This is a genomic window from Pseudomonas sp. ANT_J12 (genome assembly GCF_008370045.1).
Classification (GTDB): Bacteria; Pseudomonadota; Gammaproteobacteria; order Pseudomonadales; family Pseudomonadaceae; genus Aquipseudomonas.
In genome coordinates this window covers 1-55,855 of record NZ_VOBN01000025.1, presented here as the reverse complement: position 1 = coordinate 55,855, position 55,855 = coordinate 1, and the positions used below count along the sequence as shown (strand labels likewise).

58 protein-coding genes and 1 tRNA gene (1 of these 59 cut by a window edge) are annotated in these 55,855 nt (G+C 58.1%); 38 read left to right on the top strand and 21 right to left on the bottom strand.

Features of this window, described 5'->3' with window-relative positions:
• The 5 genes from FQ192_RS29875 to FQ192_RS29855 all read left to right on the top strand — a co-directional run.
• On the top strand, positions 1–616 hold the 3' portion of the coding sequence (locus FQ192_RS29875) for a LacI family DNA-binding transcriptional regulator (RefSeq protein ID WP_149661747.1). 410 nt of this gene lie to the left of the window's left edge; 616 of the gene's 1,026 nt are visible here — the last part of the coding sequence; the start codon falls outside the window, past its left edge; it ends in the stop codon at positions 614–616.
• 145 nt (positions 617–761) lie between these two features.
• Positions 762–1,544 carry a sugar phosphate isomerase/epimerase gene (locus tag FQ192_RS29870; RefSeq protein WP_149661746.1) on the top strand — a complete coding sequence of 261 codons (783 nt, stop codon included), beginning with the start codon at positions 762–764 and terminating at the stop codon, positions 1,542–1,544.
• The gene (locus tag FQ192_RS29865; RefSeq protein ID WP_149661745.1) at positions 1,537–2,511 is read left to right on the top strand and encodes a sugar kinase; all 975 of its coding nucleotides are present in this window, start codon (positions 1,537–1,539) and stop codon (positions 2,509–2,511) included. The genes FQ192_RS29870 and FQ192_RS29865 overlap by 8 nt, the downstream gene beginning before the upstream one ends.
• A gap of 118 nt (positions 2,512–2,629) precedes the next feature.
• Entirely contained in the window at positions 2,630–3,928 is a 1,299-nt protein-coding gene (locus FQ192_RS29860) for an MFS transporter (RefSeq protein WP_149661744.1), read from the top strand.
• 21 nt (positions 3,929–3,949) lie between these two features.
• Positions 3,950–4,927, top strand: coding sequence for an NAD(P)-dependent oxidoreductase (locus FQ192_RS29855; RefSeq protein WP_149661743.1), 978 nt, complete (start codon positions 3,950–3,952; stop codon positions 4,925–4,927).
• Positions 4,928–5,062: 135 nt separating this feature from the next.
• Here the strand turns inward: FQ192_RS29855 and FQ192_RS29850 are convergent, their stop codons facing one another.
• From FQ192_RS29850 to FQ192_RS29835, 4 genes are all read right to left on the bottom strand, one after another.
• Positions 5,063–6,250 (bottom strand): pyridoxal phosphate-dependent aminotransferase, encoded by a 1,188-nt coding sequence (locus FQ192_RS29850; RefSeq protein ID WP_149661742.1) that lies wholly within the window; start codon positions 6,248–6,250, stop codon positions 5,063–5,065.
• A gap of 40 nt (positions 6,251–6,290) precedes the next feature.
• Entirely contained in the window at positions 6,291–7,916 is a 1,626-nt protein-coding gene (locus FQ192_RS29845; RefSeq protein WP_149661741.1) for a methyl-accepting chemotaxis protein, read from the bottom strand.
• Between the two features lie 376 nt (positions 7,917–8,292).
• The gene (locus FQ192_RS29840) at positions 8,293–9,435 is read right to left on the bottom strand and encodes a glycerate kinase (RefSeq protein ID WP_149661740.1); all 1,143 of its coding nucleotides are present in this window, start codon (positions 9,433–9,435) and stop codon (positions 8,293–8,295) included.
• 227 nt (positions 9,436–9,662) lie between these two features.
• Positions 9,663–10,775, bottom strand: a complete 1,113-nt coding sequence (locus tag FQ192_RS29835; RefSeq protein WP_149661739.1) for a sugar diacid recognition domain-containing protein — start codon at positions 10,773–10,775, stop codon at positions 9,663–9,665.
• Positions 10,776–10,945: 170 nt separating this feature from the next.
• Here FQ192_RS29835 and FQ192_RS29830 point away from each other — a divergent pair, with 170 nt between their 5' ends.
• The 3 genes from FQ192_RS29830 (at position 10,946) to rarD (ending at position 14,732) form a co-directional block, all read left to right on the top strand.
• Positions 10,946–12,256: an MFS transporter gene (locus tag FQ192_RS29830; RefSeq protein WP_149661738.1), complete on the top strand. Its 1,311-nt coding sequence runs from the start codon at positions 10,946–10,948 to the stop codon at positions 12,254–12,256.
• Positions 12,257–12,498: 242 nt separating this feature from the next.
• Complete coding sequence (locus tag FQ192_RS29820; protein WP_149661736.1) at positions 12,499–13,512, top strand: aldo/keto reductase; 1,014 nt, start codon at positions 12,499–12,501, stop codon at positions 13,510–13,512.
• A 332-nt stretch (positions 13,513–13,844) separates the two neighbouring features.
• Positions 13,845–14,732, top strand: coding sequence for an EamA family transporter RarD (gene rarD, locus FQ192_RS29815; RefSeq protein WP_149661735.1), 888 nt, complete (start codon positions 13,845–13,847; stop codon positions 14,730–14,732).
• 151 nt (positions 14,733–14,883) lie between these two features.
• Here the strand turns inward: rarD and hppD are convergent, their stop codons facing one another.
• A complete protein-coding gene (hppD, locus tag FQ192_RS29810; RefSeq protein ID WP_149661734.1) occupies positions 14,884–15,960 on the bottom strand; it encodes a 4-hydroxyphenylpyruvate dioxygenase in 1,077 nt (358 codons plus the stop codon).
• A 252-nt stretch (positions 15,961–16,212) separates the two neighbouring features.
• Positions 16,213–17,157 (bottom strand): DMT family transporter, encoded by a 945-nt coding sequence (locus tag FQ192_RS29805; RefSeq protein ID WP_149661733.1) that lies wholly within the window; start codon positions 17,155–17,157, stop codon positions 16,213–16,215.
• A gap of 69 nt (positions 17,158–17,226) precedes the next feature.
• Between FQ192_RS29805 and FQ192_RS29800 the strand changes: the two genes are divergently transcribed.
• The 3 genes from FQ192_RS29800 (at position 17,227) to FQ192_RS29790 (ending at position 20,269) form a co-directional block, all read left to right on the top strand.
• Positions 17,227–18,120: a LysR family transcriptional regulator gene (locus FQ192_RS29800; protein WP_149661732.1), complete on the top strand. Its 894-nt coding sequence runs from the start codon at positions 17,227–17,229 to the stop codon at positions 18,118–18,120.
• A gap of 23 nt (positions 18,121–18,143) precedes the next feature.
• Positions 18,144–19,679 (top strand): EAL domain-containing protein, encoded by a 1,536-nt coding sequence (locus tag FQ192_RS29795; protein ID WP_149661731.1) that lies wholly within the window; start codon positions 18,144–18,146, stop codon positions 19,677–19,679.
• A 224-nt stretch (positions 19,680–19,903) separates the two neighbouring features.
• The gene (locus tag FQ192_RS29790; protein ID WP_123408041.1) at positions 19,904–20,269 is read left to right on the top strand and encodes a histone-like nucleoid-structuring protein, MvaT/MvaU family; all 366 of its coding nucleotides are present in this window, start codon (positions 19,904–19,906) and stop codon (positions 20,267–20,269) included.
• Between the two features lie 218 nt (positions 20,270–20,487).
• On the opposite strand, the gene FQ192_RS29785 is transcribed toward FQ192_RS29790, so the two are convergent.
• Positions 20,488–21,012: a DUF4946 domain-containing protein gene (locus FQ192_RS29785; RefSeq protein WP_149661730.1), complete on the bottom strand. Its 525-nt coding sequence runs from the start codon at positions 21,010–21,012 to the stop codon at positions 20,488–20,490.
• Between the two features lie 144 nt (positions 21,013–21,156).
• Between FQ192_RS29785 and gloA the strand changes: the two genes are divergently transcribed.
• On the top strand, positions 21,157–21,678 hold the full coding sequence (gene gloA / locus FQ192_RS29780; protein WP_149661729.1) for a lactoylglutathione lyase: 522 nt from the start codon (positions 21,157–21,159) through the stop codon (positions 21,676–21,678).
• Between the two features lie 104 nt (positions 21,679–21,782).
• Here gloA and ahpF read toward each other — a convergent pair whose 3' ends face one another.
• From ahpF to FQ192_RS29765, 3 genes are all read right to left on the bottom strand, one after another.
• Positions 21,783–23,348: an alkyl hydroperoxide reductase subunit F gene (ahpF, locus tag FQ192_RS29775; RefSeq protein ID WP_149661728.1), complete on the bottom strand. Its 1,566-nt coding sequence runs from the start codon at positions 23,346–23,348 to the stop codon at positions 21,783–21,785.
• A 131-nt stretch (positions 23,349–23,479) separates the two neighbouring features.
• Entirely contained in the window at positions 23,480–24,043 is a 564-nt protein-coding gene (gene ahpC, locus FQ192_RS29770) for an alkyl hydroperoxide reductase subunit C (RefSeq protein ID WP_149661727.1), read from the bottom strand.
• 145 nt (positions 24,044–24,188) lie between these two features.
• A complete protein-coding gene (locus FQ192_RS29765) occupies positions 24,189–25,133 on the bottom strand; it encodes a site-specific integrase (RefSeq protein ID WP_149661726.1) in 945 nt (314 codons plus the stop codon).
• Between the two features lie 177 nt (positions 25,134–25,310).
• On the opposite strand from FQ192_RS29765, the gene FQ192_RS29760 reads away from it, so the two are divergent.
• The gene (locus FQ192_RS29760; protein ID WP_149661725.1) at positions 25,311–26,321 is read left to right on the top strand and encodes a DNA-binding protein; all 1,011 of its coding nucleotides are present in this window, start codon (positions 25,311–25,313) and stop codon (positions 26,319–26,321) included.
• Here the strand turns inward: FQ192_RS29760 and gorA are convergent.
• Together gorA and galU are read right to left on the bottom strand one after the other, a co-directional pair.
• A complete protein-coding gene (gene gorA / locus FQ192_RS29755) occupies positions 26,318–27,676 on the bottom strand; it encodes a glutathione-disulfide reductase (RefSeq protein WP_149661724.1) in 1,359 nt (452 codons plus the stop codon). The two genes, FQ192_RS29760 and gorA, sit on opposite strands and share 4 nt — an antisense overlap.
• A gap of 130 nt (positions 27,677–27,806) precedes the next feature.
• Entirely contained in the window at positions 27,807–28,646 is an 840-nt protein-coding gene (gene galU, locus FQ192_RS29750; protein ID WP_054050566.1) for a UTP--glucose-1-phosphate uridylyltransferase GalU, read from the bottom strand.
• 259 nt (positions 28,647–28,905) lie between these two features.
• Here galU and FQ192_RS29745 point away from each other — a divergent pair, with 259 nt between their 5' ends.
• Positions 28,906–29,094 carry a hypothetical protein gene (locus FQ192_RS29745; RefSeq protein WP_054050563.1) on the top strand — a complete coding sequence of 63 codons (189 nt, stop codon included), beginning with the start codon at positions 28,906–28,908 and terminating at the stop codon, positions 29,092–29,094.
• A 137-nt stretch (positions 29,095–29,231) separates the two neighbouring features.
• The gene (locus tag FQ192_RS29740; protein WP_149661723.1) at positions 29,232–29,513 is read left to right on the top strand and encodes a hypothetical protein; all 282 of its coding nucleotides are present in this window, start codon (positions 29,232–29,234) and stop codon (positions 29,511–29,513) included.
• An 11-nt stretch (positions 29,514–29,524) separates the two neighbouring features.
• Here the strand turns inward: FQ192_RS29740 and FQ192_RS29735 are convergent, their stop codons facing one another.
• Complete coding sequence (locus FQ192_RS29735; RefSeq protein WP_027922990.1) at positions 29,525–29,755, bottom strand: hypothetical protein; 231 nt, start codon at positions 29,753–29,755, stop codon at positions 29,525–29,527.
• 71 nt (positions 29,756–29,826) lie between these two features.
• Positions 29,827–30,183, bottom strand: a complete 357-nt coding sequence (locus tag FQ192_RS29730) for a hypothetical protein (RefSeq protein ID WP_149661722.1) — start codon at positions 30,181–30,183, stop codon at positions 29,827–29,829.
• Between the two features lie 211 nt (positions 30,184–30,394).
• Here FQ192_RS29730 and FQ192_RS29725 point away from each other — a divergent pair, with 211 nt between their 5' ends.
• The 6 genes from FQ192_RS29725 (at position 30,395) to ada (ending at position 34,037) form a co-directional block, all read left to right on the top strand.
• The gene (locus FQ192_RS29725) at positions 30,395–30,700 is read left to right on the top strand and encodes a DUF1883 domain-containing protein (RefSeq protein ID WP_054050556.1); all 306 of its coding nucleotides are present in this window, start codon (positions 30,395–30,397) and stop codon (positions 30,698–30,700) included.
• Positions 30,701–30,728: 28 nt separating this feature from the next.
• On the top strand, positions 30,729–30,905 hold the full coding sequence (locus FQ192_RS34125) for a hypothetical protein (protein ID WP_169368737.1): 177 nt from the start codon (positions 30,729–30,731) through the stop codon (positions 30,903–30,905).
• Between the two features lie 129 nt (positions 30,906–31,034).
• Entirely contained in the window at positions 31,035–31,535 is a 501-nt protein-coding gene (locus tag FQ192_RS29720) for a methylated-DNA--[protein]-cysteine S-methyltransferase (RefSeq protein ID WP_149661721.1), read from the top strand.
• Positions 31,532–32,221 carry a 2OG-Fe(II) oxygenase gene (locus FQ192_RS29715; RefSeq protein ID WP_149661720.1) on the top strand — a complete coding sequence of 230 codons (690 nt, stop codon included), beginning with the start codon at positions 31,532–31,534 and terminating at the stop codon, positions 32,219–32,221. Before FQ192_RS29720 ends, FQ192_RS29715 begins: the two co-directional genes overlap by 4 nt.
• On the top strand, positions 32,211–32,897 hold the full coding sequence (gene alkB, locus FQ192_RS29710) for a DNA oxidative demethylase AlkB (protein ID WP_149661719.1): 687 nt from the start codon (positions 32,211–32,213) through the stop codon (positions 32,895–32,897). Before FQ192_RS29715 ends, alkB begins: the two co-directional genes overlap by 11 nt.
• A gap of 72 nt (positions 32,898–32,969) precedes the next feature.
• Positions 32,970–34,037: a bifunctional DNA-binding transcriptional regulator/O6-methylguanine-DNA methyltransferase Ada gene (ada, locus tag FQ192_RS29705; protein WP_149661718.1), complete on the top strand. Its 1,068-nt coding sequence runs from the start codon at positions 32,970–32,972 to the stop codon at positions 34,035–34,037.
• On the opposite strand, the gene FQ192_RS29700 is transcribed toward ada, so the two are convergent.
• Positions 34,034–34,492, bottom strand: a complete 459-nt coding sequence (locus tag FQ192_RS29700; RefSeq protein ID WP_149661717.1) for a GyrI-like domain-containing protein — start codon at positions 34,490–34,492, stop codon at positions 34,034–34,036. The genes ada and FQ192_RS29700 overlap by 4 nt on opposite strands.
• A 61-nt stretch (positions 34,493–34,553) precedes the next feature.
• Positions 34,554–35,537 carry an MDR family oxidoreductase gene (locus tag FQ192_RS29695; protein WP_149661716.1) on the bottom strand — a complete coding sequence of 328 codons (984 nt, stop codon included), beginning with the start codon at positions 35,535–35,537 and terminating at the stop codon, positions 34,554–34,556.
• Positions 35,538–35,716: 179 nt separating this feature from the next.
• On the opposite strand from FQ192_RS29695, the gene FQ192_RS29690 reads away from it, so the two are divergent.
• From FQ192_RS29690 to FQ192_RS29635, 12 genes are all read left to right on the top strand, one after another.
• Complete coding sequence (locus FQ192_RS29690) at positions 35,717–38,161, top strand: autotransporter (RefSeq protein WP_149661715.1); 2,445 nt, start codon at positions 35,717–35,719, stop codon at positions 38,159–38,161.
• A 33-nt stretch (positions 38,162–38,194) separates the two neighbouring features.
• Positions 38,195–38,779, top strand: coding sequence for a hypothetical protein (locus FQ192_RS29685; RefSeq protein ID WP_149661714.1), 585 nt, complete (start codon positions 38,195–38,197; stop codon positions 38,777–38,779).
• Positions 38,780–38,888: 109 nt separating this feature from the next.
• A complete protein-coding gene (locus FQ192_RS29680) occupies positions 38,889–39,953 on the top strand; it encodes a nitronate monooxygenase family protein (RefSeq protein WP_149661713.1) in 1,065 nt (354 codons plus the stop codon).
• A 313-nt stretch (positions 39,954–40,266) separates the two neighbouring features.
• Complete coding sequence (gene modA, locus FQ192_RS29675) at positions 40,267–41,034, top strand: molybdate ABC transporter substrate-binding protein (RefSeq protein ID WP_149661712.1); 768 nt, start codon at positions 40,267–40,269, stop codon at positions 41,032–41,034.
• Positions 41,035–41,715 carry a molybdate ABC transporter permease subunit gene (modB, locus tag FQ192_RS29670; protein WP_149661711.1) on the top strand — a complete coding sequence of 227 codons (681 nt, stop codon included), beginning with the start codon at positions 41,035–41,037 and terminating at the stop codon, positions 41,713–41,715.
• Between the two features lie 3 nt (positions 41,716–41,718).
• Positions 41,719–42,798, top strand: a complete 1,080-nt coding sequence (gene modC, locus FQ192_RS29665; protein ID WP_149661710.1) for a molybdenum ABC transporter ATP-binding protein — start codon at positions 41,719–41,721, stop codon at positions 42,796–42,798.
• A 76-nt stretch (positions 42,799–42,874) separates the two neighbouring features.
• Positions 42,875–43,912, top strand: a complete 1,038-nt coding sequence (locus FQ192_RS29660) for a DNA topoisomerase IB (protein ID WP_149661709.1) — start codon at positions 42,875–42,877, stop codon at positions 43,910–43,912.
• A 161-nt stretch (positions 43,913–44,073) separates the two neighbouring features.
• Positions 44,074–45,699 (top strand): ABC-F family ATP-binding cassette domain-containing protein, encoded by a 1,626-nt coding sequence (locus tag FQ192_RS29655; RefSeq protein ID WP_149661708.1) that lies wholly within the window; start codon positions 44,074–44,076, stop codon positions 45,697–45,699.
• Between the two features lie 96 nt (positions 45,700–45,795).
• Positions 45,796–46,017, top strand: coding sequence for a hypothetical protein (locus tag FQ192_RS29650; RefSeq protein WP_149661707.1), 222 nt, complete (start codon positions 45,796–45,798; stop codon positions 46,015–46,017).
• Positions 46,018–46,146: 129 nt separating this feature from the next.
• The gene (locus FQ192_RS29645) at positions 46,147–46,377 is read left to right on the top strand and encodes a hypothetical protein (RefSeq protein ID WP_133836423.1); all 231 of its coding nucleotides are present in this window, start codon (positions 46,147–46,149) and stop codon (positions 46,375–46,377) included.
• A gap of 298 nt (positions 46,378–46,675) precedes the next feature.
• Positions 46,676–46,960, top strand: coding sequence for a hypothetical protein (locus FQ192_RS29640; protein ID WP_149661706.1), 285 nt, complete (start codon positions 46,676–46,678; stop codon positions 46,958–46,960).
• 126 nt (positions 46,961–47,086) lie between these two features.
• Positions 47,087–47,422 (top strand): hypothetical protein, encoded by a 336-nt coding sequence (locus FQ192_RS29635; RefSeq protein WP_149661705.1) that lies wholly within the window; start codon positions 47,087–47,089, stop codon positions 47,420–47,422.
• A 12-nt stretch (positions 47,423–47,434) separates the two neighbouring features.
• On the opposite strand, the gene FQ192_RS29630 is transcribed toward FQ192_RS29635, so the two are convergent.
• The 3 genes from FQ192_RS29630 to FQ192_RS29620 all read right to left on the bottom strand — a co-directional run bounded on the left by FQ192_RS29630 (position 47,435) and on the right by FQ192_RS29620 (position 48,885).
• Entirely contained in the window at positions 47,435–47,809 is a 375-nt protein-coding gene (locus tag FQ192_RS29630; RefSeq protein WP_149661704.1) for a hypothetical protein, read from the bottom strand.
• 98 nt (positions 47,810–47,907) lie between these two features.
• Complete coding sequence (locus tag FQ192_RS29625; protein ID WP_149661703.1) at positions 47,908–48,258, bottom strand: hypothetical protein; 351 nt, start codon at positions 48,256–48,258, stop codon at positions 47,908–47,910.
• 542 nt (positions 48,259–48,800) lie between these two features.
• Positions 48,801–48,885 (bottom strand) — tRNA-Leu (locus tag FQ192_RS29620).
• A 74-nt stretch (positions 48,886–48,959) separates the two neighbouring features.
• On the opposite strand from FQ192_RS29620, the gene FQ192_RS29615 reads away from it, so the two are divergent.
• The 3 genes from FQ192_RS29615 (at position 48,960) to FQ192_RS29605 (ending at position 52,131) form a co-directional block, all read left to right on the top strand.
• On the top strand, positions 48,960–50,342 hold the full coding sequence (locus FQ192_RS29615) for an integrase family protein (RefSeq protein WP_109521240.1): 1,383 nt from the start codon (positions 48,960–48,962) through the stop codon (positions 50,340–50,342).
• Positions 50,343–50,698: 356 nt separating this feature from the next.
• Positions 50,699–50,992 (top strand): hypothetical protein, encoded by a 294-nt coding sequence (locus tag FQ192_RS29610; RefSeq protein WP_109521239.1) that lies wholly within the window; start codon positions 50,699–50,701, stop codon positions 50,990–50,992.
• On the top strand, positions 50,989–52,131 hold the full coding sequence (locus FQ192_RS29605) for a relaxase/mobilization nuclease domain-containing protein (protein WP_109521238.1): 1,143 nt from the start codon (positions 50,989–50,991) through the stop codon (positions 52,129–52,131). Before FQ192_RS29610 ends, FQ192_RS29605 begins: the two co-directional genes overlap by 4 nt.
• 76 nt (positions 52,132–52,207) lie before the next feature.
• Here the strand turns inward: FQ192_RS29605 and FQ192_RS29600 are convergent, their stop codons facing one another.
• Complete coding sequence (locus FQ192_RS29600; RefSeq protein WP_109521237.1) at positions 52,208–52,861, bottom strand: hypothetical protein; 654 nt, start codon at positions 52,859–52,861, stop codon at positions 52,208–52,210.
• Positions 52,862–53,244: 383 nt separating this feature from the next.
• Here FQ192_RS29600 and FQ192_RS29595 point away from each other — a divergent pair, with 383 nt between their 5' ends.
• Positions 53,245–53,670, top strand: a complete 426-nt coding sequence (locus FQ192_RS29595) for a hypothetical protein (RefSeq protein WP_109521235.1) — start codon at positions 53,245–53,247, stop codon at positions 53,668–53,670.
• On the opposite strand, the gene FQ192_RS29590 is transcribed toward FQ192_RS29595, so the two are convergent.
• Positions 53,659–53,976: a hypothetical protein gene (locus FQ192_RS29590; protein ID WP_109521234.1), complete on the bottom strand. Its 318-nt coding sequence runs from the start codon at positions 53,974–53,976 to the stop codon at positions 53,659–53,661. The two genes, FQ192_RS29595 and FQ192_RS29590, sit on opposite strands and share 12 nt — an antisense overlap.
• A 310-nt stretch (positions 53,977–54,286) precedes the next feature.
• Between FQ192_RS29590 and FQ192_RS29580 the strand changes: the two genes are divergently transcribed.
• A complete protein-coding gene (locus tag FQ192_RS29580; protein ID WP_256672399.1) occupies positions 54,287–55,237 on the top strand; it encodes a hypothetical protein in 951 nt (316 codons plus the stop codon).
• The last annotated feature ends 618 nt before the right edge of the window (positions 55,238–55,855 follow it).

The window sequence follows — 55,855 nt, the reverse complement described above, 5'->3', positions numbered from 1 at the left end:
TCACCGCGATGAACTGCGCGAGCTGCACCGGGAGATGCCACTGGTGCTGGTGGATCGCAAGGTCGAGCAGCTCGAGAGCGATTTGGTCGGTCTCGATAATCCCGCCGCCGTCGCGATGGCCCTCGCCCACCTTGAAGAACGCGGTTATCGCGATGTGCTGTTGGTGACTGAACCGTTTGACGGCACCAGCTCGCGGATTGAACGGGTGGGCAGTTTCAAGGCGCAGATTGAGCAGCGTTCGACGCTGCAAGGGGCTGTCGTCGAAACCGGCAGCGACCTGACCTCACGCTTGCAAACCTTCCTTGATACACCCGGCCCCGGGCCAAAAGCGCTGTTCTGTGCCAACGGGATTGCGGCGTTGGCCGGCACCCATGCGTTGCGTGAGCTTGGCTGTGACCTGTTTGGGGATGTCGGGCTGATTGCGTTGGATGATCTGGATTGGTACCCGTTGGTGGGCAGCGGCATTACCGCCCTCGCCCAGCCGACGGCGGAGATTGGCGCGAGTGCGTTTGAGTGTTTGCTCAAGCGTTTGCGCGGGGATGTCGGGCCAGTGCGGACGATGGATTTTGCGGCGCGGTTGGTGGTGCGTGGGTCGACCCGTGGGGATTTGCGTTGAATCACACGTTGTTCAAACGCAGCGAAACCTGTAGGAGCGAGCGGTGCGGCGATCCGACTTGCCCGCGAAGACGCCCGAAAGAACAACGCAAATTCCAAACCTTTTTTTTGAACAAAAATGAAACCGGTTTCAGAGGTAAATAACAATGAATAAACCACCCGTTTCCATCAGCTTGTCGAGCTACGGCGCCGACCTCGTCCGCCAGCTCGGCCAAGGCAGTTTTATCGAGGTACTGGCCGCCGCCGGCGCCACGCGCATCGAATGGCGCGAAGAACTGTTGACCCACGAAGACCCCGCGCAACTGGCGGATGACACCCAGGCTCGCGGCCTCGAAAGCGTCTATTCCTCGCCGATGGAGCTGTGGCTGGCCGGTCAATCGAAGCCCAATCCTGAATTGTTCAAGACCCTGCAACGCGCTGAGCTGTTTGGCGCCAAGTGGCTGAAAGTCTCCCTCGGCTATTTCACCGACAACAACGACTTGCAGGCGTTGGCTCGACAGTTGAGCCAAAGTCCCGTGCAGCTGTTGGTGGAAAACGACCAGACCTTGCACGGCGGGCGCATTGAGCCGTTCCAGCGCTTTTTCGCTGAGGTCGAGCAGCACAACCTGCCGATCAAGATGACCTTCGACATCGGCAACTGGCAATGGCAGGACCAGTCCGCCGCCAGCGCCGCGCGGTTGCTCGGGCGGCATGTCGGCTACGTGCATTGCAAGGCTGTGGCGCGTCGAGCCGACGGCAAACTGGTGGCGATACCACCGAGCGCCGCCGACCTGCATCTGTGGGAACAGCTGCTGCGGCACATGGCCCAAGGCATCATGCGAGCGGCGGAGTATCCGTTGCAGGGCGACGACCTGGTGCAACTGACCACCGAACACGTCGCCACCCTCGCCCGCCTCGGTCAATCACGGTTGGAGAGCGCCCATGTCTGAGATCGATATCCTGTCGTTCGGCGAAACCATGGCGATGTTCGTCGCCGAGCAGAGCGGTGACCTGGCGGCGGTTGGCCAGTTTCATAAGCGCATTGCCGGGGCGGACAGTAACGTCGCCATCGGATTGTCGCGGCTGGGGTTCAACGTCACGTGGCTAAGCCGGGTGGGTGCTGATTCGCTGGGTCGTTTCGTAATCGATACGTTGGCCAAAGAAGGCCTGGATTGCAGTCACGTCGATATCGACCCGGCGCACCCGACTGGTTTTCAACTCAAGTCCCGCGCTGATGACGGCAGCGATCCGGTGGTCGAGTATTTCCGCCGTGGTTCGGCAGCCAGTCACTTGTCGGTGCAGTCGATCCAGCCTGAGCTGTTGAACGCCCGGCACTTGCACGCCACCGGGATTCCTCCGGCGCTTTCCGTCAGCGCTCGGGAAATGTCCTTCGAATTGATGACCCGCATGCGCGAGGCCGGGCGCAGTGTGTCTTTCGACCCGAATCTGCGCCCGAGCCTGTGGGCCAGCGAGCAACAGATGATCACCGAGATCAATCGCCTCGCCGCCCTCGCCCATTGGGTACTGCCGGGGTTGAGCGAGGGTCGCTTGCTCACCGGGTTTGAAGACCCGGCCGACATCGCGGCGTTTTACCTCGACCAAGGGGTTGAAGCGGTGGCGATCAAACTGGGGCCGCACGGTGCGTATTACCGCACGCACCTGGACCAGGGCTTCGTCGCCGGTGTGCCGGTGCAAAACGTGGTCGACACCGTGGGCGCCGGCGATGGCTTTGCCGTCGGCATGATCAGCGCCCTGCTGGAAAACCACAGCTTCGCCGACGCCGTGCAGCGCGCCAACTGGATTGGCAGCCGTGCGGTGCAGAGTCGGGGGGATATGGAGGGGTTGCCGACCCGCGCCGAATTGCCAAGCCACATACCTGATCGTTCCCACGCTCCTGCGTGGGAATGCAGCCCGTGACGCTCTGCGCCACCGTGGACGCGGAGCGTCCGTAGAGGTATTCCCACGCAGAGCGTGGGAACGATCACCGAACACCGTTACCTGCTGCGACAAAAACAACAAGCTCAGGAGCACCATCATGAAAACCGCAACACTCGCCACCCGCCGCTGGTGGTACATCATGCCCATCGTCTTCATCACCTACAGCCTGGCGTATCTGGACCGCGCCAACTACGGGTTCGCCGCCGCCTCCGGGATGGCCGAAGACCTGATGATCACCCCGGGTTTGTCCTCGATGCTCGGCGCACTGTTCTTCCTCGGTTACTTTTTCTTCCAGGTGCCGGGCGCGATCTATGCGCAGAAACACAGCGTGAAGAAGCTGATTTTCGTCAGCCTGATCCTCTGGGGCGGCCTCGCGACCCTGACCGGGATCGTCTCCAGTGCCTATTGGCTGATCGTCATTCGCTTCATGCTCGGCGTGGTTGAAGCCGCGGTGATGCCGGCGATGCTGGTGTACCTGTGCCACTGGTTCACCCGTGCCGAACGTTCGCGCGCCAACACCTTCCTGATCCTCGGCAACCCGGTGACCATGCTGTGGATGTCGGTGGTGTCGGGGTATCTGGTGCAGCATTTCAGCTGGCGCTGGATGTTCATCATCGAAGGCTTGCCGGCGGTGATCTGGGCCTTTATCTGGTGGCGCCTGGCGGACGAGCGTCCAGCCCAGGCCAAGTGGCTCAGCGACCAGGAAAAACAGGACCTGGAAAGCGCCTTGGCGGCCGAACAGGTCGGGATCAAAGCGGTGAAAAACTACGCCGAAGCCTTCCGCTCGCCGAAAGTCATCGTGCTGGCCCTGCAGTTTTTCTGCTGGAGCATCGGCGTCTACGGCTTCGTGCTGTGGCTGCCGTCGATCCTCAAGGCCGGTTTGCAGATGGACATGGTCGAGGCCGGCTGGCTCTCGGCGCTGCCGTACCTGGCGGCGGTGATTGGGATGCTCGCGGTGTCCTGGGGTTCGGACAAGTTGCAGAAGCGTAAACGCTTCGTCTGGCCGCCGCTGCTGATCGCCTCGATTGCGTTCTACGGTTCATACGCTTTGGGTGCGGAACACTTCTGGTGGTCCTACACCTTGCTGGTGATCGCAGGGGCCTGCATGTATGCGCCTTATGGGCCGTTCTTTGCGATCGTCCCGGAAATCCTTCCCGCCAACGTCGCCGGTGGCGCCATGGCGCTGATCAACAGCATGGGTGCCCTCGGTTCGTTTGGCGGTTCCTATCTGGTCGGTTACCTGAACAGCAGCACCGGTTCGCCGGGTGCTTCTTATCTGTTGATGAGCGGCGCGTTGATGCTCTCGGTAGTACTGACAATTTTCCTCAAGCCCGGCGCCAGTGACCGAGTCGTGGCCAAGGCCGTTGCGAAACGGCCGGTGCCTGCTCACCCTTGAATTGAAGTTGAGACGATGACGATGAAAAAGCAGGTCGTGCTGTACAAGAAACTCTCGCCGTTGCTGATGGCCCGCTTGCATGAGCAGACTGAAGTGACCCTGATCGACAGCCTCGACGCCGAGGGCCTGGCCAAAATGCGCGAGGCCCTGCCCAAGGCCCAGGGCTTGCTCGGCGCCAGTCTGAAGCTGGACGCTGCATTACTCGATCTGGCCCCCGATCTCGAAGCCATCGCCAGCGTTTCGGTGGGTGTCGACAACTACGACATCGATTATTTGACCGAGCGCCGGATCCTGCTCAGCAACACCCCGGACGTCCTCACCGAAACCACGGCTGACACCGGATTTGCATTGATCCTGGCCAGTGCCCGCCGCGTGGTGGAACTGGCGAACATGGTTCGTGCCGGCCACTGGAAGCGCAACGTTGGCCCGGCACAGTTCGGCACCGATGTGCATGGCAAGACCTTGGGCATCATCGGCATGGGCCGCATCGGCGAGGCGTTGGCCCAGCGTGGGCATTTCGGTTTCGGCATGCCGGTCGTTTATCACAGCCACTCGCCGAAACCGGCGGTGGAACAGCGTTTCAACGCGCAATACCGCAGCCTGCCGCAGCTGTTGCAAGAGGCGGATTTCGTGTGCCTGACCTTGCCGCTGACTGCTGAAACCGAGGGGTTGATCGGGGCTGAGCAGTTTGCCTTGATGGGCCCGGAGACGATCTTCATCAACATCTCGCGGGGTAAAGTCGTGGATGAAGTCGCGTTGATTGACGCCCTGCGCAAGGGGCAGATTCGTGCGGCGGGGCTGGATGTGTTTGAGCGCGAGCCGCTGGATTCGGCGTCGCCGTTGTTGCGGCTGGATAACGTGGTGGCCACGCCGCACATTGGCTCGGCGACCCATGAGACGCGCGAGGCGATGGCCAAGTGCGCGGTGGACAATCTGCTGATGGCGTTGGCCGGAGAACGGCCGGTGAATCTGGTGAATGGGTTGGCCTGGAAAGGCTGAAGATGATCGTTCCCACGCTCCGCGTCACATCTAAAAGCGGAACGCGGAGCGTCCCAGGCGGCATTCCCACGCAGAGCGTGGGAACGATCAATTACGCAGATCCTGTAGGAGCGAGGCTTGCCCGCGAAGAGGCCGTCAAGCCCGCCGCGCTTCCAGAAGATCCGCCGCACACCGCGCAATCCGCCGACACGCGTCCGCCAGTTTCACCTGGTCCACCACCAGCCCCAGGCGAATATGCCCCGCCGCACTCGGCCCGAAGGCTTCGCCCGCCAGCACCGACACGCCATACCCCTCCAGCAGCCGCTCGGCAAACCCCTGGGCGCAGAGCCCGGTCGGGCGGATATCGACCATCACGAACATCCCGCCATCGGGCACGATCGGCCGGATACCCGGGCACGCGCTCAACCGCGAGCACACCAGGTCCCGGCGCTGGCGATACTCTTCGCGCATCTGCGCCACCTCCGGCAGGTCCCCATCCAGCGCCACTTGCGCGGCTTTCTGCACGAAATCCGGAATGCCAAACAGCATGCACAACGACAGGTGCATCAAGTGTTCGGCCAAGGGTTTGGGGCCGATCACCCAACCGACGCGCCAACCGCTCATGGCGTGGGATTTGGACAGGCTGTTAATGGTCGCCGTGCGCTCGGCCATGCCGGGCAGACTGGCGGGGCTGACGTGCTCGCCTTCGTACAGCAAGTCGCTGTAGACCTCGTCGCTGATCAGCCACAAGTCGTGGCGAACGCAGAGCAGCGCCAGTTCCTGCCAGAGCTTCAATGAAAGGCTGGCGCCGGAAGGATTGTTTGGACTGTTCAGCAAAATGACCCGGGTCTTGGCCGTGATCAGCGCCGCGACATCCGCCGGGTCCACGCGAAAACCGTTCTGCGGCCGTACCGCCACCGGCACCACTTTCGCCCCGCAAGCGCCGAAGACACCTTCGTAGGTGACGTACATCGGTTCGGCGACGATCACTTCATCGCCCGGATCGAGCAAACATTGCGCCACCGAGTACACCGCACATTGCGCCCCCGGCAACACGATCACATGCCCGGCATCCACTGCCTGACCGCTGCGGCGTCGATGCCGACTGGCGATGCTGTTGCGCAACGCCCGGGTGCCACGCACATCCGAGTAATGGGTATCGCCGGCCAAGAGGCTGTCGATGGCGGCCTGGACGATGGGCCTGGGCGTGTCGAAATCCGGATCGCCCACCGTCAGCAGCAACACATCAATGCCCTGTTCGCGCATCTCCAGCGCTCGATCATGAATGTTCCAGGCTGCCGCTCCGTCACCGGCAATACGTTGAGTCAGGGCTGAATAGCGCATGTACGTCTCCTGTCGCGCGTGCTCCAGACTCAACCCTATCTCAAATTACAAAACGCGCCACCATCGCATTCAAATCCACGGCCAGACGCGACAGTTCGTGAGTGGCAGCGCTGGTCTGGTTGGCACCGGCGGCGGACTGAGTGGCGAGGTCGCGGATGTTGACCAGGTTGCGGTCGACTTCGCGGGACACCTGGGCCTGTTCTTCCGAGGCGCTGGCGATCACCAGGTTGCGTTCGTTGATCAGGTGGATCGATTGGGTGATCTGCTCCAGGGCCACACCGGCGGAGCGGGCCATTTCCAGGGTGCTTTGGGTGCGCTGGTTGCTTTGCTGCATCGAGGACACCGCTTCACCGGTGCCGTTCTGGATGCCGGCGACCATTTTTTCGATTTCCTGGGTCGATTGCGCGGTGCGATGGGCCAAGGCCCGGACCTCGTCTGCCACCACCGCAAAACCACGCCCGGCTTCACCGGCACGGGCGGCTTCGATGGCGGCGTTGAGCGCCAGCAGGTTGGTTTGCTCGGCGATGGCGCGGATCACGTCCAGCACCTTGCCGATGTCGCGACCTTGTGCGGCCAGGCCTTCGATCATGGTCGCGGTGTTTTGCACGTCGTGGGTCATGGTCTGGATCGCGTCGACGGTTTCCACCACGCGGTTGCGGCCTTCGCGAGCGGCCTGGGTCGACTGGTTCGACGCTTCGGAAGTCGACACCGCATTGCGCGCCACTTCTTCCACAGCGGCGGTCATCTCATTGACGGCGGTGGCCGCTTGTTCGATTTCGTTGTTCTGCTGTTGCAGGCCGCGCGAGGCTTCTTCGGTGACGGTGCTGAGTTCTTCGGCGGCAGCGCCCAATTGCGTGGCGGAACCGGCGATCTGCTCGATGGTTTGGCGCAGGTTGGTCTGCATGACGGACAAGGCACCGAGCAGGCGGGCCGGTTCGTCCTTGCCATCGACTTCGATGGCTTTGGTCAAGTTACCGCCGGCGATGGTTTCGGCAGCCTGCACCGCGCGGTTCAACGGTGTGACGATGCTGCGGGTTAACAACCAGGCCAGCAGCACAGTCATCAGCGCCGCCACCACTGACACGACAATGATGCCGTTCACGGCGGTGTTGTAGTTGTCTTCGGCAACCGTCCCCGCCGCTTTGGCGCCGTCGATGTTGTAAGTCACCAGTTTATTGAGCTGTTCGCCCATCAGGTCGGTGCCTTCCTTGATCCGCGTATTGATCAGGCTGCGCATCTCATCGACTTTGTTCTGACGCGACAGGTCCAGCATTTCCCGCTGGGCTTGCATGTAATTGTCGAGGGTGGTGCTGAACACTTTATACAGTGCCGCTTCGTCAGGACCCATCGGCAGTGCGGCATAAGCGACCTGCGCCTTGCGGGCCTTGTCGGTCAGTACGCCAATGCGCGTATCGGCTTCCTGCAGACTGGCCGGCTCGCGGTTAACCAGAATGCGGAACGAGAGAATGCGCATGCGCAGGATGTTTTCGGTGACATTGCCCAGGAAGGTGACGCTGGGCAGTTGGGTGCTGCCCATGTCGACCGAGGACTGGCGGATGATCGACATGCGATTGACCGCAAACACACCCAGCACGATCACCAGCAAGGCGATGAAGGCAAAACCGAGGAACGCTCGAGGCGCGATATTCAGATTACGCAGGGACATAGGATGATTCTCGGGGGGTGAGCGTCGAAGCATCCGTGCCGTGGTCGCTGTCGGGCGGGCGTGGGGCCGGCGGGATCAGCTTGGCGCCACTGTTATGGTTGGTTTGTGCGCGCCTATGAGGGTTATCGGCCGGGCTTGAGGATTTTTACGGGGGAAGTGGAAAAATATTTCAAGGGGGTTAGGGGTGTTTCAGCGGCGAAACACCTGTGCTGCAGGGGCGAGTCCATTGTGGCGAGGGGGGCTCGCCCCCGTTCGCCTGCGAAGCAGGCGCTAAACCTGCTTGCACGGAATGACTGAAAGAATGCCAGGGGCCGCTACGCGCCCCAACGGGGGCAAGCCCCCTCGCCACAAAAACGCTCTACCTTGATGATCGCGTTCAGGTCTTTTGGGAAGCGATCTGCCAAACCCGCGCAATATCGCTCGCCCGCTCCCGCAACAACCGAGGCGCCTCGGCACACGCCTGCTCCAGCGTCATCGGCCCGCTCGCCAGGGCAAACGCGGCGTCGATGCCGTGCTCGTAGAGTTCCTGATAACCCTCACCCAAGGTCCCTGCGATCACGATGACCGGCACACCTTGCCGGCAGGCAATCCGCGCCACGCCAAACGGCGTCTTGCCGCGCAAGGTCTGGGCATCGAATCGGCCTTCACCGGTAATCACCAGGTCCGCGCCCTCCACCGCCTCGGCCAGGCCAACCAGTTCCGCGACCACTTCCACACCAGCCTGAAATTGCGCCCCCAGGAACGCCTTGGCCGCGAACCCCAGGCCACCCGCCGCGCCGCTGCCCGGTTCATCGCGCACGTCTTTGTCCAAGGCTTGCGCACACACATCGGCAAACAGTCCAAGGGCTTGATCCAGTTGCTGGACCTGCGCTGGCGATGCACCTTTCTGCGGGCCAAAAATCACCGAGGCACCGTGGGGTCCGCACAGGGGATTGTTGACGTCGGCAGCGATGTCAAAGCGCACCGCGTTCAAGCGCGGATCGATGTCGCTCAGGTCAATGCGGGCCAGTTGCGCCAGCGCCAGGCCACCGGGCGCGAGGATTTGGCCCTGGGCATCGAACAGTTTGACGCCCAGGGCCTGCATCGCCCCGGCGCCAGCGTCGTTGGTGGCGCTACCGCCAATCGCCAGGATCACCCGCTGCGCCCCGGCATCCAGCGCGGCGCGGATCAGTTCGCCGGTGCCGAAGGTACTGCTGACGCAGGCATTGCGCTGCGCCGTCGGCACCAATTGCAAACCGCTGGCCTCGGCCATTTCGATGATCGCGGTGTGGTTGTGCGGCAGCCAGCCCCACGCGGCGTCAACCGTTGCCCCCAACGGGCCGCGCACGGCTGTGCGGCGCAATTCACCCGCACACGCCGCCAGAATCGATTCGACCGTCCCTTCCCCGCCGTCGGCCATCGGGCACTTGACCAACTGCGCCTGCGGCCAGACCTCGGCCAATCCCAACGCGATGGCATCGGCGACGCCTTGGGCACTCAGGCTGTCCTTGAACGAATCGGGGGCGATGACGATTTTCATGAGAATTCTCCGTTTTCAATGCATCCATGCTGCCAGTTGCCCCGGAGGATGACGCCGGTCAGGTGCACAAGTGGGGGTGGCGTTTGTTGTTCATTTCTACAAACCCGGGATTGTGGTGGCTGGGAGGGCCTCTTCGCGGGCAAGCCTCGCTCCTACAATAGCGAGCGCCGCGATCCCTGTAGGAGCGAGGCTTGCCCGCGAAGGCGTCCATATAGTCGCCACATCTTTCACTCCGTTTGCGGCAGCAACTGCACCCCGAGATAAAGCGCCAGCATCCCGTCCAGCCGCAACGGATCAACCCCACTCAACTCGGCAATCCGCTCCATGCGATAACGCAGACTGTTGCGATGAATCCCCAACGCATCCGCACACGCCTGGCTTTGCCCATCGTGGTCGCACCAGCAACGCAGGGTCGCCAGCAATTGACCGTTATTGTCCTTGGCGATGACTTTGCGCAACGGCTTGAGCAACTCGTCCAGCGCGTCGTCGTTGCGATGCCGCCAGAGCATCACTGGCAGCCGATAACGGTTCAGCCTCAGCAACCGCGAGCGCGGCAACACATCGCGTCCATAGGCCAGCAGATCACCGACCCGGCGATAGCAGCGGCGCAACCCCGGCAACCCATCGGCCTGCCCGCCCACGGCGATGCGCAAAATGTTCCAGCCCAGGCCATCGAGTTTTTCCAGCAACCGTTCATGCTCGATCGCCTGGCTCGCCGGCCGGCACCACAGCAGCGAGGACTTGGCGGAGCTGACACACCAACTGTCGGGATAACGGCTGATCAGCCAGGCGCTGAGGGCTTCGACGGTCTGCCCCGGCCCGTGTTCCAGGCCCAACTCGAACAGATACGGCACCCGCGATAGCTGCGGCTTGAGGCCCAATTGTTGCGCCTCATCCACCAGACGCGGCGAATCCCCCGCGTCGGTCAACAACAAGGCGAGCAAATCATCGCAACGCTGGCGTCGCCATTGCTGTTCCGCCTGCTGATTGCGCTGGCCCACCAGCATTTCGGCGGTCATGCGCACCAGCTCGGCGTAGGTGCGCAGTTGCTCGGGTTCGCCGGTGATGCCGAGCACGCCGATCAGCCGCTGATCGAGCAACAACGGCAGGTTGATCCCCGGCTGCACGCCTTTGAGGTGAATCGCGGTTTGCGCGTCGATCTCCACCACGCGCCCGTTGGCCAGCACCAGTTGCGCGCCTTCGTGGCGGGTGTTGATCCGCTCGGGCTCGCCGCTACCGAGGATCAGCCCCTGGCTGTCCATGACGTTGACGTTGTACGGCAGGATGGCCATGGCCCGGTCGACGATGTCCTGGGCCAGGTCGTGATCGAGTTCAAACATTGGGCAGATCCTTGAAAGCGTGGAGGGACGGGTTGTTCACCCGCACAGGCCTTGTGGGCAAACCCTGTGCTCAGGCACAAAGACAACCACCCAAGCGGTGGCCGAGACTCACAGGGCGATCAACGTTACCCTTTGCATCGCAAAAAATCATAATAAAGAGAGAGCCCGCCATGTCACAGAGCGCAGCCGTTACCCAGACCATTGCTGACGAAAAAAACGCCGTCTACAAACGCATTACCCTTCGATTGATCCCCTTCATCTTCATCTGCTACTTGTTCAACTACCTCGACCGGGTCAACGTTGGATTCGCCAAGCTGCAGATGCTCGACGCCCTGAAATTCAGTGAAACCGTGTACGGCCTCGGCGCCGGGATCTTCTTTATCGGCTACGTATTGTGTGGCGTACCGAGCAACCTGGCCCTGACCAAATTCGGCCCTCGGCGCTGGATTGCGTTGATGATGATTGTCTGGGGCTCGCTCTCGACCTGCCTGCTGTTCGTGACCACACCCGCCGAGTTCTACACCTTGCGCCTGTTCACCGGCGCGGCCGAAGCCGGGTTCTTCCCGGGCGTGGTGCTCTATCTCTCGCAGTGGTTCCCGACCTTCCGCCGTGGCCGCATCATGGCGCTGTTCATGTCGGCGATCCCGGTGTCCGGTCTGCTTGGCAGCCCGTTTTCCGGCTGGATCCTCAATCACTTCGGCGCGGGCCAGGCGGGTTTGGCCGGCTGGCAGTGGATGTTTTTACTGCAAGGGATCCCAACCGTAATCCTCGGCGCCCTCGCCTACTTCCTGCTCAGCGACAGTTACGCCAATGCCAAGTGGCTGACGCCGTTCGAGCGTTCGGTACTGGAAGCGGACCACGCGCAAGACCTGGCCAACAAGCCGAAAACCACCACCGATTCGCTGCTGGCGGTGTTCAAGAACCCGGCGATCTGGGCGTTCGGCTTGATCTATTTCTGCATCCAGAGCGGTGTTTATGCGATCAACTTCTGGCTGCCGTCGATCATCAAGAACCTGGGATTCAGCGATAACCTGGTGATTGGCTGGTTGAGTGCGATTCCCTACCTGCTGGCGGCGATGTTCATGTTGCTGGTCGGTCGTTCGGCGGACTTGCGCAAAGAGCGGCGCTGGCATTTGGTGGTGCCGATGTTGATGGGCGCGGTCGGTCTGCTGATCGCGGTGAACTTCGCCACGACGCCGGCGATTGCGATTCTTGGTTTAACCATCGCGACCATGGGCGCCCTCACCGGCCTGCCGATGTTCTGGCCAGTGCCGACCGCGCTGCTGAGTGCCGGTGCGGCGGCGGGCGGTTTGGCGTTGATCAACTCCATGGGCCAAATGGCCGGTTTCCTCAGCCCGTATCTGGTGGGTTGGGTCAAGGACAGCACCGGGTCGACCGATGCGGCGTTGTACCTGCTGGCGGGCGTGATTGTCTGCGGCAGTGTGCTGGCGTTGCGGATGACGCGTACGTTGAAGGTTTAACGAGCAAGCAAGGTGCTTTTGTGGCGAGGGAGCTTGCTCCCGCTCGAGTGCGCAGCACTCGCAAAATCGTGAATATTTGCAGAATTTGGGGCTGCTACGCAGCCCAGCGGGAGCGAGCTCCCTCGCCACAATGGCCGTTTATTGCCCCTGGCCAAAATGGAGTTGTGTCGATAAATCCGGTTGCTCCCGGCCACCGTTCTGGTATTTGATTGACGCCTTTCCATCGGCAAAAGGATTTCGTCATGAGTTACCGCACGTTGGGTCATTCGGGTCTGCAAGTCTCTACGTTGACCCTGGGCACCATGATGTTCGGCGAACAGACCAGCACCGAAGATTCCCTGCGGATCATCGACAAGGCCTGGGACCAGGGCATCAACTTCATCGACACCGCGGACGTCTATACCGGCGGCCGCTCCGAAGAGATCGTCGGTGAGGCGATTGCCGGCAACCGTCACGAATGGGTGCTCGCCACCAAGGTCGGTTTCGGCCCGGTGGACGGCGTGCCGAACCGCAGCGGCCTCAGTCGCAAGCACATTTTCAACGGCATCGATGCCAGCCTGACCCGCCTGGGCACCGACTATGTCGACATCTATTACCTGCACCGCGAAGACCACAACACGCCGCTCGAAGTGACGATCTCGGCCATCGGCGACCTGATCCGCCAAGGCAAGATCCGCTATTGGGGCCTGTCCAACTACCGTGGCTGGCGCATCGCCGAAGTCATTCGCGTGGCCGACAAGCTTGGCGTCGACCGGCCGGTGATCAGCCAGCCGCTGTACAACATCGTCAATCGCCAGGCTGAAACCGAACAGATCACCGCCGCCCACGCCTATGGCCTCGGCGTGGTGCCTTACAGCCCATTGGCGCGCGGCGTGCTCAGCGGCAAATACGCTCCGGACGTCACGCCGGACGCCAACAGCCGCGCCGGGCGCCAAGACAAACGCATCCTCGAAACCGAATGGCGCGTCGAGTCGCTGCGCATCGCCCAGCAGATCCAGCAATACACCCAGGGCCGTGGCGTGGGCATCGTCGAATTCGCCATTGCCTGGGTGATCAATAACAGCGCCGTCACCTCCGCCATCGTCGGGCCGCGCACCGAGGAACAGTGGGACGCCTACACCAAGGCGCAGACGGTGAAGATCACGGCGGAAGATGAGGCGTTCATTGACTCGCTGGTGACACCGGGCCACTCCTCGACACCGGGCTTCAATGACGTGAGCCATTTCGTCTCGGGCCGTAAACCCCGCAACAGCTGACACACACCCTGTGGGAGCGAAGCTTGCTCGCGAAGACGTCTTCATATCCAACATCGATGTTGGCTGGAAGTCCGCTTTCGCGAGCAAGCTTCGCTCCTACAAGGGAACTGTGGCGTTCGCCAAATCCCGGTTTGATCGTTCCCACGCTCTGCGTGGGAATGCAGCCAGGGACGCTCCGCGTCCCAAATCGGACGTAAAACGTCCATTGAGGCATTCCCATGCAGAGCGTGGGAACGATCATCTGTGAACGATCTTGATCAATCAGACAATGTTCTAAGCTAAAACCACGTATCCTCCGCCCCCCGTTTCACGTTCAACCCCGCGAGGACAGTTTGTCTAAAGGTATCGCTTTATCGGTCACAGCCTCGGTGCTGTTTGCCGTCATGTATTACTACACCTCGCTGCTCACGCCCTTGAGCGGCGTAGAAATCTTCGGCTGGCGGATGCTGCTGACTGTGCCCTGCATGACAGTGTTCATGCTGGTGTCCGGTGAATGGCGGCGCTCGCTCGACATCCTCAAGCGCCTGGGCGGTAAACCCAAGTTGTTCGCCGGTCTGGTCGTCTCGGCGACGCTACTTGGCCTGCAACTCTGGCTGTTCATGTGGGCACCGCTTAACGGCTACAGCCTCGACGTGTCGCTGGGCTATTTCCTGTTGCCGCTGGCGATGGTGCTGACCGGGCGCATCGCTTATGGCGAGCGTTTGTCCTACTTGCAAAAAGTCGCCGTGTTTTTCGCCTCCCTCGGCGTGCTCAACGAGTTGTATCAGGTCGGCGGTTTCTCCTGGGCGACGTTGCTGGTGGTCGTCGGTTATCCCTTGTACTTCGTGTTGCGCAAATGGCTGACCACCGACAACCTCGGCGGTTTGTGGCTGGACATGACCTTGATGCTGCCGGTGGCATTCTGGTTCGTCTGGGGCGGTGAACAGGGTTTCGTCGTGTTCGAACAATACCCGTGGCTATCGCTGCTGATCCCTGTACTCGGGTTGATCAGTGCTTCGGCGCTGGTGGTGTACATCATCGCCAGCCGCTTGTTGCCGTTCAGTCTTTTCGGCTTGCTGAGCTATGTCGAACCGGTGCTGTTGCTGGGTGTGGCGTTGCTGTTGGGGGAAAGTATCAAGCCTGGGGAATGGCTGACCTACATTCCGATCTGGCTGGCGGTGGTGGTGTTGGTGTTTGAAGGGTTCAAGCATCTGGTCCGGCAGCGCCGCAAGCCTATGTAAATAATGTAGGAGCGAGGCTTGCCCGCGAAGGCGTCCTTGAAGGCGCCAAAAAGCTTCGCGGGCAAGCCTCGCTCCTACAGGGGGATGTATCAGCCAAAGAAAAGCCCGGCCAGCATTGCTGCTGACCGGGCTTTTTTACATCTGCGGTGGCTTACTCGGTGGACAGTACGCCACGACGAACCTGATCGCGCTCGATCGATTCGAACAACGCCTTGAAGTTACCCTCGCCGAAACCATCATCGCCTTTACGCTGGATGAATTCGAAGAACACCGGGCCCATCAGGGTTTCCGAGAAGATCTGCAGCAGCAGGCGGCGGTCGCCCGACTCGGACGAACCGTCCAGCAGAATCCCGCGCGATTGCAGTTGATCAACCGGCTCGCCATGGTTCGGCAAACGGCCTTCGAGCATTTCGTAATAGGTTTCCGGTGGCGCGGTCATGAAGCGCATGCCGATTTTCTTCAGGCGATCCCAGGTGTCGATCAGGTTATCGCTGAGGAACGCGACGTGCTGGATGCCTTCACCATTGAACTGCATCAGGAACTCTTCGATCTGCCCGGCGCCCTTGGACGATTCTTCGTTCAACGGGATGCGGATCATGCCATCCGGCGCGGTCATGGCCTTGGAAGTCAGGCCGGTGTATTCGCCCTTGATGTCGAAGTAACGGATTTCGCGGAAGTTGAACAGCTTCTCGTAGAAGTTGGCCCAGTAGGCCATACGCCCGCGATACACGTTGTGGGTCAGGTGATCGATAATCTTCAGGCCCGCCCCTTCCGGATTGCGGTCCACGCCGTCGATGAACACGAAGTCGATGTCGTAGATCGAGCTGCCTTCGCCGAAACGGTCGATCAGGTACAGCGGTGCACCGCCGATGCCTTTGATCGCCGGCAGGTTCAGTTCCATCGGGCCGGTTTCGATATGAATCGGCTGGGCGCCGAGTTCCAGGGCACGGGCAAACGCTTGTTGGGCGTTCTTGACGCGGAACGCCATGCCGCACACCGACGGACCATGCTCGGCCGCGAAGTACGAAGCGACGCTGTGGGGTTCGTTGTTGAGGATCAGGTTGATCAGGCCCTGGCGATACAGGTGCACGTCTTTGGAACGGTGGGTCGCGACCTTGGTGAAGCCCATGATCTCGAAGATCGGCTCCAGGGTGTTCGGGGTCGGCGATGCGAACTCAATGAATTCAAAGCCCATCAGGCCCATTGGGTTTTCGTATAAATCTGCCATGGTTGGCGCCTCATCATCATTTTTAGAATTAACGGATCGTTAGTTGCTAGCAATGCTGAGACTGGCGGGCGGCGCGCAGGAGATGCCGCGCACGCTGCGGGCGAGGAAGTCACCGTAGATCAGTTGAAACCCAAAACTCTTCATTGTCGACCCAAGGCTCTTGCGGGCGAGGCTTCTGGTGTCAGAAGTCGTTTATTATTGTATGCGTAACCCGATTCTACACAGCGTAAAACGGTTTGTCCGCCTTCTGTATCAAATCCCCTTTTTCACAGGCGGCGCAAGCGGTTTGTTGCACAGGTAAATCCCCGCCAGGATCAGCCCGCCGCCCAGGCCCATCGGCAAGGTCAGTTGTTCGCCCAACAGCAATGCGCCCAGGATGACGGCGGTCAACGGATTCAAGGCAATGAACACGCCGGAACGGGTCGCGCCGATTTTGCGAATGCCGTCGTAATAGCCGATGTAGGCCAGCGCCGAGCCGAGTACGCCCAGGTACATCAGGCTCAGCCATTGTTGCGGCCCCAGGCGGATGAGCGCCTCGACACTCAACTCGCCGCGCACCGCACTGGTGAGCCAAAGCATCGCCGTGCCCAACAGGATCGAATAGGTCACCGTTTGCACCGGCCCCAGCGTTTGATTCAATCCCTTGGAAAACAACGAGTAGACCCCCCAACTCAGCACGCAGCCGAAGATCAGCAGATCGCCAATCCACGCGTCGGCATTAGCCGCCAGCAGTTGCGGGTTGCGGCTGACAATCACCAGCCCTGCCCCGGCGATGCAGATCGCAATCCCTGCCACTTTCGCCCGCTTCAGGCGTTCCTTGAATAACAGCCAGGATGCCAGGCCAATCACCGCCGGGTTCAACGCCACGATCAACGACGCCCGTGAGGCGTTGATGTAATGCAGCCCGTAAAAGAAGCACAGGTTGTAGAAGAAGATCCCGAAGAACCCCAGCATCGCCAATTGCAGCCACTGCCTGGCGCTGGGCCGCACCAGCGGCGTCCGGGCCAGTAGCACAAACAGCAACAACGCCACGCTGGCCAGCAAAAACCGCAGGCTCGCGGCAAACAACGGGCTGAGGCTGTCGGCGAGGAAACGCCCGGCCACGAAAGTCCCGCCCCAGATCATGGTCACTGCCGCCAGCTTCAGATACACCGGCACGTCCGACGGTTTCGTCCAGTTTTGCTCATAGCTACTCATAGGTCACCCGAAGCACAGATGTCGTATGATCCGGCTAATACCTGATCATCGTAAAATGAGTAAACACTCATGACCCTGACCCAACTGGAAATTTTCTCCCTGGTGGCCGAACTGCACGGCTTCACCGCCGCCGCCAATCGCCTGGGCATCTCGCAATCGGCGGTGTCCCATGCGCTCAAGGCGCTGGAACAGGAACTGGGCGTCGAGTTGCTGCGCCGGCATCAGTCCCAGGTCGAACTCAGCGACATCGGCCAGCAACTGTTGCTGCGCGCCCGGGCCATGCTCGGGTTGGCCAACACCCTGCGCCAGGAAGCCGCCGATGCTCGTGGTATGAAACGCGGCACGTTGCGCATCGGTTCGTTCGGCCCGACGTCATCGATCAAGTTACTGCCGCTGATCTTGCAGCAGTACCGCGCAGCGCATCCCGGCATCGAAGTGCACGTCGATGAAGGCCCGGATCGCCAGGTGATTCAGTGGCTTGAAGAGCGGCGCATCGACATTGGTTTCGTGGTATTGCCCGAGGACCGTTTCGACACGTTTGCGCTGATGGAAGACCAGATGGTCGCGCTGCTGCCCGCCGATCATCCGCTGACGGCGCGCAAAAGCTTGAGTTTGAGCGACTTGTGCCATGACCCCTTCGTGTTGACCGAGGCCGGTTCTTCGGAGCTGGTTTCCCGTCTGTTCAGCGCCGCTAGGCTGACACCGAACATTCGTTACCGCTGCTCACAGTTGCTCAGCACCCTCGACACCGTGGGCCGTGGCGATGCACTGACCGTCGTCGCCGAAAGCTCATTGCCGCAGGACGCCGATCGCCGCTATGTGAAACGTCCGCTGTCGCCACCGGTCAGGCGCCAGGTCGGATTGGCGGTGCTGGACCAGCGTCAGTCTTCGCCGGCGACTCTGGCTTTTATTTCGCTGGCATCCGGCCTGAGCCAAAGCGCGAACGGCCATCTATCCTCCTAGTTTCATCGCCACAGGTTTCGCAGATGCCACTAACCGTCAAATCCCGCCGCAAGCGCAGCACCCGGATTGCTGTGACCGTGTTGAGCGGGGTGCTCCCGGTTCTTCTGGGCTTCGCCATCCTTTATATGCAAGCCGGGCGCGCGTTGCAGCAAAGCACCGAACAAACCGCCGATGAAGCCTTGCGCCAATTCAATCTGATGCTCGACAACACTGCCGAGGCCGCGCGGGTGTTGCTGCCCCTGGCTGGCAATAGTTGCAACGACGCCACACTGGCGCTGCGCGAACAGGTGACCCGCCGCCCCTTCGTGCGCTCCACGAATCTGGTGTACGACAACAACCTTTATTGCAGTTCGTTGTTCGGCGAACATCAGGAGAAGGTCAACCCCGGCGACTACACCCAAGGCCAGTTGTGGTTGATGAATGGCAACCCGGTCACGCCCAACACCGCGCTGCTGGTCTATCGCCTCAGTGATGAAAAAAAGGGCGCGCTGACCACCCTCGACGGTTATCACCTGAGTAACGTGCTGCGGTTGATCGGCCGCCAGACGTCGCTGTTGCTGCAAGTGGGCAATCACTGGTTGGCCGCCGACGGCAAAGTCCGGGACGGCGCCCTGCCCGTCTTGCCGGTGGCGCAAAGCGTGCGGGTTTCCAAGCAGTATGCGTTTACCGTGGCCGCCGGTTTTCCCGAGGGTGAGACCTGGCGTTACATGAGCAGCGAGTACCCGCCGCTGTTCAGCCTGCTGATCTTTTTTGGCGTGGTGTCGGGCTCGATCGGGCACATCCTGCAAAAGCGTGCTTCGTCGCCGAGCGTTGAGTTGCAGCGCGCACTGGAGGCCGGTGAGTTCATTCCGTATTTTCAACCGGTGGTGCATGGCGACACTAAAAAATGGAGCGGCGCCGAGGTGCTGATGCGTTGGAGTCATCCCAAGGAAGGTTTGGTGCGGCCGGATCTGTTTATCCCGTTTGCCGAACACTCGGGGTTGATCGTACCCATGACCCGTTCATTGATGCAGCAGACCGCCGCACTGTTGGCACCGATATCGGCCTCCTTCGACAGCCCGTTTCATATTGGCATCAACATTACCGCCAGCCATTGCCAAGACCTGGAACTGGTGGAGGATTGCCGAACGTTTCTCGGTGCTTTTGCGCCGGATAGCATCAGCCTGGTGCTGGAGCTGACCGAGCGCGAACTGATCGAACCGACGGCCCTGACTCATCAGTTGTTCGAGCAACTTCACGGGTTGGGCGTGATGATCGCGATCGATGATTTCGGCACCGGCCATTCAAGTCTGGGGTACTTGCGCCAATTCAACGTGGACTTCCTGAAAATCGATCAGAGCTTCGTCGCCATGATCGGTGCCGATGCGCTTTCCCGGCATATTCTGGACAGCATCATCGAACTCTCGGCCAAGCTGGACCTGGGAATTGTTGCCGAAGGTGTGGAAACCCAAGAGCAAAGCGATTACCTGACAGCGCACAACGTGAACTTCCTGCAAGGCTACCTGTTCGGTCGGCCAATGCCCGGCGCGGACTTCATTAATGCATTAAGTCACCATTAACTGGCTGGGTAAATAACAAAATGTTGCACCAAATTGAATCAAAAGACTGCTGTTGTTACATGAAGAAAAAGACAGGATTTACTCTTGGACAATTAACTACTACAATTTTTCTTGCCTGCGCAAGATTGGCAGGTGAGCCATTATCACCGAGTCGCTTCAAGGCTCTTGGCTTATAGCTTTGTTTGCGGTTGGTATCAGCCAAACACACTATTGGAGTAAAGATATTGTCCAGACTCGCTGAATTTCGTGCAGCTGAAAAGGCCCTTCAAGAACAGCTCAAGCAGCTCGAATCCTTGAAGAACGATGCCGGGCTCAAGAAAGAAATCGAATTCGAAGAAAAGCTCCAGGGGCTGATGAAAACTTACGGCAAAAGCCTGCGCGACATCATCGCCATTCTCGATCCGAACCCGGCTAAATCGGGCCTGCAACAGGCCGCAGCGCCTAAAACCCGTCGCGCCCGCGTCGTCAAGGTCTATCACAACCCGCACACCGGTGAACTGATTGAAACCAAGGGCGGTAACCACCGCGGCCTGAAAGCCTGGAAAGAACAGTACGGCGCTGCTACCGTCGATTCCTGGTTGCGCGGCTAACCCTTCGCGGCAACAAAAAAAGCCCTGCTAATGCAGGGTTTTTTTATGGACAATATCTAACAAATACAACGATTGACCGCCGATCAAGTTGGAAACTCCTTGTAAAGGAGGCTGCCACCTGAACCGACGCTCGGTACTTGGCGGGCAACTTTGTGTTTAATCCCTTTGGGTAAGTAAAACCCGAGGTTGCCGAAACCCATCGCCGCTCAATTCTTCATCTAAAGTTTCAAGCTGTTGCGGGCAGCCGCTATTTCGTCCTGACTTGCCTTATAAACCTCGGCCTGTCCCGCGTAGGAAAGAACATAGGCCCTGTCCGCCTCCACAGCCGCGACCAATGTTTGAGACAGCACGTGTCGACCGTTCTGAGTGACCGTACAAGTGGTTTCAAGGGCTGACAGCCGGCTTAATGTCGTCGGGTGAATCCGGTTGCAGACACTTTGATATCCCCCCTGAAAAAAGTCTTTTTGCACCGACTTGCGCATTTCCAGCAACACACCCTGCAAGTTCACCTGATGGTCGCTTTCCACTGGCGTCATCGTCAGCTCCATCACCAGCACCTGGTTGCCATCGGCGTCGTTTTTCACTGCGCGCTGGCGGGACACCTGCGGCGCGGCCCCATTTGCAGCAATGACTTCCACCTCCCAGCCACTGGGCCAGGTAATGCTCGGTGTATCGGCCTGCGCCGCCGTGGCCAGCGCCAACAAACCCATGAAAACGAATAGCGATGCAAACGGTCGGATCATTACGAGAGGCACTCATAGATTGAACCACAAAGTCTGAGCCTCACCCGGCCGCCAGGCAATAGCCGGGCGTTTTGGTTTGGCGATGCCGGGTCGCTTGCGTATCATTGCGACCATCGCCAGCCCCACATATTTTCCGGAGGGCCCATGAGCCTGCACGAATTGAACAACTTTCCCGGCGTCACTGCCCAGCCTGACAGCAGCACCCAGAAGTTCGTCTTCAACCACACCATGCTGCGAGTCAAGGACATCACCAAGTCCCTGGATTTCTACACGCGCATCCTCGGTTTCTCGCTGGTTGAAAAGCGCGATTTCCCGGAAGCCGAATTCAGTCTGTACTTCCTGGCGCGGGTCGACAAAAACCAGATCCCGGCCGATGCCGCGGCGCGTACCGAGTGGATGAAGTCGATCCCCGGCATTCTGGAACTGACCCACAACCACGGCACCGAAAACGATCCGGCGTTTGCCTACCACAACGGCAACACCGACCCGCGGGGCTTCGGTCATATCTGTATTTCCGTGCCGGACATCCGCGCCGCGTGCGAGCGATTCGAAGCGCTGGGCTGTGATTTCCAGAAGCGTTTGAACGATGGCCGCATGAAGAGCCTGGCGTTTATCAAGGACCCGGATGCTTACTGGGTCGAGATCATTCAGCCGGCACCGATGTAAAAATACACCACCGCCGATCGTTCCCACGCTGCGCGGTAACGATCAGCATCAAGCACAAAAACCCCATGATCGCTCACGGGGTTTTGTGTTTTCAGCGTTGGCGTTTAAGCCGGGGCCGAGGTCCGGATCAGGTGGTCGAATGCGCTCAGGGATGCCTTGGCACCCTCGCCCACCGCAATCACGATCTGCTTGTACGGCACGGTGGTGACGTCGCCAGCGGCGAACACACCCGGCAATGAAGTTTCACCGCGCGCATCGACAATGATCTCGCCACGAGGCGTCAGCTCGACGGTGCCTTTGAGCCAATCGGTGTTAGGCAACAGACCGATTTGCACGAAGATCCCTTGCAGCTCGACCGTGTTGAACTCACCAGAATCACGATCCTTGTAGACCAGACCGGTCACCTTCTGCCCGTCGCCTTTCACTTCGCTGGTCAACGCGCTGGTGATGACAGTGACATTCGACAGGCTGTACAACTTGCGCTGCAATACGGCATCGGCGCGCAACTTGCTGTCGAATTCCAGCAACGTAACGTGGCTGACGATGCCGGCCAGGTCGATGGCCGCTTCGACGCCGGAGTTACCGCCGCCGATCACCGCCACGCGCTTGCCCTTGAACAGCGGGCCGTCGCAGTGCGGGCAGAAGCACACGCCCTTGGCTTTATATTCCTGCTCGCCCGGCACACCCATTTCGCGCCAGCGGGCGCCGGTAGCAAGGATCAGTGCCTTGGTTTTCAGGCTGGCACCGCTTTCAAAGCGAACTTCGTGCAACTCGCCGACATTCTTCGCCGGGATCAGCGCGGTGGCGCGTTGCAGGTTCATGATGTCAACGTCGTACTGCTTGACGTGTTCTTCCAAGGCGCTGGCCAGTTTCGACCCTTCGGTTTCCTGCACGGAAATGAAGTTTTCGATGGCCATGGTGTCCAGCACCTGCCCACCAAAACGCTCAGCGGCCACACCGGTGCGGATGCCTTTACGAGCCGCGTAGATCGCCGCCGAAGCACCGGCCGGGCCACCGCCGACGATCAACACATCAAAGGCTTCTTTGGCGCTGATCTTCTCGGCCTGGCGTTCGGCACCGCTGGTGTCGATCTTGGCGAGGATTTCTTCCAGGCCCATGCGGCCTTGGCCGAAGAGTTCGCCGTTCAGGTAGATGCTCGGCACGGCCATGATCTTGCGGTCATCGACTTCAGCCTGGAACAACGCGCCGTCAATGGCGACGTGGCGAATGTTAGGGTTCAGGACCGCCATCAGGTTCAGCGCCTGGACCACGTCCGGGCAGTTCTGGCAGGACAGCGAGAAGTACGTCTCGAAGCTGAACTGGCCTTTGAGCGAGCGGATCTGCTCGATCACTTCAACGCTGGCTTTCGAAGGGTGGCCGCCGACTTGCAGCAAGGCCAGCACCAGCGAAGTGAATTCGTGGCCCATGGGAATGCCGGCGAAACGCAGGCTGATGTCGGCACCTGGGCGGTTGATCGAGAACGATGGTTTGCGTGCATCATCACCGTTGTCGAGCAAGGTAATTTGGTTGGAAAGACTGGTAACGTCTTTCAGCAGTTCAAGCATTTCCTGGGATTTCGCACCGTCGTCGAGGGAGGCAACGATCTCGATCGGTTGGGTGACCCGTTCCAGGTACGATTTCAACTGGGCTTTAAGATTGGCGTCCAACATACGGGCGATTTCCTTTACTTTATTTGAGGCGAAAAAAAACGCCCGAGCGAATCTCGCCCGGGCGTTTTTATTGGGCGGTTGCAGCTTACTGAGGTGCGGAAACCCGCCCTGATATTGCTGGTGTCACAGACTTAGATCTTGCCGACCAGGTCCAAGGACGGAGCCAGGGTGGCTTCGCCTTCTTTCCACTTGGCTGGGCATACTTCGCCCGGGTGAGCAGCGACGTACTGAGCAGCCTTGATTTTGCGCAGCAGCTCGGAAGCGTCACGGCCAACACCGCCGTCGTTCAGCTCAACAATTTTGATCTGGCCTTCAGGGTTGATCACGAAGGTGCCACGGTCAGCCAGGCCAACTTCTTCGATCAGCACGTCGAAGTTGCGGGAGATGGCGTGGGTCGGGTCGCCGATCATGGTGTATTCGATTTTGCCGATGGCTGGCGAAGTGTTGTGCCAGGCAGCGTGTGCAAAGTGGGTATCGGTGGAAACGCTGTAGATCTCGACGCCCAGTTTCTGGAATGCGCTGTAGTTGTCAGCCAGGTCTTCCAGTTCGGTTGGGCAAACGAAGGTGAAGTCGGCTGGGTAGAAGAACACGACCGACCATTTGCCTTTCAGGTCAGCGTCAGACACTTGTACGAAGTCGCCATTTTTGTAAGCGGTAGCTTTGAACGGTTTTACTTGGCTGTTGATGATAGGCATCGGTGACTCTCCGTCAGGGTTGAAAAGTTTGGTTAAGAAGTTGATGGGGTGAATCCTACCCACTCGATGGACGGATGGCTCATTGGCAAAGCTCATGCTGCTCATTGGTTTTCGCTATTAGCGCAACGTATTAATAGAAGAAAACCTACTGAGCAGCGCCAATGGCCTTTTCCTCAAGGGGCGTCATCCCGAGAAACGGGCTCGCTTCAACATAGCGCATGGCGGATTTCATATCCTTCCAGCCCACGTAACTCATCAACGACTTCAAGTCCCAACCACTCTGATGGGCCCATGTTGCAAAACCGCGACGCAAGGAGTGACTGGTGTACTGCTCGGCCGGGATACCGGCACGCTCCAGCGCCTGGCGCAGCAGCGGAATGACGCTGTTGGCGTGCAAGCCCTCCTCGCTCAGATGCCCCCAACGGTCGATGCCGCGGAACACCGGCCCGCGAACCAATGCCGCTTCGGTAATCCAGGCAATGTAGGCCTGCACCGGGCATAAGCGCTGCAATGCTGGCGTCTGATAGGTCTTGCCGAGGTTTTCGCGGTCACTTTTGCTACGGGGCAAATAGAGCGTTATCCCCGATTGAGCGATGGCCTTCACGTGCTCGATCTGCAAGCGGCACAACTCATCGCTACGAAAGCCGCGCCAGAATCCCAGCAGGATCAGCGCCGTGTCACGTCGCGCCCTCAATAATCCCGGCTGATCACCCGCAGCCCGGGCGGTTTGCGCTTCCTGCTCAAGCCAGGCCACCACTTGCTCCAAATGCTGAAGTTGCAACGGCTCAGCCTGCTTCTCCTGCGCCGGGTGCAACGCGCGAATCCCCTTGAATACCTGGCGCACCACCGGCGCTTTGGTCGGATCGGCAAAACCCTGACTGTTGTGCCATTGCGCCAATGCCGACAGGCGCAGCTTCAAGGTGTTGATCGAGAGCACGCCCGCATGCGCGACTAGATAGCGCGCAACGCTATCGCTGGTCGCCGGCAAAAACCCTCCCCAACTGACTTCGAAGTGCTCGATGGCCGCCCGGTAGCTGCGACGGGTGTTGTCGCGGGTGGCGGCTTGCAGGTAGCGATCCAGATCGGTCATGGGCTCAGCTCTCGAAAACGTACCGCTTTGGCGGGTGTAAACCGCGTTTATGACGTATCACACGGGGTAATACCAGTATATCCCGTGTTAAAAACGTAAAGTATTTAACTTTTATTTGGCAGTGGTACACTGTGTAATTAATAATATGTACCACAGTACGAAATCGTAGGAGAACTCATGGCTCGTGGCGGCGTAAATAAAGCGGTCGTACAAGCGGCACGGTTGGCGATCCTCGCCCGTGGCGAAAACCCCAGCATCGATGCGGTACGGATCGAGATGGGCAATACCGGCTCGAAAACCACGATTCATCGCTATTTGAAGGAGCTGGATGGCGGCCCGGAACGCGTCGAAGAAACGGCCGAACCGATTGATGATGAGCTGGCAGGCTTGGTGGCGCGCCTGGCGCAACGCCTCAAGGAGCAGGCGCAAGAGCCCATCGATCAGGCGCGTGAGCAGTTCGATCGCCAGCGCAAGGAACTGGAATCTCAGCTCGAAGAAGCCCGTGAGGCCAACACCGAACTGCATCAGCAATACGAGATTCAAAGCCTGGCACTGACACAGGAGTCCGACACACTGCTGGAAACCCGCTCGATGCTGCAGACCGAGCAAACCCGCAACGCCGGGCTGAACCAGGCACTGTCAGATTTCGAATTGCGCTTGAAAGACAAGGATGAGCAGATCCGCTCCCTTGAAGAAAAGCACCTGCACGCCCGGGATGCCCTTGAGCACTACCGCAACTCGGTCAAGGAACAGCGCGATCAGGATCAGCGCCGCCACGAAGGCCAGGTACAACAGATTCAGATGGAATTGCGCCAAGCCCAGCAAAGCGCCCTCGTCCGCCAGGATGAAATCACCCAATTGCACCGCGACAATGAACGTCTGCTGACTGAAAACCGTGGGACTCTGCGGGAATTGAGCCTGTTACAGGAGCAGCTCAAGCAGGCCAACACTCGCCAGGATCAGTTGCTGGAGCAAGCCAATCGCGTCGACAGCGAACGCACCCTCCTCCAGGAACGCCTGCGTATTGCGTTACTGGAAAGCCAGGCGCTCAAACAGAACGTCGACGAACAGTCGCAGATCAATCAGTCGCTGGAAATCGAATTGGCGAAGACCCAGGCCAGCCTGGATGAAAGCGTGCGCCTGGCGGCGGTCGTTGCAACCGCGCCAGACGCCGCGCAGGACGATTAACCCGCGACAGGTGTGCGCATGGTGACGAACTCTTCAGCGGCCGTCGGGTGCACGCCGATGGTGTCGTCGAAATCGCGCTTGGTGGCGCCAGCCTTCAAGGCAATCGCCAAGCCTTGGACGATTTCCCCGGCGTCCGGGCCGACCATGTGGCAACCCAGGACCTTGTCGGTCTTGGCATCCACCACCAGCTTCATCAGCGTGCGTTCCTGGCATTCAGTCAGGGTCAGCTTCATCGGCCGGAAACGGCTTTCGTAGATCACCACTTCGTGCCCGGCTTCCCGGGCCTCTTCTTCGCTCAGGCCGACGGTGCCGATGTTCGGCAAGCTGAACACGGCGGTCGGGATCATCTTGTAATCCACCGGACGGTATTGCTCGGGCTTGAACAGGCGCCGGGCAACGGCCATTCCCTCGGCCAGCGCCACTGGCGTCAGCTGGACGCGGCCGATCACATCGCCCAAGGCGAGGATCGACGGCTCGGAGGTCTGGTACTGCTCATCAACTTCAACGAAACCTTTCTTGTCGAGTTTGACGCCGGTGTTTTCCAGGCCTAGGTTGTCCAGCATCGGACGCCGTCCGGTGGCGTAGAACACGCAATCGGCTTCCAGCTCGCGGCCATCCTTGAGGGTGGCTTTCAGACTGCCATCGGCCAGTTTCTCGATACGCTCGATGTCCGCGTTGAATTGGAGATCCATGCCGCGCTTGGTCAGCTCTTCCTGCAAGTGTTTGCGCACCGCGCCATCGAAGCCGCGCAGGAACAGATCGCCGCGATACAGCAACGTGGTCTCGGCGCCCAGGCCATGGAAGATCCCGGCGAATTCCACCGCGATGTAACCACCACCGACCACCAGAACGCGTTTCGGCAATTCTTTGAGGAAGAACGCCTGGTTGGAGCTGATCGCGTGTTCGTGCCCCGGAATTTCCGGGATCTGCGGCCAGCCGCCGGTAGCAATCAGAATATTTTTGGCGCTGTGGCGTTGGCCATTGATCTCGACCGTGTGCGGGTCGACGATCTTGGCGTGGCCTTCATGCAGGGTCACGCCGCTGTTGACCAGCAGGTTGCGATAAATGCCGTTCAGGCGATTGATCTCGCGATCCTTGTTGGCGATCAGCGTCGCCCAATCGAACTTCGCCTCACCCAGGCTCCAGCCGAAACCGGAGGACTGTTCGAAGTCTTCGGCGAAGTGGGCGCCGTAGACCAGCAGTTTTTTCGGCACGCAACCGACGTTCACGCACGTACCGCCCAGGTAGCGGCTTTCGGCCACGGCCACTTTCGCGCCAAAACCGGCCGCGAATCGCGCAGCCCGCACACCGCCGGAACCGGCGCCAATCACATAAAGGTCAAAATCGTAGGCCATTTCTATCTCCTCGGCAGGCCATCAGCATACCCGCAGACGCCCATTGGGCAAGCGCTGCGAACAATATGGGGCTGGAAAACGAAAAAACCACCCGAAGGTGGTTTTCTCAGTACAAGTGGGTCAGGCGCTATCAGTAAGCCTTGCCAGTCTTGTAGAAGTTCTCGAAGCAGAAGTTGGTCGCTTCGATGTAGCCTTCAGCGCCACCGCAGTCGAAACGCTTGCCTTTGAACTTGTAGGCAATCACGCAACCGTTTTGCGCCTGCTTCATCAAGGCGTCGGTGATCTGGATCTCGCCGCCCTTGCCTGGCTCGGTTTGCTTGATCAGGTCGAAGATGTCCGGCGTCAGGATGTAACGGCCGATGATCGCCAGGTTCGACGGTGCATCTTCCGGCGCTGGTTTCTCAACCATGTTGCGCACGCGGTACAGGTCGTCACCGATCAAGTCACCGGCGATAACGCCGTACTTGTTGGTTTCCAGCGGATCGACTTCCTGGATCGCGATGATCGAGCAGCGGTACTGTTTGTACAGCTTGACCATCTGGGTCAGCACGCCGTCGCCGTCGAGGTTGACGCACAAGTCATCCGCCAGCACCACGGCGAAAGGTTCGTCGCCGATCAGCGGACGGCCAGTCAGGATTGCATGGCCCAGGCCTTTCATTTCGGTCTGGCGAGTGTAGGAGAACGAGCACTCGTCGAGCAGTTTACGGATGCCGACGAGGTATTTTTCCTTGTCGGTGCCCTTGATCTGGTTTTCCAGCTCGTAGCTGATGTCGAAGTGGTCTTCCAGAGCGCGTTTGCCGCGACCGGTCACGATGGAGATTTCGGTCAACCCAGCGTCCAGTGCTTCTTCGACGCCGTACTGGATCAGTGGCTTGTTTACCACCGGCAGCATTTCTTTGGGCATGGCTTTAGTCGCTGGCAGGAAGCGAGTACCGTAACCGGCTGCTGGGAACAAGCATTTCTTGATCATATAAGTCCTTGAAAGGGCTGTGTGTACGAGTTTCGGCGCAGTCTAATCAGGCGGCGTGCACCTTACAATGCCCCGCACTGGCTAACCGATGCCATCATAGAGAAATATTCTGGCGGATAGTTCCCATAAGCTTTTATTGATAGCACAGACCACCGGCTTTGCGCCGACCGGCAATCGCACCACCATACGCCCATCAGCACCCGTTGAGTGCATTTGGCGGTATCATGGCGCGATTGAACCAAGCCAACGAGGCAGATAGATGTCGGTAGCAAAAAGCGTCAACGGGTACCTGATCAATCAGGCGAAAGACGGCCAATGGTGGGTAGACAGCGTCGCGGGCGAGAATATCGCCGGACCTTTCCCGACCGAAGCGTTGGCGATCGAGGTGGCATCGGTGTTGCAAGATCAACCCGCAGGCCCGAAGCGGCGCGGCAAGGACAAGTCCTGACACGCAGCTGATTCGAGCAGCCCTGCCATTGCGCAGGGCTTTTTTATGTTTGCCCGCAACAAAGTGGCCAATCGCTATAACCTTTTGACACCGCTGCTGTCACACGCTTAGCCCCATCATCTGACGACGACAACGACATGAACAAACTTCTGGCACTGATTGCGGTACTGGCGCTCACTGGCTGCGCCACCTCTGAAAAAATCTATCTGAATAACGGCGAGCAAGGCTTAACCATCGACTGCTCCGGGGAAGCCAACTCCTGGGCCACCTGCTACGAAAAGGCTGATGACTCGTGTGCCGGCACCGGCTACCGGATCGTTGGCACCGACGGCACACCGTCGACCAAGGAAAGCGACAAGACCCTGGGCGTCGACGTGGGCAACTTCAAGAACCGCAGCGTGGTGGTGGTCTGCAAGTAAGGCGCCCTGCCCTACATGTGGATTTCGGCAAACTTGATCCCGAGACCGCGCACGGTCTCGATCAAATCGTCCAGGCGACTGAAGGACTCGACTTCATCGTTGTCATCCACCAGGAAATAACTGCGCCCGGCGCTTTTCTTGAAAAATACGATCCACTCCCCCGGATTCGCCGGGTTCTGAATCACGTGGGTGGCAGAGATATGGCCCTCTGCATGGCGTTCCCGAACTTGCTCTCGCTTCATGCGCGGCTCCAGAAATGACGATGCCGCCAAAGCATCGCTTTGGCGGCATCAGGCGGACGGTCGACAGTCTATCAGCCGGATATGCACACCGTGGCGGCACGCTGCACATCCTTTGGACGTACCGGCACGTTGGACATGCGCTCATGCAATTTGATACTGCTGCCGCCGGAGCGATCTTCGATATCAAATACGGCAGCCGGCCCCGAGGACAGTTTCCCTGGAACAATCACCCGCACGCCTTCCTTATGCGGTTCAAGCTGCAAGGCACCGCGGCTGGAGGCCAGTTTCTCGACCAGGCATTGCGCGTACTCATGAGGTTTTTTACCTGAGATCACGTTCATGGTCGGCAGTGTCTCGTTGATTTCTGCGACATTGGCACAACCACTCACCGCCAGCGCTAGCGGCAGGACCAGGACACCCCATTTCATACAAAACCTCCGATAAAGACCCTCCGACAGCGTAAATACTGTTTTTCTCCGAGGCTCGTTGCATTTATCGCTCATAGAATTCCGAATAACTGTTTTTAATTGTCAAACACGACGCTGACAGCCAGATAATAACCCGTTCGGGCTGATAAACTCTGCCAATTGCCCTGCTATCGTTTTGATTTTGTAGAAAAAGCCCTTCTGGAGGCGCCTCATGAAATTTATCCACCAGCGCGAGCACCTCAATGAGGACGACATTGTCGTCATCCAGTGCTCCCAAATGTGCAACATCCGCTTGATGAACGACGCCAACTTCCGCAGCTTCAAGAATGGCGGCCGTCACACTTACCACGGCGGCGCATTCGACACCTTCCCGGCGCGCATTACCGCACCGAGCACCGGTTTCTGGAACATCACCATCGACATGGTCAACAGCCGCAAGGCTATCAGCGTTACGCGCAAGCCGACCCTGACCCATTCGATCAAGATCGTCCGCCGCTCCAGCACAAAACTGAGCTGAGCAACGCCCTACACGTAAAGAGGCAATCATGACCGTGGCCCAAACGACCAAGTACGTCATCAAATACAAACTCAACGGCGAACGTCGTTTCGAGTTCGCCCAGCTTGAAAACGGCACCGAAGCCGAAGCCAAGGCCGCCCTGGACGCCATTCATGGCCAGAGCGACGACGTGATCAGCGACATCGCCGTCAGCAAAGCGCTGTAACGCGATCGGGAGCGACAACAGGGACGTCAGCTCCCCCGCCTGTAAAAGTTTGACCGCAAGCGCCGGAGTGTTCGCTCGATCAACGCGCCCTAGTCTGGCCACCTCAACCTTAGGTTCAGGAGTCAGAACATGTCTACTTCCTCGATTCGCTATATCAATGGCACGTGTGCGCTGGGCGAGTTGTTGCTGGCGTTCAGCGACAAGGGCCTGTGTGCGTTGCTGCTGGGTGATGACCTGGCCAGCCTGGAGCAGGATCTGGCGCGGCGCTTTTGCGGCACGTTGCGGCGCGATGAGGGCTTGGCCCCTTGGCTGGAGCAAACCCTGCGTCACCTCGATAATCCGCGCATGGCCTTTGATCTGCCGCTGGATCTGGCCGGTAGTACCTTTCAACGGCAGGTCTGGGAAGCCCTGCGGCAAATCCCGGCTGGTCAAACCGCCAGCTATCGCGATATCGCGCGACGTCTCGATCAGCCCCATGCATTTCGTGCGGTGGCCAATGCGTGTGGCGCCAACCCGGTGGCGGTGATCGTGCCGTGCCATCGGGTGCTGCGTCAGGATGGCGGTCTGGGTGGTTATCGCTGGGGGCTGGAACGCAAACGGCAGTTGCTCGATCGCGAGGCGCAACCATGAGCTCGTTGGACTGGGCGTTGCTGGAACAACAGCTCGATCAGGACGGTTGCGCCATTATCCGGTCGTTGTTGAGCCACCAGACATGCGACCAAGTCAGCGCGTTGTACGCCCAGCCCGAGCCCTTCCGCTCACAAGTCATGATGGCCCGTCATGGTTTCGGGCGCGGCGAGTACAAGTACTTCAAGTACCCGTTGCCAGAGGTGGTGGGCCGGTTGCGAACCAGGCTGTATCCGCGATTGGTGCCCATCGCCAATCGCTGGTATGAGCACATGGACCTGCCGATCCGTTTCCCCGACACTCACGACGCCTTCATTGCACGTTGCCATGCCGCCGGTCAGGAGCGACCGACACCGTTGTTGCTGCAATACGGCCCGCAGGATTACAACTGCCTGCATCAGGATTTGTACGGCGAACACGTTTTCCCACTGCAAGTGGCGATTTTGCTATCAGAACCGAACGAAGACTTCACTGGCGGCGAGTTCGTGCTCACCGAACAGCGTCCGCGAATGCAGTCGCGGCCCCAGGTGATCGGACTGAAGAAAGGCGACGGGCTGATCTTTGCCGTCAACCAGCGCCCGGTCAAAGGCGTTCGCGGCTATTACCGCGTGACCCTGCGCCACGGCGTCAGTCGCCTGCACAGCGGAAAACGGCATACCCTTGGAATCATCTTTCACGATGCGCTATGAAACCATGACCCCGACCACCCTCGATCTGTTCGCCGACGTCGAACCCGAGCAACCGCCCCGGCGCGAGCAGCTCGGCGAACAGTCCTACGTCCTCCGGGGCTTTGCCCTGCCCCTGCTCGACCGGTTGTTGCCGGCATTAGAGGCTGTTCTCCTGACCGCACCGTTTCGGCAAATGGTCACGCCCGGCGGTTTCAAGATGTCGGTGGCGCTGAGCAGTTGCGGCACGCTGGGCTGGACCACTGACCGCAGCGGTTACCGCTACACCCGCAACGATCCGCAAACCGGGCAACCCTGGCCGGCGATGCCCGAGGTGTTTTTCGAGCTGGCGCAAACGGCGGCGCGGGAAGCAGGATTTGCCGACTTCGTGCCGGATTCCTGCCTGATCAACCGCTATGTCCCAGGGGCCAAGATGTCTTTGCATCAGGATAAAGACGAAGGTTCCTACGCGGCACCTATCGTTTCGGTGTCCTTGGGGTTGCCGGCAATGTTTCTGTTTGGTGGTTTCGAACGCAGCGACAAGAGCCAGCGAGTGCCGTTGTTTCATGGTGACATCGTGGTCTGGGGCGGTGTTGATCGCTTGCGTTATCACGGCGTATTGCCGATCAAGGAGGGGCAGCATCCACGACTGGGCGAACAGCGGATCAATTTTACGTTTCGTAAGGCTGGCTTAGTTTGACCGCAAGCCCCGGAGTGCCACAGCCCGGCCAGTTGCTTAATCTGCATGAAACCCGTCAACGGACCTGAAGCCATGACCCTCTCTTCGACCAAGACCGCCACCGAGAACGACCCTCGCTGGGCCGCCGTCGTCGCCCGCGACCCCAAGGCTGACGGGCAGTTCGTCTATGCAGTGAAAACCACTGGCATCTATTGCCGCCCCAGCAGCCTGGCGCGCCTGCCGAAACCGCAGAACGTCGAATTCTTCGACACCGCGGAACAGGCTCAGGCCGCCGGTTACCGCCCCAGCAAACGGGCGGCGAAGGATCAAAGCGACGTCGCCGCCCAACATGCCGCGACCGTAGCGGCCGCCTGCCGTCAAATTGAATCAGCCGAGACTCTGCCGGCGTTGAACGAACTGGCCGACGCCGCCGGTTTGAGCAGTTTCCATTTCCACCGCGTGTTCAAAGCCGTGACCGGCCTGACGCCCAAGGGTTACGCCAGCGCCCACCGCTCACGTCGGGTTCGCGAGCGTTTGAGCGATGGCGGCTCGGTGACCGACGCGCTGTATGACGCGGGCTTCAATTCCAACAGTCGGTTTTATGAAGCGGCTGATCAGTTGTTGGGCATGAAACCCGGCGATTACCGCGCCGAAGGCCAGAACAACGACATTCGCTTTGCCGTTGGCCAGTGCTCATTGGGCGCGATTCTGGTGGCGCAGAGTGAACGGGGTATTTGCGCAATTCTGTTGGGGGACGATCCGCACCAACTGGTGTGTGATCTGCAGGATAAATTCCGGCGCGCCAACCTGATTGGCGCCGATCATGGCTTCGAGCAGTTGATCGCCCAGGTCGTCGGCTTTATCGAAGCGCCGGCCATCGGCCTGGACTTGCCCCTGGACGTGCGCGGCACGGCATTTCAAGAGCGCGTCTGGCAAGCCCTGCGGGAGATTCCGGCAGGCTGCACGGCCAGCTACGCCGATATCGCCCTGCGCATCGGTTCGCCGAAAGCGGTGCGCGCCGTGGCCCAGGCCTGCGGCGCAAACAGCCTCGCCGTCGCGATTCCCTGTCACCGGGTGGTGCGCAGCGACGGCAACCTGTCGGGTTATCGCTGGGGCGTGGAGCGCAAGCGGCAGTTGCTGGAGCGCGAAACCCAGCCTTAGACGATGCCGATATGCACCGCGACTGACTCGGGGCCGGTATAGGCTTCAAAGTCAGTCGCAAACCGGCGCTCGATTTGCGGGTTGGACTCGAAATAATTCCAGATGAATTGCCAGGCACTGATCACGGCATCCGGCATGGGTCCGCTGCCCTCAAAGACCAGATAGCGGCCGTCTTCGATAGAGATGCTTTCGTAACCTGGCGCAGGCTCTTGAGCCCCCATCCCGGCGGTGACGTCGAACGCCCCCGAGGCATCGGATTCATACCCGGAATACACACCATAGACCGGCGAGCCGGCAGGCTGCGGTGCAATCCTTTCCATCAACCCTTCGCTGTAAAAACGCCCCCACATCGGACCAATCTTCGCCGTTTCAGCGGTTTGTTCCGCGGTGTTGCGAGTGCGCACCTGCAGCCCGGACACAATGAACGGCGCTACGTAGACTTGTTTAACTTCCATTGCGGCGCCACTCCCTTAATGAGATCTGCGGCCCTGACGAGCCGCAACGGCGCCTACCTTGTCAGCGATTGACGTCGACGACAACCCTTCCCCGCAGTTGCCCGGCAAGCAAACGCGGAGCCGCCTCGATCGCTTCGCTCAAGCCGATTTCGTGGCTGATCAGCGGCAACAGGGCGAAATCCAGATCCTCGGCCAGGCGATTCCAGGCCAGCACACGCTTGGCTTTGGGCTGGGTCACGCTGTTAATCCCGGCGAGGGTCACACCGCGCAAAATGAACGGTGCGACGGAGGCCGGGAAGTCCATGCCTTGGGCCAAACCACAGGCAGCGACCGTACCGTTGGCCTTGGTGCTGGCACAGGCGTTGGCCAGGGTGTGGCTGCCGACCGAGTCGATCACCGCGGCCCAACGTTCCTTGGCCAATGGTTTGCCCGGCTCGGACAGAGTCGCGCGGTCGATGATTTCACTGGCGCCCAACTGTTTAAGGTAGTCGTGTTCCGAGGTGCGGCCGGTGGATGCCACCACGCGATAGCCGAGCCTGCTTAACAGTGCGATGGCAAAACTGCCGACCCCGCCATTAGCGCCAGTGACCAGTACTTCGCCTTGTTCCGGGGTGACACCGTTGTGCTCCAGCGCCAGGATGCACAGCATCGCCGTGTAACCGGCGGTGCCGATGGCCATGGCCTGAGCTGTCGTGAACGCCTTGGGCAGTGGAATCAGCCAGTCGCCATTGAGCCGCGTTTTCTGCGCCAATCCGCCCCAATGCCCTTCCCCCACGCCCCAGCCATTCAGTACGACAAGGTCACCGACCTTGTAGTCCGGATGCCCGCTGACTTCGACAGTGCCTGCCAGATCGATCCCCGGCACCATGGGGAATTTTCGCACCACCGGGCTGCTGCCGGTGATCGCCAGGCCATCCTTGAAATTCAGCGTGCTGTACGCCACGCGCACCGTCACGTCGCCCTCGGGCAGTTGTTCGTCATTGATCTCTTGCAGTGTGGCCCGGTAACCGCTGTCGTCTTTATCGATCAAAATACCTTTGAACATTGCTGTCTCCCATTGGGTTCGCTGAGGGGGGGTGTCATTGAAATAACACAAAGCAACACATTGCCCTACCCGACTTTCATCCAATCCCGATTTCCAGCGAGCGTTTCCACGACCGGAGGCTATGCTTTTTTTCACGGCCCTGAAATGCCTGAAAAACCGCCCTGTCGATGGAGCTGACAATGCCCGAGCTTCGCTCATTTACCGTTTTGCTGATGCTGTGCCTGATGGCGCTCAGCAACGTCCAGGCCGCGCAGCCGACAGCCCCCGCCGTTCAAACCGCAACGGCCCCGACGTGGCCCCAAGTGCTGACCGCCGGTGACACCAAACTGACGATCTATCAGCCGCAACTCGACAGTTGGGACGGCTACACCCTGCAAGCCCGGGCCGCGGTCGAGGCCACTGGAGCGGACGGAAAATCCACTTACGGCATCGTGCAATTCAGCGCCCATACCCTCGTGGACAAGGCCACGCGCTGGGTAGCTCTGGATCAATACACCCTGACCAAAGCGGATTTCCCCTCCAGTGCGGCTCAGGCCGATACCTGGGTCGCCGCGCTGAAAAAAGACGCAGCGAGCCGCAAGAAAACCATTTCCCTGGACCAGCTCGAAGCCGCCGTTGGTGTGCTCGCGGCCGAGCAGAAATCCAGCAGCGACCCGATCGAAAACACCCCGCCGATCATCATCACCTCCGACGTACCGGCGCTGCTGGTGTACATCGACGGCGAGCCGGCTTATCGGCCGGTGGATGGCACGGCATTGCAACGGGTCATCAACACCCGGCCGTTGCTGCTCAAGGATGCCCAGGGCAAACACTATCTGCATGTGTTCGATGGCTGGATGATCGCCGATCAACTGGGCGGCCAGTACGCCCCGCTGCCCTCGCCTTCAGCCGATCTGGAAAAAGCCAGGAAGGCCGCGATCCAGAGCCGCCAAGTCGACTTGCTGACCGGCCAGAACGACCCGAAGGATAAAATCCCGACGCTGGCCAAGCCACCGGTTCCACAGATCCACATCGCCACGACGCCCACCGAGCTGATCGTGACCGATGGTGCGCCCCAGTGGCAGCCGATCCAGGGCACGCAGCTGCTGTATGTGACCAACACCACCGGGCATATCTTCAAGGAAATCGGCGACCAGGACAGCTACGTGCTGATCTCCGGGCGCTGGTTCAAAGCGACTGACATGAAGGGCCCCTGGACATTCGTACCGGCAGATAAATTGCCCGCAGACTTTGCCAACATTCCCGATGACAGTGCCAAAGAAAACGTCAAGGCCTCGGTGGCCGGCACACCCCAGGCCCGGGAAGCAGCGATTGCGGCAACCATCCCGCAGACCTCGGCGATCAAGAAAAGCCAGGTGAAAATGACTGCGCCGCAGTTCGACGGCCAGCCGCAGCTCAAGGCCATCAGCGGGACGCCGCTGCAGTACGTGGTGAACACGCCGACGCCGATCATCATGGTTGATGCCAAGAGTTGGTACGCGGTGGAGAACGGTATCTGGTTCAGCGCCACGTCGGTCCGGGGACCGTGGACGGTTGCCACTTCGGTGCCGGCGGTGATTTATTCGATACCGCCCAGCTCGCCGATGCACTACATCACCTACGTGAAAGTCTATGAAGCCAACGGCGATACGGTGGTGGTGGGTTATACGCCGGGCTATCAAGGCTCGACGGTAGACCCGGCCAGCGGTGTGGTGGTGTATGGCACCGGTTATCCGTATACGCCGTGGGTCGGCAATGTCTGGTACGGGCCGCCGGTGACCTACGGGTTTGGCGTCGCCATTCGCTACACACCGTGGACCGGCTGGACCTTCGGCTTCGGTTTCGGCTGGAGTTGGGGCGGCAGCACCGTGGCCATGGGCTGGGGCTGGGGCGCCTACCCTTGGTGGGGCAATTACGGATGGGGTTATGCCTGGGGTCCTCACCTTTACCCGGCGCCGATGCCGTGGGGCGGCGCGGCCTATGGTTATCACGGCGGCGCGGTGGCCTGGGGGCCCGGCGGTTGGGCTGGCAGTACCGGCAACATCTACCGGCAATGGGGTGATCGCGCATCGGTCAGTCGTTACGGTGCCGGCTATAACGCCTGGACCGGCAATCGCTGGGCCGGTCAGGTGGGCAATTCCTACAACTCGCGCACGGGTATCGCCACGGCCGGCCAGCGTGGCGCGGTGCATAACGTCTACACCGGCAACTACGCCGCCGGGCGCAGCGGAGAGATTGTCGGCCCCAATGGCGGCGCGATTGCAGGCGGGAAAGTGACGGCAGGCAACGTGCGCAACGGCACTCAGGTCACCGCCAATCGTGGCGCCGTCTACAACCCCAACACCGGTAACACCACTCAGTACGGCGGCGTACGCGGACGCAACAGCGGCGCCGCTCGTGTGGGTGACAACGTTTACGCCGGGCATGACGGCAACGTCTACAAGAAGACCGACGATGGCTGGCAGTCGATGGTCAAGGGCGGCGGGACACGGGTCAATCCGGCGAACACAGCCCAACTACAGAACCTCAATCGTGAATCGGCGGCGCGCTCGTTCGGCAATGAACGCTTCAACAATTTTCACGATTCGTCCCGGGTCATGAATCGTTCGTTTGGCGGAGGTGGCGGCGGACTGCATCGCCGTTGAGTTGACTGCTGAATCATCGTTGAAGGGGCTGCCATGTTTCGTTTTATCAAAACCACAGTGGCTGGGGGGCTGCTGTTCATCCTGCCGTTGTTGTTGGTCTTCATGTTGCTGGAAAAAGGAGTTCATCTGCTCCGCGAACCGATCCACACACTGCTGCCCATGTTTGCCGAGTACAGCGTCGCCGGAGTGACGCTGTTCACCCTGGTGGTGTTGGTGCTGATCTGCTTTTTCGCCGGGTTGCTCGCCAAAACCCGGTTCGGGACCGCTGTATTTAATACGCTGGAAGACAATGTGCTCGGCAAAGTACCCGGCTATGCCCTGCTCAAGGATGCGACGGCGCGTCTGACCGGCCTGGAAAATGTCCAGGGCGCCAAGGTCGGGTTGATCAACGAGGACGATGGCTGGTTGTTTTTTCTGGTGCTTGAACAGCAGGATGCCTGGTTTTCGGTGTTTATCCTGGACGCCGGCCCGGCGAGCGGCACGTCGGGGGAAGTTCGCGTGGTGCCTGCCTCCCAGGTTCGCCTGACCGAACTGACCTGGCTGCAGGTTCTGGCCTGCGTGCGCCGAGGTGGTCATGGTGCCGTGGCACTGGCGGCACCCTGGCTGCCGCAGGCATAAACACCTTTCAGTAAAACCGACGCTGGCCATTCAGAAAAACAAACTGGTCCGCCACCTGTCATTGCTGCTACAAAACGGGCATTACCGTCGACGTCGGAGAAGCATTCAAATGAGCCAATGGCCAGACACCCGCATTCTTGACCTGCTCGGCATCGAGTTGCCGATCATCCAGGCGCCCATGGCCGGCGCTCACGATTCGGCCATGGTGATTGCGGCGAGTAACGCCGGCGGCCTGGGCTCGTTGCCTGCGGCGTTGCTGAGCCTCGATCAACTGCGCGAAGAACTGAAAACCATCCGCCAACACAGCCAACGTCCGTTCAACGTCAATTTCTTCTGCCACCAGCCACCGCTGCCGGATGAGCAAAAGGCGCGGGACTGGAAGGATTTGCTGGAGCCTTACTACCGTGAACTGGGTGCCGATTTTGATGCGCCAACGCCCGTGTCCAATCGTGCGCCGTTCGATGACGCAACCTGCGCACTGGTCGAAGCATTTCGCCCCGAGGTCGTGAGTTTTCACTTCGGGCTGCCGGAGAAATCGCTGCTGGATCGGGTGAAAGCCACCGGGGCAAGAATCCTGTCTTCGGCCACCACCGTAGAAGAAGCGGTCTGGCTGGAACAACATGGCTGCGACGCAATCATCGCCATGGGCTACGAGGCCGGTGGTCATCGCGGGATGTTTCTCAGCGATGACTTGAACAGTCAGGTGGGGACTTTCGCGCTGGTGCCGCAGATCGTCGATGCGGTGAAACTACCGGTGATTGCCGCGGGCGGGATCGCTGACGCACGAGGGATTGCCGCCGCGTTTCACTTGGGCGCCTCGGCGGTACAGGTGGGCACGGCGTATTTGTTTACAGCGGAAGCCAAGATCAGCGCGGCGCACCACAAGGCGTTGCGCACGGCCAAGGACAGCGAAACCGCGCTCACCAACCTGTTCACCGGGCGCCCGGCGCGGGGGATTCTGAATCGGGTGATGCGTGAAATCGGCCCCATGAGCGACAAAGCCCCGGCCTTTCCACTGGCCGGTGGTGCACTGATGCCGTTGCGGGCCAAAGACCCGGCGGATTTCGCCAATCTTTGGGCCGGACAGGCGTTCAGGCTGGGCATCGAGATGCCAGCCGCTGAATTGACCCGGCGATTGGCTGAAGAAGCGTTGGCGAAGCTGACTCACCGCTAATCCCAGAACACTACAAAACCCCTGTGGCGAGGGGGCTTGTCGGAATGCCGCATCACCCCGTTCGGCTGCGAAGCAGTCGTAAATACGAGCGATTCGGTAGGGCTGAAAGAATGCTGGGGCCGCTTCGCGCCCCAGCGGGGGCAAGCCCCCTCGCCACAACAGCCCAGCGTCACTCTCAGTCACCCGTATTCGACGAAGTTCCGTTTACAGGCATTTCGCTATATATTCCGATATATAGCGTTTCACCCCTCGCATCGGCGCAGTTCCCCCTATAAAAACTGCCCACTGCACTTGCCTACCACGGAGCCGTTCCATGACCATTCGTGCCTCACGTTTTGCCCCTACTTGCCTGGCGAGTGTGCTCGCTGTCTTCGCTTTCGGCTCGGCCCAGGCCGATGAAGTCCAGGTGGCGGTCGCCGCCAACTTCACCGCACCGATCCAGGCGATCGCCGCCGATTTCGAAAAAGACACCGGGCATAAACTAGTAGCGGCTTATGGCGCGACCGGTCAGTTCTACACCCAGATCAAGAATGGCGCGCCGTTCGAAGTGTTCCTCTCGGCGGACGACACTACCCCGCAAAAACTTGAAACCGAAGGTGATACCGTCAAAGGCTCGCGCTTCACCTACGCCATCGGCACCCTCGCGCTGTGGTCGGCCAAGGAAGGTTATGTCGACGCCAAGGGCGAAGTGCTGAAAAAGAACGAATACCAGCACCTGTCCATTGCCAACCCGAAAGCCGCGCCGTATGGCCTGGCGGCCACGCAGGTATTGGCCAAAGAAGGCCTGACCGACAAGGTCAAGGACAAGATCGTTGAAGGCCAGAACATCACCCAGGCCTACCAGTTTGTCTCCACCGGCAACGCGGAATTGGGCTTCGTGGCCTTGTCGCAGATCTACAAAGACGGCAAAGTCACCAGCGGTTCGGCCTGGATCGTTCCTGCCAGCCTGCACGACCCGATCAAACAAGTCGCGGTGATCCTCAACAAAGGCAAAGACAACCCGGCCGCCAAGGCACTGGTTGAATACCTCAAAGGGCCGAAAGCCGCTGCTGTCATCAAGTCCTACGGTTATCAACTCTAAATGACGCTGACGAGTGCCGATTTTTCCGCCATCTGGCTGACCCTGAAACTGGCGTCCCTGACGACTGTCATCCTGTTGATTATCGGCACTCCGATTGCGTTATGGCTGTCGCGCACCCGTTCCTGGTTGCGCGGCCCGGTCGGGGCGATCGTCGCCCTGCCCCTGGTGCTGCCACCCACGGTGATTGGCTTCTATTTGCTACTGGCGCTCGGGCCTCACGGCTTCATCGGCCAGTTCACTCAATCACTGGGGCTGGGCACCCTCACATTCAGTTTTGCAGGGTTGGTGATCGGTTCGGTGCTCTATTCGATGCCGTTCGTGGTACAGCCGCTGCAAAACGCCTTTTGCGCCATCGGCACTCGCCCATTGGAAGTGGCCGCCACGTTGCGCGCCAATCCCTGGGACACGTTTTTCAGCGTGATTCTGCCCCTGGCCCGCCCCGGTTTCATCACCGCCGCGATACTCGGTTTCGCCCACACGGTCGGCGAATTTGGCGTGGTGCTGATGATCGGCGGCAATATTCCGGACAAGACCCGCGTGGTCTCGGTGCAGATCTACGATCACGTCGAAGCCATGGAATACGCCCAGGCCCATTGGCTGGCCGGGGCGATGCTGGTGTTTTCTTTCCTGGTGTTGCTGGCGCTGTACTCCAGCCGTAAAACCAAAGCGGGCTGGAGCTGATTGATGATTCAAACCCGTCTGAAACTGCATTACTCGGGGTTCGCCCTGGATGTCGACCTGCAATTGCCCGGTCGCGGCGTCACCGCGCTATTTGGCCATTCCGGCTCGGGCAAGACCACCTGCCTGCGCTGCATTGCCGGGCTGGAGCAAGCCGAAGAAGGTTTCATCCAGGTCAACGATGAAGTCTGGCAGGACAGCAGCAAGAAAATCTTCGTCCCGCCGCACAAACGCGCCATCGGTTACGTCTTTCAAGAGGCGAGCCTGTTTCCACACCTGTCGGTGCTGGCCAACCTTGAGTTCGGCCTCAAGCGCATCCCGAAACAACAGCGCCGGGTCGACATGGCCCATGCCACCGAGCTGCTGGGCATCGGCCATCTGCTGGACCGGCATCCGCAGCACCTGTCCGGCGGTGAGCGCCAACGCATCGGCATCGCCCGCGCCCTGCTCACCAGCCCGAAACTGTTGCTGATGGACGAGCCGCTGGCGGCACTCGACAGCCAACGCAAAAACGAAATCCTGCCGTACCTGCAACGGCTGCACGATGAACTGGATATTCCGGTGTTGTACGTCAGTCACTCCCAGGATGAAGTGGCGCGACTGGCCGACCATATTGTCCTGCTCAGCGACGGCAAAGCCCTGGCGAGCGGCCCGATCGGCGAAACCCTGGCCCGTCTCGACCTTCCTTTGGCGCTGGGTGACGATGCCGGCGTGGTGATTGAAGGACATGTCAGCGCCTACGACGCCGACTATCAACTGCTCACCTTGCAACTGCCAAACACCGGCCTGAGCATCCGCGTGACCCATTCGCCGATGACCGAAGGTCAGGCCTTACGCTGCAAGGTGCAGGCGCGGGATGTCAGCTTGAGCCTGCACAGCATCGAGCAAAGCAGCATCCTCAATCGCCTTCCGGTCACGGTCATCCATGAATTGGGTGCCGACAATGCCGCCCACGTTCTGGTCCGGCTGGACGCCGGCGGCACGCCGCTGCTGGCGCGGATCACCCGCTACTCCCGGGATCAACTGGGCATTCATCCCGGCCAGTCGCTGTGGGCGCAGATCAAAGCGGTGGCCGTACTGGCCTGAATCTCTTGGCACCACGGCGAAGTCGCGCGGTCAATGGCTGTACGAGCCCTCGATTTCATTGCCAAGGACTACCGCCATGCCCGATACCGCGCTGACCGATGTGTTGCCGCCCGACCTGCATTACGTCGATGACACCCAGCCCGGTATCACCCGCAGGAAACTGCGCGGCAAGTTCTGTTATTTCGATCCGGCGGGCCAGCGCATCACCGATCCCGACGAAATCAAGCGCATCAACGCCCTGGCGGTGCCACCGGCCTACGTCGACGTGTGGATCAGCGCCGACCCGCGCGGCCATCTGCAAGCCACCGGCCGCGATGCCCGGGGCCGCAAGCAATACCGTTATCACACGCGCTGGCGCGAAGTGCGCGACGCCGACAAGTATTCACGTCTCAGGGATTTCGGCCTGGCCCTGCCAAAACTGCGCAAACAACTGGAAGCCCTGCTGGCGGCGCCCGGATTCAGCCGCGACAAGGTCATGGCCACGGTCATCACCTTGCTCGATGCGACGCTGATCCGCGTCGGCAACACCCAATATGCCCGGGACAACCGCTCCTACGGCCTGACCACCCTGCGCAGTCGGCATGTCGAGGTCAATGGCAGTGCGATCCTGTTCCAGTTTCGTGGCAAAAGCGGCGTCGAGCACCAGATCACCGTGAAAGACCGGCGCCTGGCACGGATCATCAAGCGCTGCCTGGAAATTCCGGGGCAAAACCTGTTTCAGTACCTCGATGAAAACGGCGAGCGCCACACCGTCAGCTCCTCCGACGTCAACGCTTACCTGCAAACCCTTACCGGCGCCGACTTCACCGCCAAGGATTACCGCACCTGGGCCGGCAGCGCGTTGGCGTTGGCGGTGTTGCGCGAGCTGCAATGGGAACCGGAATCCGACGCCAAGCGACATGTGGTGGAAATGGTGAAGAACGTCGCCAAACAATTGGGCAACACCCCGGCGGTATGCCGCAAGTGCTACATCCACCCGGCGGTGCTGGATGGATTCATGCTGGGGGCATTGGCTCAATTGCCGCGGCCGAGGGTGCGCAAAGGCCTCAGGGCCGAAGAAGTCGGGTTGGCGATTTTTCTCGAACAAATGGTCGCCGCCACTGAAAAACCCTGAGCGCCTACGCAGGCCTTGATCGAATCCGAATCCACGTCTAGCCTGACCAATCTCATTTCCCCTGGACGACCGCTAACGTGAACAACTAAGCCTTCCAAAATGTTTGCGCAACAAGCCGCCCACGGCGCTTGTTGGTTTTTCGACATTTTTCGGAGGTGCCGATGACTCACGTCACGCGTCTGCCTGCACTCGTTTCCCTGAACCAACTGTGTTTTCACTTCGCCAATGGCGAGACGATTTTCGAGTCCCTGAACCTTAGTTTCGACCGCATCCCCACCGCTATCGTCGGTCGTAATGGCGTCGGCAAGAGCGTGCTGGGGCGCTTGATTGCCGGGCAACTCAACCCCACCGCTGGTAGCCTGATCTGCCAGGGACATGTTGCGTATGTCCCGCAAACGTTTCCAATCATTGAAGGGCAAACCGTCGCCCACGCCACCGGTTGCGCACCGGCCTTGCAGGCCCTTGCCCGGCTGAATCTCGGCCATGGCTCAAGCGAAGATTTCGACACCTTGGCCGACCGTTGGGACCTGTCCGAACGCTTGCGCCTGCTGCTGGATGAGGCGGGGCTGGCAGACATCGGTCCCGAGGATCTGACGCAACACTTAAGCGGCGGCCAACAAGCGCGTATCGCCCTGATCGGCGCCCTACTCGGCCAGGCTCAGCTTTTGATGCTGGATGAACCCACCAACCACCTGGACGCCGACGGGCGTCGCTGGCTGCTGCACAAGCTTGACCAGTGGCGCGGCGGGTTGATCGTGATCAGTCATGACCGGCAACTACTGAACCGTATGCAACGAATCGTCGAACTGACACCGCTCGAAGCGAAGGTCTTTGGCGGTCATTACCAGGCGTTCCAGGCACAACGGGACATCGATCGGGCCGCCGCGCACAGGGTCCTCAATCAGGCCCGGACCGAGCGCAATCGCGAACGCCACCGCTTGCAACGGGAGCACGATACGATCCAGCGCCATGTCGCCGGCACACTGAAAAAGGCTGACAGCGCCAATGTCTCCGGCTTCGAAAAAGCCAAGATGAAAGGCGCTGCCAGAGACGCCATGGGGCCGGTACGCCAGGCGCATCAAACTCGCAAAAGCGGACTCGACGCTCAACTGCGGGAAGCCAGCGCCAAGGTGTTGCCCGAGGATTGTGTGGTGGTGAGCCTGCCAGGCACCGCCGTGCCGGCAACTCGACAGGTGTTGACGCTGGTAGACGCGCAACTGCCCTGGTCTGCATCCCGACTGACGTTATCCATGGCAGGCCCGGTGCGCATCGCCGTCAGTGGGCCGAATGGCTGTGGAAAATCCACCTTGCTGCGTATGCTCGCCGGCGAGTTTCCACCGCATACGGGCCAGTGCATCACCCATGTACCCAGCGCCTTTCTCGATCAGCAACTGGACTTACTGGACGACCAGCGCTCCGTCGTCGAGCAATTGGGCTTGCTCGACACGCCGTTGACCGAAGGTACGCTGCGCAGTCATTTGGCTCACCTGCAACTGGACGTCAGCCGGGTTACTCGGCCGAGTGGCTTGCTCAGCGGAGGCGAACGCCTCAAAGCGGCCATCGCCATTGCGCTCTGGCGCAAAATACCGGCGCAGTTGTTGCTGCTCGACGAGCCCACCAATCACCTGGACCTTGAGTCCATCGAGGCATTCGAATACGCGCTGCGAGATTTCCCGGGAGCAATCATCGCGGTATCCCACGACCAGGCGTTTCTCAGGGCGCTGGCCCCGACCCACACCTTGAAATGGCGCCCGGCGGGCTGGCAGCTACAACCTTTCGGCGATTGATCAAGCAGACAACCGACGAACTGACCTGTCTATTTTTTGCACGATCGCAAAGGGCTTCTATAGTTGATCTGAACACGAATCAGCTACGGTGGTGCCATGGAAGACATTTTCGTTGTGAAACGTTGCAACAAGATCATCATTCATGGCCGCCGAGCCGGAGAAGTCGACCACGCACCACCTGACGCTGCCGTCTGGTACCGAATCGCCGATACCCGCACCCGCGGCTTCATCGGTGACGGCTTCGATCTTGAAGAAGACGCACGACGTGAGTGCCACCAGCTCAATGCCCGCTCACAAGTGACAGCCCGGCAAAGCTGAAAAGGTTCATGATTTCTAACCGGGTCTATACTGAAAAAAGCTGAAGGACCAGCGACCCCATCGGCAGAAAGCTCGCACCAGCGGGCTTTTTGCTGCCACTTGTCAGATTCCTTCAAGGAGGTGTTTGTCATGTCCGAAAAAGAGTCCATCACCACCCTGCTCACCCTACTCGACTCCCGTCAGGCTCGCCTCGCGGCCGCCTGCAAGGAAATCGCCGACTGGGTCGATCACCAAGGCGGTCACCCTACGGCCCTGAAAATCCGTGACCGGCTGAACGACATCGAGAAAGACGCACCGCTGATTCGCAGCACGCTGTCGTCGCTCCACCCCGTCGAACCACCACTGCCACGGTTCAGATAGATATCCGACTCAAGGACAGGCCTGAATCAGGAAGCATGAACGGCGACCACCGTGTCACCGAGACCCTGCCTGCCTGATAGCCTCCTGCCATACCCGCAACCCGGCCATGCGCTGGGCTTTTTTATGCCCAAATCCTTTCACATCCTGTTCACAACCAACGCCCTACTGTGGAACCACTCCTTTGAAGAATCCCTTGGCCCGCCCGCATGCGGGCTTTTTTTTGCCTGTTGGTTCCAAAGACGAACGCCGTCGCTGACGAGAGGTCCAACGAACACACGTCACGAAGGAGACGTTCCACATGGTCACTCACTTCAAAGTTGGCGGGCATCTAGCCTGCGGTCATACCGGTACCAATCTGGTTTCGAGCAAAATACTGAACCAGGTGAAATGCAGAAGCTGCCGCAACACCGATGCGTTCAAGGACGCGCGCAAAGAAGAACGCAACGCGACACGTCGCGCGGCGCGCAAGGCCAAGGTGACTCATACCGCTAGTGATTGGCGGGCAGAATGGGTTCAGCGGCTATCGGCCATGCCTGGGCGACAAAGACTGCCTCGCGGATTTCGCGGTCAGGCCTTCGTTTAGATATTCCCCTCGGGCCGATCTGATCGGCCCAACTTATTCCTGAGGCAAACTCCAAGAGCACGCCAAAGCTGAAAAGTACCGCCCGTCCCCGCATACTGGCGCGGCACTTTCAGAATGGACTCTTACTTGAAAACACTAAAAAATCGCTGGATAGCCTTCGTGGCGGCGCTGCTATGCTCCGCCAGTTTCTGGGGCAGCCTTATCTACATGGCCTGGTTTTGGTTCGATCACTCAGCCAAGCGTCATTTTGAAATCTTCGCTGTCCTGCAAATCATCGCCGTTTGTTTGTTCTTTCTGCTGTCCTGCTTTGTGCGCTGCCCCAAGTGCAGAAAGTGCATGGAATTCCTTTACCGGCCTGGCGACGAATCACTCAACAGCCGCCGCCTTCTGGCCTATCAGGTTTACACAGAGTGCGAAGCTCAATGCATCCGATGCAAGACCGTGATGAGGCTAGGCGATTAGCGCAGCGTCGCCTCACCAGGGCCAGAAACTAAAGCCCTTGGGCGGTTCGAAATTTCTGCAGATCAGGGCAATTGCGGCCCGGCCAGTTATGTCGCTCTCGGTCTTATCCCTGGCTAGCTGAATTTCCTGTTGGTAGTCGGGTGATGTGTCTGCGATGAGTATTTCTTCCTTCATCTCTTCCGTCAGCCCCGACTCCGGGTCGTCCATGACGTTGCGAAGGGAATATTTCCCGGCAGGGTTCAAGTGTGAGCACGTCCTCTTCATCGCTACGGTCATCACCGCGGCCTCGCGATTGGACGGCTCCTGGGCCACTGACGCCGCAATACTACTCAAGCCCGCCAGCCCAACGCTGAATACGATGGCTGTTTTTTTCATCAATGAAATCAAAACCCAAGCTCCATGCCTGTCAAAAATAATGCAGCAGAAACAACAAGGCCTGCATGAGAAACCTCATGCAGGCCTTTGATATATAACTTAAAAAACTATTAATTCGTAGCGATCATTTCTTTGCAGATGCTTTTCAGAAGGCCCAGGCCATCGGGGGTAGTGAAGAAGTCGTAGGATTCCTTCACTTCACTGGCGTACACGGGGTTTGTCGCCGCCTCTTTGATGATTTTCTCCATCTCGGGAGTCAGGCTAGCCTTCTCCTTCAGCATGTTTTTTTCCAGAGATATTCCCGCGTCGGGGTGTTGCTCCGCACACGCTTGGGTCATAGCGACCAGCGAAATGGCCACGTTGTGGTCCTTGGCAGCGTCACCGGCAGCCGCGGCTGAAACAACGTACCCACCGACAATCATCACAATGCCTAGACGTGCGAACATTTTATGCAAAACCATTTGAAACTCCGTTACTCACTTGATTGGCATCAATGCCTGGAGCGAAGCGTATCGGCCAAACAGGTTGGTTTCTTGAGTACTTTAGGCGGGAATGATCCACATCAATGGACCAGAAACAAACAAGGGTTTGCATCAGCTTTCGCCCGCAAACCCTTGATTTTAAATGGTGCCCGAAGCCGGAATCGAACCGGCACGCCCTTACGAGCGGGGGATTTTAAGTCACTCTGCCCTACGTCACTTCCGGAGAGCTGTCGGGAGCTGAGCTCAGCTGCTAGCCGTGTTTCTGGGCTGAAAAACTTGTCAAATCAGGTACTTAGAGTGACTCTTGCCGGGTCAGCAAGGGATGTCGAGAGCTGAGCTCGGAATGCTCCAGAAATTGGGAGCTTTCAGCCGCAGCTACCAAGCAGCTCCCAAGAGCTACCAGGTGTTATCAATGAGGGAATTTAGACACAAGACACCCAGAAATCACCCGGAGTGCGTTAGACGCAGATGACAGTCGGCTGTGATGGTATGGGCTGGGACGGACGGTGTTGCTTGGGGGATGGTGCCTCGAACCGGAGTCGAACCGGTACACCTTTCGGCGGCGCATTTTAAGTGCGATGTGTCTACCAATTTCACCATCGAGGCGGTGTCGCAGGCCGCAGATTAGACACGAAAAGACAGATCAAATCAACAGGTTAAGACGAATCTAAGGAACCCCCGTGGCCGCTCAAAAATTCATTTTCAATAAGGCTTCACTAGAAGCCCTTGTATGTCCCGATGGCAAGTCAGACATGCTGGTATATGACATTATGGCCAAAGGTCTCGCCCTCCGTGTTACTAAGGCTGGTGGTAAGACATTCTTTGTTGTTCGCAAAATCAAAGGTAAAGACCACAGAATCAAGCTTGAACCCTTTGATGTGAAGACAACAAAGTTGCCATTAGTTAGGGAAAATGCAATCAAGATCTACGCGAATCTTGATGCCATTCTTGAGGCCCAGGAAGCCAAGTCGGTTAGGGATAGTCTTACGCTCGACAATGCATTCGAGAATATGATGTCGCGCAAGAAAAATAGATTGACGCAAACAACAATCGATGACTACATCCGAACGTACAATAATTATATCAAATCTAAATATGGGGCTCGTTCATTATCAAGTTTCACAAGTGATGATGTTGTTAACTTGCATGAAGAAACTACTGCGCCTGCCGTAAGACCAAACGGGCGAGTTACAGGCCCGAGAGAAAGATCTGCGAACAAAGCCGTGAGCTTACTGAGGAGTATTTTTTCGTTCTCTATTGCCTGGTACAGAACCGACATTGGCGATCCGGTTTATAAGTATAACCCCGTCGATATCATGAAGCATACAAAGCAGTGGCATGCAAACAATCGGGATAAGATCCGCATCAACCCTAAAGACCTTGGTATCTTCATTAAAGGTTGTATCGATATTGCTGATACTCCCCCACTCAGGGATGTTCCAACTTCCTTTAAGCCTGTATCGGCAGCGGTACTCTTCATGCTGTTTACCGGCGTCAGGCCTGGTGAGATCAATAAGATTCGCCGTAGCTATGTGTGCCATAAAACCCGAGCTGTAATTTTCCCTAAGAGGAACAAAACGAACGAAGCCGACACTCTCAAAAATGGCCATGAATTTCACCTCGTTCTCAATGATGCCGCTTACTGTCAATTGCTCTACGCCATGAAGCACTCAACCGGTGAGTACGTATTTTCGGGCGTTCACCAGGATAGAGTGAGTGAATCTAATGTTCGGGACTTCTTGACTCGAATCTCCGCGCTGATCGGTAAACATCTGCCTCGTAAGATTATGCGAGCTAGCTTCATGTCTATCGCTGAGCGTGCAGGAGTTGGTGCTTTCCACATTAAGGTTTTGTGCAATCACGACGGTAGCGGTCAGACTGTTGACGTGACTGACGGTTACAAAATGGCTTATCTTTCTGAAGTTAGAGATGCCACTTCAAAGATCGAGGCTGAAATTCTGAATAGCGCAGATATGGACAAGGAGTATATTTGTCGTAGCCTCCTGTCAACCCTCAGCGAGCTTGATACGCGCGCACTTGATACCAAAGTAGCTAGCCTGTAGTAGCACCGCTAATACCCCATACCTAATCAGCGAATTCGCAACAAGTTATAGCGAAATCACAATTGCGCCTTGTGACTTCGCTCTACATGACTGTGAATTCGCTTTAGTCGTTTGCGATTTCGCACTACCATACTGTGATTTCGCATTCACACCTTGCGAAACATTAGATATAAAGACAAATAATCTTAAAAAACTTACAAATCCACTTGAACCACCTTTTGCTCATTTTCCATAATAGGTCTAGAGCTTGTTTATAGCCAGTTGTGTCTATGTCAGACAATTAAGCGGCTACTCACACCCCTTCGGGTGTTGCGTATTAAAGGCTCTCCTAAAACAACAATAAAAGATGAGGCAAGATGAAAACTATTGAGAAGCAAAACAAGGACACCAGGATCACTATAAGGCTGAGTAAATCCGAGATGGAGTCACTTGAGAACAGGATGTCCGAGGCTGGCTACAAGGCCGCAGGAGCCTTCATTAGGGACTTCGTGGCGAACAATAGCGTCAAGCCAAAGGTCGTCTCAGACGTGGTTCATATCGCACGTGAATTGATGAGCTTGGCCTCAATGATCAACGCGGAGAAGCCTGGCTCTCAGCTCCTTGAGAAGGTTAAACACATCGCAAGGATCAATGTGGGTGGCCTTGTATGATCGGAAAAATCTTCCCAAAGTCAGTAGGTTCGTTCAAAGGCAGAATTCGGTACATCTTCGGCTGCACAAAGCACGACCACGAGATCAGCCAGATCGTCACGATAGATTCAAACTGCATTTCTAACGACCCACTACCGGCGCTCCTGGCAGGCAGAGAGGATGATGTACTTGAGATGGTTCGTGAATTCGACCAGGTGGAGATCCTTCGGCGCATGTCTCTGGACTCCGAGAAGGCGATAAAGCCGGGCTTTCACGCCATGCTCTCTCTTCGTCCCGGTGAGTCACTCACAGGCCCACAGTGGCGCACGGCAGTCCGCAAATACTTAGATGACCTCAGCTTCAACGAAAATACGAAATACATTGCTGTGATGCACAGGGACAAGGATCACGAGCACGTCCATATCGTTGCGAACAGGATTTCTCTCGACGAGGGATTCCCGATGGTTAAGGACAGCAACGAGCGTTCGATCAGCATGGACTCTGTCTCCGACCTGGAAGATATGTTCAGACTGTGGAAGGCTCCAAGGCCCAAGGACACCTGGGGCGTCTCCATCACACACGCAGAGCTCCAGGCCTCTTTGAAGGATGACGAGCTGCCATTCAAACACCGCATGATCGCCAAAATTGCCGGGGCCATTGAGGCTACCAACGCGGTCGATGGCGATATGTTCACGTTCACCAGGCTGCTAAGAAAGCAAAAGGTCTACATCCACCTCACACTCAATGAAGAAGGCCAGCCGAAAGGCATCAGCTTCGAGTTTGATGGCAAACACATTAGTGGGCGGCAGCTCAAACGCACCAGGCTCACATGGCACAAACTAATCACGCAGGAAGGAATTCAATATGATCCAGAAACCATTCATGAACTTCAGGCAGAAATTGAGCGCCGAGATATCGAAGAACAAGAAAGAGTTAGAGTCTACTTCTACGAATTCAGCAATAGAAGTAAGCGCCTCTACATCCGCTTCACCGCCAAGCAAATCGAAGTCTTTAAGATGATTGAGGATATTCTCGCGATTATCGATAAGATCTTCGGAGGTAAACTCAAAGCAACAGAATCCCAGGAAAACAGGTATTACTTGGAATACGTACCAGGGAAGAAGCTTCTATTTCCCGAAGAGCAAGAACTGGCTATTTAATGTACTTGCGATAATAGCCAGCAAATAATCTAGCGTCGAGCAACGCATGATGCGGAAGCTCAGATGCTTTTCTGTCTTACACGCTTGCTGCTTCCTGATGCCTTTTGATCATTTCCATTTCAACGCTCCACAGCCGGATGAACTTCATCCAGTCGCCTGCATAACCACCACGTATAGTAGCAGTCGATCCTGCGCTAGCTTGAATAAATCGCTCACACCAAGGCTCTGGAATATCGTCATAACTCACATAATCAATTGATCCTGGCACCGACGTGATGGGTACTGACTCAAAAACCTCATCGACTCGTAGCCCAGAAGCTTCGCCAATGGGATCTATTTCGTCCGCACTCCTAATTTCTGAAAGAGACCTCAAGTATGGTTCAGCAGACACAGACCCTGGCTTAATTAGTTCTAGTCGCCATATCGAGTCTCGCCGTTGATGCTCCCTTGCATACAGCCTGCGCCAAACTTCCTTGAACTTATCGAAATCATCCTTAATGCATTGAGTTACAGTTTTATCAGCTAACAGTATACGAACGTGGTCTTCTAGTCTGAAATCAGCAATAGGGCTAAGCCTACTAGGACTTACGCCCCGGAGAGCCAAAGTGAATGCAAACCTTGTCAGGTCACTGCCCCCCCCTGATCTTTGGCTTATTAACTCAATTGACTTATTTTCAAGATATATTTTAGTCACCAGCTCTGCATTCAAGATACTTCTGAAACCCTTCATGACCTGAAGCTCCTTAATTCCTATCTCCTAATGTTAGTATTTGCTGCCAAACCAGGCAAGCGTTATAATTAACAATGAACCAAGAAAGGAATAAGTATGGCTAGGTGCGCCCTGATCTACGACGCGAATGTAGTTCATTCGCGAGGGACATTCTCGATTGATGGTCTTACATACGGAATTATAGACGGAGTTGAATTTGACGGTGAAAAGCGTCTGACTAATCACATTTGCAAGGCGTGGTTAGATGCACCCGGCATTGGCATTGTAGACAGTCAGGGATGCGAATATATGATTCTTAGCATTGACGAAAAATCAGAAACTATAACGGATGACGTGCATCACCTGTTTGCCCTAGCTTTCCTTCACAGTCCGGAAGTTGCGATATGAGAGTTAACTGGCTTGTCCCCGTTCGATGGCTCATAAGCTTTCTACAGTGGCTTATTGGTCAGATAAATATATGGGGTGGGATCATCATCTCGATACCCGTGATCCCGGTAATCTGGCTGGCGGTCATGATCGTCAAAGGTGCCAGGCGTGTTGGAAGGATGATCAAGCGATCTATGATGCCTGCAGACCATGAGCTGAGTGACGTTGTGGCTGACGTAGGTGGCTGGATCTTCGGGCAGGTCGATGGTGACAAAACAGCCCTGGGACTTTTCGCAGAGCGCGATGTGCGTGCGAGACTCGTAAAAAGCGGCATGGTGCTCTGCACGGCTGATGGCAAGACGTTCCTAGTCAAATCATTTGAAAAGGGCCAGAGCTCCGCAGCCCTGGCCCCACTCTTAGCTGATGCTTTTTTACATCAGTAGCTCTCTAAGCTGTGCTTTCGACAAGCAGCACAGCTCACTCGCCATATAAGCCCCGCTGAGGAGCAGCCCAGATGCCAAGTCATAGGAATCCATATCGCCTCCTATACGTCCAACAGCGCTTGGCAGAGCGACTTTATCGAACTCTGAGAGCTTCGCCTGAGCCAGCATTTTTTCCTCGCCGTCTGTAGCCAGCTTCGCTCGAACGAATAGATCCAGTTCGTCGGCATGTCTCTCTGCGCGGTTTATTAGCGCCCGTAAGCCGGCTTCGCCGAAAACTTCGATCACGTCCAGGGTCAGATCAATCAACCCCTCAAGTTTTTGAGCCTAGCCATGTTCATATTCCAGGCCACACGCACATCCATCTTTATGTAAGTCGCCGTTCTTCATGAGCTCTTTGGAAGCTTGCTCATGTTTGATTCAAAACGAAATATTTCCGTTCATATTATTTTCCGTTTTGGCAGTTCAATATAAACATCATATTGAATTGGACTCACACACTCAATAGGTAAATGCAATCTACATAAAGGTAGTTTGATGTCAAATAGCCTGACCAGACTATTGCACTACCCGGAACCCCTTATATAATGGACTTATAGAGAGATTTTCGGAGTTTCCCATGAGCAAAAAGTTGTCGGCATTACTTGTCGCAATCGCATTTCTATTGTCTAGTGCAACTGCAATCTCGGTTGCGCTTGCGATATATGCACTGATTGATGATAAGCGTCTGGCATTGCTATTTGCTTCGGCGGCGGTGCTCCTGGATATCTTTAAGTATCTGGCTTGGCCTGTAGCTATTAGGGTACTACGTGGGTCTACAGCTGCTCTTACTATTGCCTGCGCCTTGATGCTATCTATTGTAAGTGGCTGGGCAACTTATGATCGTCTTATGTCTTCAATCACTATCAGTAAAGCTACTCACGACGTTATGACGACGGATCGAGTGCAGTCCCTAACCTCCTTGGCTCAGAAGGACTCGCTCTTGATCTCTCAGCTTGATAAAGAGATCTCCCATGCCACTGTTCAAGCCAACGAACTTCGGGCGCGTGGGATGGTTTCAAAGGCCTTGGAGCTGGAAGAGTCTGTCGCAGCTCGTGCTGCATCTCAGCGAACCTCAGCTATCGCACGGATCAACGATGGGTCTTTAGAGATCGCTCACATCAAGTCGTCAGTAGCGAAAGCGTCGAGCCTGCCTGCACTTCTCGCTCATTTCCTGTGCTTGGGTTTTGCAATGTCCCTGGAGGTAGTTCCTGCTCTGATCCTTTCTGGTGTTCGTAGCTCTAGACGCTCTTTCTTGCCGGTTGTAGACTCGAATAGTAGCGCTTCGCCACTATCTGGAATCTCGGAGGCAGAAACTCCGAAAACCGCAGAAACGCTGCTTGATACGAACGCAGAAATCCTGAAAACCTTGGTCAACCAAGCGAAAACTACAACGCCTGGAACACCCATCAAACTCAAGGATTTCGCGAAAAACTCTCGGATTGGAAATCTGCGAGCTTGTGCGATTTTTAGAAACGCTGAGGCGCTCGGAGTAATCAAAAAAACTACTATTGGCTATGTTTCGACATAACTAAAAACGCTTGAATAACAATAATCAGTGCAGCATGCTTTCTCCATCAAGTAGTTAAAGGAATTAGCTGGATGAGAAGTTTTAGGAAGACAGCAATAATACTGGGACTAGGATTGTTAGTCTCAAAGCTAGTAGTTGCGGCAACGGCTTCCCCGCTTAACAACACTTGGTCAGGCCCCATATTGGAGTCAGCTGATAGATATAGCGGCACCGGGATCACCCTCGATCTAAGGATTACTGATCGTCACGTCAAAAATGCATATCAGGATGCACTGTCCCTGCGCTTTACTGGCCCTGAGTCGGTCATGCAGGCATACGGCTTAACATCCCGAGAAATCATCTGTTCTATCTCAGACACTGGTACGAGCAGCAATCCCATATACAACAAGTACATAAAGCTGTCTAAAGGTTACGGTAGCTGGGATGCTGACTACGATAATCCGCTTTGCTCATTCATCGCTATTAAAGCGGAGTCGGGATGGAAAAGTATCGTAAGCGATCCATCGCCTACACATTCAAAGCCGCCAGTTGAAGCCTGATGCTGTGCTCCCGATTTCCATCAGGAGCCAGCAATCATGATGCGCCCCGACGCTAAAGTTGAAAAAGTTTATCTGTACC

Excerpts from the sequence above, each read along its gene's own strand:
- FQ192_RS29870 (WP_149661746.1), top strand. The coding sequence starts at position 762 with ATGAATAAACCACCCGTTTCCATCAGCTTGTCGAGCTACGGCGCCGAC.
- FQ192_RS29865 (WP_149661745.1), top strand. The coding sequence starts at position 1,537 with ATGTCTGAGATCGATATCCTGTCGTTCGGCGAAACCATGGCGATGTTC.
- FQ192_RS29860 (WP_149661744.1), top strand. The coding sequence starts at position 2,630 with ATGAAAACCGCAACACTCGCCACCCGCCGCTGGTGGTACATCATGCCC.
- FQ192_RS29855 (WP_149661743.1), top strand. The coding sequence starts at position 3,950 with ATGAAAAAGCAGGTCGTGCTGTACAAGAAACTCTCGCCGTTGCTGATG.
- FQ192_RS29850 (WP_149661742.1), bottom strand. The coding sequence starts at position 6,250 with ATGCGCTATTCAGCCCTGACTCAACGTATTGCCGGTGACGGAGCGGCA.
- FQ192_RS29845 (WP_149661741.1), bottom strand. The coding sequence starts at position 7,916 with ATGTCCCTGCGTAATCTGAATATCGCGCCTCGAGCGTTCCTCGGTTTT.
- FQ192_RS29840 (WP_149661740.1), bottom strand. The coding sequence starts at position 9,435 with ATGAAAATCGTCATCGCCCCCGATTCGTTCAAGGACAGCCTGAGTGCC.
- FQ192_RS29835 (WP_149661739.1), bottom strand. The coding sequence starts at position 10,775 with ATGTTTGAACTCGATCACGACCTGGCCCAGGACATCGTCGACCGGGCC.
- FQ192_RS29830 (WP_149661738.1), top strand. The coding sequence starts at position 10,946 with ATGTCACAGAGCGCAGCCGTTACCCAGACCATTGCTGACGAAAAAAAC.
- FQ192_RS29820 (WP_149661736.1), top strand. The coding sequence starts at position 12,499 with ATGAGTTACCGCACGTTGGGTCATTCGGGTCTGCAAGTCTCTACGTTG.
- hppD (WP_149661734.1), bottom strand. The coding sequence starts at position 15,960 with ATGGCAGATTTATACGAAAACCCAATGGGCCTGATGGGCTTTGAATTC.
- FQ192_RS29805 (WP_149661733.1), bottom strand. The coding sequence starts at position 17,157 with ATGAGTAGCTATGAGCAAAACTGGACGAAACCGTCGGACGTGCCGGTG.
- FQ192_RS29800 (WP_149661732.1), top strand. The coding sequence starts at position 17,227 with ATGACCCTGACCCAACTGGAAATTTTCTCCCTGGTGGCCGAACTGCAC.
- FQ192_RS29795 (WP_149661731.1), top strand. The coding sequence starts at position 18,144 with ATGCCACTAACCGTCAAATCCCGCCGCAAGCGCAGCACCCGGATTGCT.
- FQ192_RS29785 (WP_149661730.1), bottom strand. The coding sequence starts at position 21,012 with ATGATCCGACCGTTTGCATCGCTATTCGTTTTCATGGGTTTGTTGGCG.
- gloA (WP_149661729.1), top strand. The coding sequence starts at position 21,157 with ATGAGCCTGCACGAATTGAACAACTTTCCCGGCGTCACTGCCCAGCCT.
- ahpF (WP_149661728.1), bottom strand. The coding sequence starts at position 23,348 with ATGTTGGACGCCAATCTTAAAGCCCAGTTGAAATCGTACCTGGAACGG.
- ahpC (WP_149661727.1), bottom strand. The coding sequence starts at position 24,043 with ATGCCTATCATCAACAGCCAAGTAAAACCGTTCAAAGCTACCGCTTAC.
- FQ192_RS29765 (WP_149661726.1), bottom strand. The coding sequence starts at position 25,133 with ATGACCGATCTGGATCGCTACCTGCAAGCCGCCACCCGCGACAACACC.
- FQ192_RS29760 (WP_149661725.1), top strand. The coding sequence starts at position 25,311 with ATGGCTCGTGGCGGCGTAAATAAAGCGGTCGTACAAGCGGCACGGTTG.
- gorA (WP_149661724.1), bottom strand. The coding sequence starts at position 27,676 with ATGGCCTACGATTTTGACCTTTATGTGATTGGCGCCGGTTCCGGCGGT.
- galU (WP_054050566.1), bottom strand. The coding sequence starts at position 28,646 with ATGATCAAGAAATGCTTGTTCCCAGCAGCCGGTTACGGTACTCGCTTC.
- FQ192_RS29745 (WP_054050563.1), top strand. The coding sequence starts at position 28,906 with ATGTCGGTAGCAAAAAGCGTCAACGGGTACCTGATCAATCAGGCGAAA.
- FQ192_RS29740 (WP_149661723.1), top strand. The coding sequence starts at position 29,232 with ATGAACAAACTTCTGGCACTGATTGCGGTACTGGCGCTCACTGGCTGC.
- FQ192_RS29735 (WP_027922990.1), bottom strand. The coding sequence starts at position 29,755 with ATGAAGCGAGAGCAAGTTCGGGAACGCCATGCAGAGGGCCATATCTCT.
- FQ192_RS29730 (WP_149661722.1), bottom strand. The coding sequence starts at position 30,183 with ATGAAATGGGGTGTCCTGGTCCTGCCGCTAGCGCTGGCGGTGAGTGGT.
- FQ192_RS29725 (WP_054050556.1), top strand. The coding sequence starts at position 30,395 with ATGAAATTTATCCACCAGCGCGAGCACCTCAATGAGGACGACATTGTC.
- FQ192_RS34125 (WP_169368737.1), top strand. The coding sequence starts at position 30,729 with ATGACCGTGGCCCAAACGACCAAGTACGTCATCAAATACAAACTCAAC.
- FQ192_RS29720 (WP_149661721.1), top strand. The coding sequence starts at position 31,035 with ATGTCTACTTCCTCGATTCGCTATATCAATGGCACGTGTGCGCTGGGC.
- FQ192_RS29715 (WP_149661720.1), top strand. The coding sequence starts at position 31,532 with ATGAGCTCGTTGGACTGGGCGTTGCTGGAACAACAGCTCGATCAGGAC.
- alkB (WP_149661719.1), top strand. The coding sequence starts at position 32,211 with ATGCGCTATGAAACCATGACCCCGACCACCCTCGATCTGTTCGCCGAC.
- ada (WP_149661718.1), top strand. The coding sequence starts at position 32,970 with ATGACCCTCTCTTCGACCAAGACCGCCACCGAGAACGACCCTCGCTGG.
- FQ192_RS29700 (WP_149661717.1), bottom strand. The coding sequence starts at position 34,492 with ATGGAAGTTAAACAAGTCTACGTAGCGCCGTTCATTGTGTCCGGGCTG.
- FQ192_RS29695 (WP_149661716.1), bottom strand. The coding sequence starts at position 35,537 with ATGTTCAAAGGTATTTTGATCGATAAAGACGACAGCGGTTACCGGGCC.
- FQ192_RS29690 (WP_149661715.1), top strand. The coding sequence starts at position 35,717 with ATGCCCGAGCTTCGCTCATTTACCGTTTTGCTGATGCTGTGCCTGATG.
- FQ192_RS29685 (WP_149661714.1), top strand. The coding sequence starts at position 38,195 with ATGTTTCGTTTTATCAAAACCACAGTGGCTGGGGGGCTGCTGTTCATC.
- FQ192_RS29680 (WP_149661713.1), top strand. The coding sequence starts at position 38,889 with ATGAGCCAATGGCCAGACACCCGCATTCTTGACCTGCTCGGCATCGAG.
- modA (WP_149661712.1), top strand. The coding sequence starts at position 40,267 with ATGACCATTCGTGCCTCACGTTTTGCCCCTACTTGCCTGGCGAGTGTG.
- modB (WP_149661711.1), top strand. The coding sequence starts at position 41,035 with ATGACGCTGACGAGTGCCGATTTTTCCGCCATCTGGCTGACCCTGAAA.
- modC (WP_149661710.1), top strand. The coding sequence starts at position 41,719 with ATGATTCAAACCCGTCTGAAACTGCATTACTCGGGGTTCGCCCTGGAT.
- FQ192_RS29660 (WP_149661709.1), top strand. The coding sequence starts at position 42,875 with ATGCCCGATACCGCGCTGACCGATGTGTTGCCGCCCGACCTGCATTAC.
- FQ192_RS29655 (WP_149661708.1), top strand. The coding sequence starts at position 44,074 with ATGACTCACGTCACGCGTCTGCCTGCACTCGTTTCCCTGAACCAACTG.
- FQ192_RS29650 (WP_149661707.1), top strand. The coding sequence starts at position 45,796 with ATGGAAGACATTTTCGTTGTGAAACGTTGCAACAAGATCATCATTCAT.
- FQ192_RS29645 (WP_133836423.1), top strand. The coding sequence starts at position 46,147 with ATGTCCGAAAAAGAGTCCATCACCACCCTGCTCACCCTACTCGACTCC.
- FQ192_RS29640 (WP_149661706.1), top strand. The coding sequence starts at position 46,676 with ATGGTCACTCACTTCAAAGTTGGCGGGCATCTAGCCTGCGGTCATACC.
- FQ192_RS29625 (WP_149661703.1), bottom strand. The coding sequence starts at position 48,258 with ATGGTTTTGCATAAAATGTTCGCACGTCTAGGCATTGTGATGATTGTC.
- FQ192_RS29610 (WP_109521239.1), top strand. The coding sequence starts at position 50,699 with ATGAAAACTATTGAGAAGCAAAACAAGGACACCAGGATCACTATAAGG.
- FQ192_RS29605 (WP_109521238.1), top strand. The coding sequence starts at position 50,989 with ATGATCGGAAAAATCTTCCCAAAGTCAGTAGGTTCGTTCAAAGGCAGA.
- FQ192_RS29600 (WP_109521237.1), bottom strand. The coding sequence starts at position 52,861 with ATGAAGGGTTTCAGAAGTATCTTGAATGCAGAGCTGGTGACTAAAATA.
- FQ192_RS29595 (WP_109521235.1), top strand. The coding sequence starts at position 53,245 with ATGAGAGTTAACTGGCTTGTCCCCGTTCGATGGCTCATAAGCTTTCTA.
- FQ192_RS29580 (WP_256672399.1), top strand. The coding sequence starts at position 54,287 with ATGAGCAAAAAGTTGTCGGCATTACTTGTCGCAATCGCATTTCTATTG.